At 61.9% G+C, this 53,482-nt stretch carries 60 protein-coding genes and 4 tRNA genes (1 of these 64 cut by a window edge); 38 read left to right on the forward strand and 26 right to left on the reverse strand.

The features are described 5' to 3' along the window. Positions 1 to 218: 218 nt before the first annotated feature. Complete coding sequence (locus tag ACIOJF_RS12955; RefSeq protein ID WP_402741711.1) at positions 219 to 740, reverse strand: hypothetical protein; 522 nt, start codon at positions 738 to 740, stop codon at positions 219 to 221. 239 nt (positions 741 to 979) lie between these two features. Between ACIOJF_RS12955 and ACIOJF_RS12960 the strand changes: the two genes are divergently transcribed. The 7 genes from ACIOJF_RS12960 (at position 980) to ACIOJF_RS12990 (ending at position 5,395) form a co-directional block, all read left to right on the forward strand. Beyond that, the gene (locus ACIOJF_RS12960) at positions 980 to 1,537 is read left to right on the forward strand and encodes a dihydrofolate reductase family protein (RefSeq protein WP_105662675.1); all 558 of its coding nucleotides are present in this window, start codon (positions 980 to 982) and stop codon (positions 1,535 to 1,537) included. A 210-nt stretch (positions 1,538 to 1,747) separates the two neighbouring features. Next, positions 1,748 to 2,617, forward strand: coding sequence for a glycerophosphodiester phosphodiesterase (locus ACIOJF_RS12965; RefSeq protein WP_402741712.1), 870 nt, complete (start codon positions 1,748 to 1,750; stop codon positions 2,615 to 2,617). A gap of 5 nt (positions 2,618 to 2,622) precedes the next feature. Next, positions 2,623 to 3,309: a hypothetical protein gene (locus tag ACIOJF_RS12970; RefSeq protein ID WP_105662673.1), complete on the forward strand. Its 687-nt coding sequence runs from the start codon at positions 2,623 to 2,625 to the stop codon at positions 3,307 to 3,309. Then, positions 3,290 to 4,021, forward strand: coding sequence for an AzlC family ABC transporter permease (locus tag ACIOJF_RS12975; protein ID WP_286134236.1), 732 nt, complete (start codon positions 3,290 to 3,292; stop codon positions 4,019 to 4,021). Before ACIOJF_RS12970 ends, ACIOJF_RS12975 begins: the two co-directional genes overlap by 20 nt. Then, entirely contained in the window at positions 4,018 to 4,335 is a 318-nt protein-coding gene (locus tag ACIOJF_RS12980) for an AzlD domain-containing protein (RefSeq protein WP_105657874.1), read from the forward strand. The genes ACIOJF_RS12975 and ACIOJF_RS12980 overlap by 4 nt, the downstream gene beginning before the upstream one ends. 53 nt (positions 4,336 to 4,388) lie before the next feature. After that, positions 4,389 to 4,709 carry a thiamine-binding protein gene (locus ACIOJF_RS12985; protein WP_105657875.1) on the forward strand — a complete coding sequence of 107 codons (321 nt, stop codon included), beginning with the start codon at positions 4,389 to 4,391 and terminating at the stop codon, positions 4,707 to 4,709. Beyond that, on the forward strand, positions 4,706 to 5,395 hold the full coding sequence (locus ACIOJF_RS12990; RefSeq protein ID WP_133834982.1) for an O-methyltransferase: 690 nt from the start codon (positions 4,706 to 4,708) through the stop codon (positions 5,393 to 5,395). Before ACIOJF_RS12985 ends, ACIOJF_RS12990 begins: the two co-directional genes overlap by 4 nt. On the opposite strand, the gene ACIOJF_RS12995 is transcribed toward ACIOJF_RS12990, so the two are convergent. Continuing rightward, on the reverse strand, positions 5,392 to 5,772 hold the full coding sequence (locus ACIOJF_RS12995; protein ID WP_400291007.1) for a hypothetical protein: 381 nt from the start codon (positions 5,770 to 5,772) through the stop codon (positions 5,392 to 5,394). The two genes, ACIOJF_RS12990 and ACIOJF_RS12995, sit on opposite strands and share 4 nt — an antisense overlap. Before the next feature lie 152 nt (positions 5,773 to 5,924). On the opposite strand from ACIOJF_RS12995, the gene ACIOJF_RS13000 reads away from it, so the two are divergent. After that, positions 5,925 to 6,431, forward strand: coding sequence for a GNAT family N-acetyltransferase (locus ACIOJF_RS13000; protein WP_402741713.1), 507 nt, complete (start codon positions 5,925 to 5,927; stop codon positions 6,429 to 6,431). Then, the gene (locus ACIOJF_RS13005) at positions 6,424 to 7,251 is read left to right on the forward strand and encodes a spermidine synthase (protein WP_402741714.1); all 828 of its coding nucleotides are present in this window, start codon (positions 6,424 to 6,426) and stop codon (positions 7,249 to 7,251) included. Before ACIOJF_RS13000 ends, ACIOJF_RS13005 begins: the two co-directional genes overlap by 8 nt. On the opposite strand, the gene ACIOJF_RS13010 is transcribed toward ACIOJF_RS13005, so the two are convergent. Together ACIOJF_RS13010 and ACIOJF_RS13015 are read right to left on the reverse strand one after the other, a co-directional pair. Then, a complete protein-coding gene (locus ACIOJF_RS13010; RefSeq protein ID WP_402741715.1) occupies positions 7,248 to 7,757 on the reverse strand; it encodes a DUF2087 domain-containing protein in 510 nt (169 codons plus the stop codon). The two genes, ACIOJF_RS13005 and ACIOJF_RS13010, sit on opposite strands and share 4 nt — an antisense overlap. Positions 7,758 to 7,849: 92 nt before the next feature. Continuing rightward, positions 7,850 to 9,301 carry an NCS2 family permease gene (locus ACIOJF_RS13015; RefSeq protein WP_181148871.1) on the reverse strand — a complete coding sequence of 484 codons (1,452 nt, stop codon included), beginning with the start codon at positions 9,299 to 9,301 and terminating at the stop codon, positions 7,850 to 7,852. A gap of 169 nt (positions 9,302 to 9,470) precedes the next feature. Here ACIOJF_RS13015 and ACIOJF_RS13020 point away from each other — a divergent pair, with 169 nt between their 5' ends. Next, complete coding sequence (locus tag ACIOJF_RS13020; protein ID WP_105657882.1) at positions 9,471 to 10,448, forward strand: universal stress protein; 978 nt, start codon at positions 9,471 to 9,473, stop codon at positions 10,446 to 10,448. A gap of 77 nt (positions 10,449 to 10,525) precedes the next feature. On the opposite strand, the gene ACIOJF_RS13025 is transcribed toward ACIOJF_RS13020, so the two are convergent. After that, a complete protein-coding gene (locus tag ACIOJF_RS13025; protein ID WP_402697454.1) occupies positions 10,526 to 12,256 on the reverse strand; it encodes an NlpC/P60 family protein in 1,731 nt (576 codons plus the stop codon). A gap of 778 nt (positions 12,257 to 13,034) precedes the next feature. Continuing rightward, the gene (locus ACIOJF_RS13030; protein ID WP_133834977.1) at positions 13,035 to 13,406 is read right to left on the reverse strand and encodes a metallopeptidase family protein; all 372 of its coding nucleotides are present in this window, start codon (positions 13,404 to 13,406) and stop codon (positions 13,035 to 13,037) included. A gap of 138 nt (positions 13,407 to 13,544) precedes the next feature. Between ACIOJF_RS13030 and ACIOJF_RS13035 the strand changes: the two genes are divergently transcribed. From ACIOJF_RS13035 to ACIOJF_RS13050, 4 genes are all read left to right on the forward strand, one after another. Continuing rightward, positions 13,545 to 13,617, forward strand: a tRNA-Glu gene (locus ACIOJF_RS13035). Positions 13,618 to 13,672: 55 nt separating this feature from the next. Next, a tRNA-Asp gene (locus tag ACIOJF_RS13040) sits at positions 13,673 to 13,746 on the forward strand. Between the two features lie 49 nt (positions 13,747 to 13,795). Further along, a tRNA-Phe gene (locus ACIOJF_RS13045) sits at positions 13,796 to 13,868 on the forward strand. 61 nt (positions 13,869 to 13,929) lie between these two features. Beyond that, positions 13,930 to 14,003 (forward strand) — tRNA-Asp (locus ACIOJF_RS13050). Positions 14,004 to 14,055: 52 nt separating this feature from the next. Here ACIOJF_RS13050 and ACIOJF_RS13055 read toward each other — a convergent pair. Beyond that, the gene (locus tag ACIOJF_RS13055; RefSeq protein WP_105662680.1) at positions 14,056 to 14,898 is read right to left on the reverse strand and encodes a hypothetical protein; all 843 of its coding nucleotides are present in this window, start codon (positions 14,896 to 14,898) and stop codon (positions 14,056 to 14,058) included. A 14-nt stretch (positions 14,899 to 14,912) separates the two neighbouring features. After that, positions 14,913 to 15,713: an exodeoxyribonuclease III gene (locus tag ACIOJF_RS13060; protein WP_105657885.1), complete on the reverse strand. Its 801-nt coding sequence runs from the start codon at positions 15,711 to 15,713 to the stop codon at positions 14,913 to 14,915. 105 nt (positions 15,714 to 15,818) lie between these two features. On the opposite strand from ACIOJF_RS13060, the gene ACIOJF_RS13065 reads away from it, so the two are divergent. Further along, entirely contained in the window at positions 15,819 to 16,871 is a 1,053-nt protein-coding gene (locus tag ACIOJF_RS13065; protein WP_105657886.1) for a 3-hydroxyisobutyryl-CoA hydrolase, read from the forward strand. Further along, positions 16,868 to 17,764: a 3-hydroxyisobutyrate dehydrogenase gene (mmsB, locus tag ACIOJF_RS13070; protein WP_105662664.1), complete on the forward strand. Its 897-nt coding sequence runs from the start codon at positions 16,868 to 16,870 to the stop codon at positions 17,762 to 17,764. The genes ACIOJF_RS13065 and mmsB overlap by 4 nt, the downstream gene beginning before the upstream one ends. On the opposite strand, the gene ACIOJF_RS13075 is transcribed toward mmsB, so the two are convergent. After that, positions 17,759 to 18,262, reverse strand: a complete 504-nt coding sequence (locus ACIOJF_RS13075; protein WP_105658003.1) for a MarR family winged helix-turn-helix transcriptional regulator — start codon at positions 18,260 to 18,262, stop codon at positions 17,759 to 17,761. The two genes, mmsB and ACIOJF_RS13075, sit on opposite strands and share 6 nt — an antisense overlap. A 72-nt stretch (positions 18,263 to 18,334) precedes the next feature. On the opposite strand from ACIOJF_RS13075, the gene ACIOJF_RS13080 reads away from it, so the two are divergent. The 4 genes from ACIOJF_RS13080 (at position 18,335) to ACIOJF_RS13095 (ending at position 20,530) form a co-directional block, all read left to right on the forward strand. Beyond that, positions 18,335 to 19,477 (forward strand): acyl-CoA dehydrogenase family protein, encoded by a 1,143-nt coding sequence (locus ACIOJF_RS13080; protein ID WP_133834976.1) that lies wholly within the window; start codon positions 18,335 to 18,337, stop codon positions 19,475 to 19,477. Between the two features lie 116 nt (positions 19,478 to 19,593). After that, positions 19,594 to 19,797, forward strand: coding sequence for a hypothetical protein (locus tag ACIOJF_RS13085; RefSeq protein WP_105657889.1), 204 nt, complete (start codon positions 19,594 to 19,596; stop codon positions 19,795 to 19,797). After that, a complete protein-coding gene (locus tag ACIOJF_RS13090; protein WP_105662662.1) occupies positions 19,794 to 20,234 on the forward strand; it encodes a hypothetical protein in 441 nt (146 codons plus the stop codon). Before ACIOJF_RS13085 ends, ACIOJF_RS13090 begins: the two co-directional genes overlap by 4 nt. Continuing rightward, positions 20,231 to 20,530, forward strand: coding sequence for a transcriptional regulator (locus ACIOJF_RS13095; RefSeq protein WP_105657891.1), 300 nt, complete (start codon positions 20,231 to 20,233; stop codon positions 20,528 to 20,530). Before ACIOJF_RS13090 ends, ACIOJF_RS13095 begins: the two co-directional genes overlap by 4 nt. 3 nt (positions 20,531 to 20,533) lie before the next feature. On the opposite strand, the gene nadE is transcribed toward ACIOJF_RS13095, so the two are convergent. After that, positions 20,534 to 21,358 carry an ammonia-dependent NAD(+) synthetase gene (nadE, locus tag ACIOJF_RS13100; protein ID WP_133834975.1) on the reverse strand — a complete coding sequence of 275 codons (825 nt, stop codon included), beginning with the start codon at positions 21,356 to 21,358 and terminating at the stop codon, positions 20,534 to 20,536. Between the two features lie 92 nt (positions 21,359 to 21,450). Next, complete coding sequence (locus ACIOJF_RS13105) at positions 21,451 to 21,888, reverse strand: MarR family winged helix-turn-helix transcriptional regulator (RefSeq protein WP_105657893.1); 438 nt, start codon at positions 21,886 to 21,888, stop codon at positions 21,451 to 21,453. A gap of 39 nt (positions 21,889 to 21,927) precedes the next feature. Here ACIOJF_RS13105 and pyrE point away from each other — a divergent pair, with 39 nt between their 5' ends. Next, on the forward strand, positions 21,928 to 22,485 hold the full coding sequence (gene pyrE / locus ACIOJF_RS13110; RefSeq protein ID WP_181148872.1) for an orotate phosphoribosyltransferase: 558 nt from the start codon (positions 21,928 to 21,930) through the stop codon (positions 22,483 to 22,485). Between the two features lie 81 nt (positions 22,486 to 22,566). Here the strand turns inward: pyrE and ACIOJF_RS13115 are convergent, their stop codons facing one another. Then, positions 22,567 to 23,637, reverse strand: coding sequence for a LacI family DNA-binding transcriptional regulator (locus ACIOJF_RS13115; protein ID WP_402741804.1), 1,071 nt, complete (start codon positions 23,635 to 23,637; stop codon positions 22,567 to 22,569). A 216-nt stretch (positions 23,638 to 23,853) separates the two neighbouring features. Here ACIOJF_RS13115 and ACIOJF_RS13120 point away from each other — a divergent pair, with 216 nt between their 5' ends. Genes ACIOJF_RS13120 through ACIOJF_RS13135 form a run of 4 tightly spaced genes read left to right on the forward strand, consistent with a single transcriptional unit; the run spans position 23,854 to position 29,458 of the window. Next, on the forward strand, positions 23,854 to 25,152 hold the full coding sequence (locus tag ACIOJF_RS13120; protein WP_105657896.1) for an ABC transporter substrate-binding protein: 1,299 nt from the start codon (positions 23,854 to 23,856) through the stop codon (positions 25,150 to 25,152). Positions 25,153 to 25,160: 8 nt separating this feature from the next. Continuing rightward, positions 25,161 to 26,198, forward strand: coding sequence for a carbohydrate ABC transporter permease (locus ACIOJF_RS13125; protein ID WP_402697458.1), 1,038 nt, complete (start codon positions 25,161 to 25,163; stop codon positions 26,196 to 26,198). Continuing rightward, positions 26,195 to 27,082, forward strand: a complete 888-nt coding sequence (locus tag ACIOJF_RS13130; RefSeq protein WP_105657897.1) for a carbohydrate ABC transporter permease — start codon at positions 26,195 to 26,197, stop codon at positions 27,080 to 27,082. Before ACIOJF_RS13125 ends, ACIOJF_RS13130 begins: the two co-directional genes overlap by 4 nt. Before the next feature lie 45 nt (positions 27,083 to 27,127). Next, a complete protein-coding gene (locus ACIOJF_RS13135) occupies positions 27,128 to 29,458 on the forward strand; it encodes a glycoside hydrolase family 3 N-terminal domain-containing protein (protein ID WP_133834972.1) in 2,331 nt (776 codons plus the stop codon). A 3-nt stretch (positions 29,459 to 29,461) separates the two neighbouring features. Here the strand turns inward: ACIOJF_RS13135 and ACIOJF_RS13140 are convergent, their stop codons facing one another. The 4 genes from ACIOJF_RS13140 to ACIOJF_RS13155 form a co-directional block, all read right to left on the reverse strand. Further along, positions 29,462 to 30,187 carry an ABC transporter permease gene (locus tag ACIOJF_RS13140; RefSeq protein ID WP_133834971.1) on the reverse strand — a complete coding sequence of 242 codons (726 nt, stop codon included), beginning with the start codon at positions 30,185 to 30,187 and terminating at the stop codon, positions 29,462 to 29,464. Next, the gene (locus tag ACIOJF_RS13145) at positions 30,184 to 30,909 is read right to left on the reverse strand and encodes an ABC transporter ATP-binding protein (RefSeq protein WP_133834970.1); all 726 of its coding nucleotides are present in this window, start codon (positions 30,907 to 30,909) and stop codon (positions 30,184 to 30,186) included. The genes ACIOJF_RS13140 and ACIOJF_RS13145 overlap by 4 nt, the downstream gene beginning before the upstream one ends. Before the next feature lie 35 nt (positions 30,910 to 30,944). Then, positions 30,945 to 31,583: a TetR family transcriptional regulator gene (locus ACIOJF_RS13150; protein ID WP_166650870.1), complete on the reverse strand. Its 639-nt coding sequence runs from the start codon at positions 31,581 to 31,583 to the stop codon at positions 30,945 to 30,947. 79 nt (positions 31,584 to 31,662) lie between these two features. Next, on the reverse strand, positions 31,663 to 32,505 hold the full coding sequence (locus tag ACIOJF_RS13155) for an HAD-IIA family hydrolase (protein ID WP_105657902.1): 843 nt from the start codon (positions 32,503 to 32,505) through the stop codon (positions 31,663 to 31,665). Positions 32,506 to 32,644: 139 nt separating this feature from the next. Between ACIOJF_RS13155 and ACIOJF_RS13160 the strand changes: the two genes are divergently transcribed. The 6 genes from ACIOJF_RS13160 to ACIOJF_RS13185 all read left to right on the forward strand — a co-directional run bounded on the left by ACIOJF_RS13160 (position 32,645) and on the right by ACIOJF_RS13185 (position 38,203). Then, a complete protein-coding gene (locus ACIOJF_RS13160; protein WP_105657903.1) occupies positions 32,645 to 33,301 on the forward strand; it encodes an RNA methyltransferase in 657 nt (218 codons plus the stop codon). 222 nt (positions 33,302 to 33,523) lie between these two features. Continuing rightward, on the forward strand, positions 33,524 to 34,792 hold the full coding sequence (locus tag ACIOJF_RS13165; RefSeq protein WP_402741716.1) for a M23 family metallopeptidase: 1,269 nt from the start codon (positions 33,524 to 33,526) through the stop codon (positions 34,790 to 34,792). A gap of 196 nt (positions 34,793 to 34,988) precedes the next feature. Beyond that, on the forward strand, positions 34,989 to 36,011 hold the full coding sequence (fbaA, locus tag ACIOJF_RS13170; protein WP_402741717.1) for a class II fructose-bisphosphate aldolase: 1,023 nt from the start codon (positions 34,989 to 34,991) through the stop codon (positions 36,009 to 36,011). Between the two features lie 2 nt (positions 36,012 to 36,013). Next, positions 36,014 to 36,430: a DUF3151 domain-containing protein gene (locus ACIOJF_RS13175; protein WP_133834966.1), complete on the forward strand. Its 417-nt coding sequence runs from the start codon at positions 36,014 to 36,016 to the stop codon at positions 36,428 to 36,430. A 286-nt stretch (positions 36,431 to 36,716) separates the two neighbouring features. Beyond that, on the forward strand, positions 36,717 to 37,385 hold the full coding sequence (locus tag ACIOJF_RS13180; RefSeq protein ID WP_133834965.1) for a DUF4956 domain-containing protein: 669 nt from the start codon (positions 36,717 to 36,719) through the stop codon (positions 37,383 to 37,385). Then, complete coding sequence (locus ACIOJF_RS13185) at positions 37,385 to 38,203, forward strand: polyphosphate polymerase domain-containing protein (protein WP_402697462.1); 819 nt, start codon at positions 37,385 to 37,387, stop codon at positions 38,201 to 38,203. Before ACIOJF_RS13180 ends, ACIOJF_RS13185 begins: the two co-directional genes overlap by 1 nt. Before the next feature lie 18 nt (positions 38,204 to 38,221). On the opposite strand, the gene ACIOJF_RS13190 is transcribed toward ACIOJF_RS13185, so the two are convergent. The 4 genes from ACIOJF_RS13190 to ACIOJF_RS13205 all read right to left on the reverse strand — a co-directional run bounded on the left by ACIOJF_RS13190 (position 38,222) and on the right by ACIOJF_RS13205 (position 41,281). Continuing rightward, the gene (locus tag ACIOJF_RS13190) at positions 38,222 to 38,890 is read right to left on the reverse strand and encodes a response regulator transcription factor (RefSeq protein ID WP_133834963.1); all 669 of its coding nucleotides are present in this window, start codon (positions 38,888 to 38,890) and stop codon (positions 38,222 to 38,224) included. Continuing rightward, on the reverse strand, positions 38,887 to 40,338 hold the full coding sequence (locus ACIOJF_RS13195) for a cell wall metabolism sensor histidine kinase WalK (RefSeq protein ID WP_286172332.1): 1,452 nt from the start codon (positions 40,336 to 40,338) through the stop codon (positions 38,887 to 38,889). The genes ACIOJF_RS13190 and ACIOJF_RS13195 overlap by 4 nt, the downstream gene beginning before the upstream one ends. Further along, a complete protein-coding gene (locus tag ACIOJF_RS13200; RefSeq protein WP_402741718.1) occupies positions 40,328 to 40,759 on the reverse strand; it encodes a hypothetical protein in 432 nt (143 codons plus the stop codon). Before ACIOJF_RS13200 ends, ACIOJF_RS13195 begins: the two co-directional genes overlap by 11 nt. A 72-nt stretch (positions 40,760 to 40,831) precedes the next feature. Next, positions 40,832 to 41,281 (reverse strand): Lrp/AsnC family transcriptional regulator, encoded by a 450-nt coding sequence (locus tag ACIOJF_RS13205; protein ID WP_133834961.1) that lies wholly within the window; start codon positions 41,279 to 41,281, stop codon positions 40,832 to 40,834. 163 nt (positions 41,282 to 41,444) lie between these two features. Here ACIOJF_RS13205 and kynU point away from each other — a divergent pair, with 163 nt between their 5' ends. The 3 genes from kynU (at position 41,445) to ACIOJF_RS13220 (ending at position 44,961) form a co-directional block, all read left to right on the forward strand. Continuing rightward, positions 41,445 to 42,725, forward strand: a complete 1,281-nt coding sequence (gene kynU / locus ACIOJF_RS13210) for a kynureninase (RefSeq protein ID WP_332731524.1) — start codon at positions 41,445 to 41,447, stop codon at positions 42,723 to 42,725. 123 nt (positions 42,726 to 42,848) lie between these two features. Then, positions 42,849 to 44,231: an amino acid permease gene (locus ACIOJF_RS13215; protein ID WP_402697466.1), complete on the forward strand. Its 1,383-nt coding sequence runs from the start codon at positions 42,849 to 42,851 to the stop codon at positions 44,229 to 44,231. Between the two features lie 106 nt (positions 44,232 to 44,337). Then, positions 44,338 to 44,961, forward strand: coding sequence for a thymidine kinase (locus tag ACIOJF_RS13220; RefSeq protein WP_133834958.1), 624 nt, complete (start codon positions 44,338 to 44,340; stop codon positions 44,959 to 44,961). Positions 44,962 to 45,082: 121 nt separating this feature from the next. Here ACIOJF_RS13220 and ACIOJF_RS13225 read toward each other — a convergent pair whose 3' ends face one another. After that, positions 45,083 to 45,487, reverse strand: a complete 405-nt coding sequence (locus ACIOJF_RS13225; protein WP_133834957.1) for a RidA family protein — start codon at positions 45,485 to 45,487, stop codon at positions 45,083 to 45,085. An 87-nt stretch (positions 45,488 to 45,574) separates the two neighbouring features. On the opposite strand from ACIOJF_RS13225, the gene ACIOJF_RS13230 reads away from it, so the two are divergent. Then, positions 45,575 to 45,982: a helix-turn-helix domain-containing protein gene (locus tag ACIOJF_RS13230; RefSeq protein WP_128470770.1), complete on the forward strand. Its 408-nt coding sequence runs from the start codon at positions 45,575 to 45,577 to the stop codon at positions 45,980 to 45,982. Positions 45,983 to 46,167: 185 nt separating this feature from the next. Beyond that, on the forward strand, positions 46,168 to 46,407 hold the full coding sequence (locus tag ACIOJF_RS13235) for a hypothetical protein (RefSeq protein WP_402741719.1): 240 nt from the start codon (positions 46,168 to 46,170) through the stop codon (positions 46,405 to 46,407). A 118-nt stretch (positions 46,408 to 46,525) separates the two neighbouring features. Here ACIOJF_RS13235 and ACIOJF_RS13240 read toward each other — a convergent pair whose 3' ends face one another. From ACIOJF_RS13240 to xylA, 4 genes are read right to left on the reverse strand one after another with little or no spacing between them, the layout of a single operon-like run. Beyond that, positions 46,526 to 47,059: a TetR/AcrR family transcriptional regulator gene (locus ACIOJF_RS13240; RefSeq protein ID WP_133834955.1), complete on the reverse strand. Its 534-nt coding sequence runs from the start codon at positions 47,057 to 47,059 to the stop codon at positions 46,526 to 46,528. A 33-nt stretch (positions 47,060 to 47,092) separates the two neighbouring features. Beyond that, a complete protein-coding gene (locus tag ACIOJF_RS13245; protein ID WP_133834954.1) occupies positions 47,093 to 48,361 on the reverse strand; it encodes an FAD-binding protein in 1,269 nt (422 codons plus the stop codon). Between the two features lie 9 nt (positions 48,362 to 48,370). Further along, on the reverse strand, positions 48,371 to 49,798 hold the full coding sequence (gene xylB / locus ACIOJF_RS13250) for a xylulokinase (protein ID WP_133834953.1): 1,428 nt from the start codon (positions 49,796 to 49,798) through the stop codon (positions 48,371 to 48,373). A gap of 41 nt (positions 49,799 to 49,839) precedes the next feature. Then, positions 49,840 to 51,027 carry a xylose isomerase gene (xylA, locus tag ACIOJF_RS13255; RefSeq protein ID WP_402741720.1) on the reverse strand — a complete coding sequence of 396 codons (1,188 nt, stop codon included), beginning with the start codon at positions 51,025 to 51,027 and terminating at the stop codon, positions 49,840 to 49,842. A gap of 130 nt (positions 51,028 to 51,157) precedes the next feature. Here xylA and ACIOJF_RS13260 point away from each other — a divergent pair, with 130 nt between their 5' ends. Next, on the forward strand, positions 51,158 to 52,393 hold the full coding sequence (locus ACIOJF_RS13260; RefSeq protein WP_332488375.1) for an ROK family transcriptional regulator: 1,236 nt from the start codon (positions 51,158 to 51,160) through the stop codon (positions 52,391 to 52,393). Here ACIOJF_RS13260 and ACIOJF_RS13265 read toward each other — a convergent pair. Further along, the gene (locus ACIOJF_RS13265) at positions 52,378 to 53,187 is read right to left on the reverse strand and encodes a MerR family transcriptional regulator (protein ID WP_133834951.1); all 810 of its coding nucleotides are present in this window, start codon (positions 53,185 to 53,187) and stop codon (positions 52,378 to 52,380) included. The two genes, ACIOJF_RS13260 and ACIOJF_RS13265, sit on opposite strands and share 16 nt — an antisense overlap. A gap of 176 nt (positions 53,188 to 53,363) precedes the next feature. On the opposite strand from ACIOJF_RS13265, the gene ACIOJF_RS13270 reads away from it, so the two are divergent. After that, positions 53,364 to 53,482, forward strand: the start of a protein-coding gene (locus ACIOJF_RS13270) for a Pr6Pr family membrane protein (protein WP_402741721.1). It continues 436 nt past the right edge of the window; the window shows 119 of its 555 coding nt (coding positions 1-119); the start codon lies at positions 53,364 to 53,366; its stop codon lies beyond the right edge, outside the window.

The raw sequence follows: 53,482 nt of genomic DNA on the forward strand, positions 1-53,482 counted from the left end.
GAGAGTAGGTCACCGCCGGACTTAACTTGAGTAGATGGTTTGAGGCCCTGGTACCGTTTGGTGCCGGGGCCTCACCTGTTTAACCCGTGCAGGGGCCAGGCATGAAAGCCTGGCCCCTGCACTTGTTTAAGCACTGTTCCTGTTGGCTTGCGGCCTGCCTATTATCGAAGCATCGCAATCGCTTTGAACCGCTTCAAGCAGTCCAAGGAGTGAGAAGACTAGTGGGCTGCTTCTTCGGCTTCAATTATTGACGCGAGTGCCAGGTCTTCGATGGTGAGCATCACGGTGCTATCCGACCGGTCAAATAGCTGCAGGGTGATGCTCCGGCCATTACAGCGCCACATGCCCACCGACTGATCTTCGTCGTCCCAAGGGCGCTCAGGAGTGCCATACAGTTGGGAAAGCTGCGCCTGCAGGGCTTCGTAGCCATACTGGGCCACCGGGTCCTGGGCGTTCAGCGATCCGTAGAGGTGGGTGCAGACGCTGAGGAATTGCCGACGGTAAGTATCCCAAAAACTCACCATTTTTCCTGGCAGGCCGAGGTCTAGGCTCATCAATTGATGTGGTGAATCGTGGTCTTCGGCATCAACGTTGTTTCCGGAAACGAATCCAAGGGCACCGAACAGGACTTCACGCTCGACTTCGGTCTTTGGCCAGGAGCCTTGGACCAGGCCCTGGACAATGGGCATGAGGTCGCGGGGACCAGGGGACAAACTTGGGGATGAGTCTGGTGGCGGCATACTGCGAGCCTACCTTTGACGCTTAGTCTCCCGGAAGATGAGTGTGAAATTGTGTTTCGCTTACAGGTTCTGCATCCAACGCAGATGCTGGGCGGACATCGCCGATGCGAACGGGCCTGTCTCTGCTTTCGCACCGGTTGCCTGATGATGCATCGTCGCTGCTTGACGTGGCTGGCCGGCAACCCTACAGTCAAGGCACCGGGGACCTGGTGGTGAGGCTATAGCTACAGGAGCTTGCGATGGGACAATTGACATTCAGCATCAACGTCACGCTGGATGGCTGTGTAGATCATCGCGAAGGCATCGCCGACGACGAATTGCACGACTACTTCACACGACTGATGAATGCGCACGGAGCGATGCTCTGGGGGCGTGCCACCTACGAGCTGATGGAAGATTACTGGCCGGCCGTCGCTCATGGAGATATCGCAGCGCCACCAGCGCTGCTTCGCTGGGCGCAGCAGCTGGAGGAGAAGCCCAAGTACGTTGTCTCAAGCACCCGCACCGCGTACTCGTGGAAGAATTCGCACTTGCTAAGCGGCGACCTACGCGCCTCGGTGCAGAAGCTGAAGGACCAGTACCCCAATGGAGTGCTGCTCGGTAGCGGCAAATTGGCAACGGTTCTGGACCGGATGGAACTTATCGACGAATACCACTTCCTAGTCCATCCAGTCATCGCCGGGCATGGACCAACCCTGCATGAGGCAGGATTGCAGGATTCCCGTCACCTCCAGTTGATATCAGCGCAGCCGCTGGCCAGCGGGGCAATCGCAGCCAGCTATCGGCGTGCAGGCTGATTCCCATGACGATGGCGATTTTGCCTTGGAATTCCGGGGCAGAATCAGGAAAGCGGACACCTTTTCTTGCCGGGTAACTTCGTGTTTTGCACGATGGCAGCAAGTGCTTGCATCCGCAGGCCGAAGCCACGAAAGCAGTCGAAGAAATAAGCGTCTTGGCAGAGGGCAATCTGCGTTGCCAAGGAGCGATGATCGCGTAGCGTAGGAATTATGGATACGCTTTTTTTCGCCCATCGCGGCAGCTCCCATAAATATTCGGAGAACACTCGTGCTGCCTATCTGCAGGCCATCGACGAAGGCGCCGATGGAATCGAATGCGACGTCCATCTGAGCAAAGACGGAATCGTCGTCTGCCACCACGATCCAACAGTCGACCGCACCTCTGATTCAGCCGGTCTGGTTGCCGGATTTACCTTGGCCCAGATGAAAGCCATGGACTTCACTGGAGTCGTTCCGAGCCTGGTCCCGGCCGAGTACGGGGCGGAGAATGAACAGCTCCTGAGCCTCGGCGAACTTTTCGAGCTCATTGAAGCACGCGGCAAGCCAATTGGCCTGGCTATCGAAATCAAGCATCCAAGCCCCTATGGCCACCTGCTCGAAAAGGGTGTGCTGCAGGTCCTGGCAGCCCATGGCTTCGACCTGCAGACGGGCACGGCCGGCTCGCAAGGGCAGATCGCGGTGACCCTGATGAGCTTTGAGCCGAATTCCCTGCGCTATCTGGCACGCACCGTCAGCACTTCACTATTGTGCCAGCTGATGACCGAGGTCAACCCGGACTATGTCCGGCAGCTCATTGATTCCGGCGACCTGGGGCGAGCAGGTGTCTACGATGTTCTTTACCGCTCCGTGCCTGAAGGAATCGAACTGATCAACGCAGGGGGAGCTGGCATCATTGGATCCGGGGTCGCCTGGACCCGAGCCAATGAGCATCTTGTGCGCCGATGGCTGGAACAAGGGCTGAAGGCGCGCATCTGGACGGTTGACCGTCCCGCGGATGCGCAATTCCTGGTGGACCTGGGTGTCGGGGAATTGACGAGCAACCGCCCGGCAGAACTGCGCAAAGAATTGGAGCTGAGCTAGGCCACATGAACACCGGAGAAATCGCACAGGTCAACCTGTACCTGCAGGACACGTACATTTTTGCTGCGGAGGCCCGAGTCATTGCAACGGGAAGCGGCGAAGACGGGCAGTGGATTGCCCTGAGCCCCAATATCTTCCATCCCCGTGGTGGAGGCCAGCCCGAAGACTCAGGCACCGTGGACGGGCTGCCTGTCTCAGTCCAGCGCGACGCGAATGCACTGGTGGTCTTGTACGGCGCCGGCGCCCGGCAGGTGGGTGATCAGGTCCTAGCTGAGATCGATGGCGAGCTGCGCCTTTCCCATGCCGCATTGCACACCGCAGGGCACGTCCTGGGATTCGCTGGCGAAGACCGCGGCTGGCAGCACCAGGGCCACTCGCACTTCCCTGGGCAGTCGCGCCTCGACTTCGATCCGGCCAGCCTCGACCTGCCATTGGGCGATGAGAACGAACGGGCCGCCGCCAAGGCCTGGCTCCAAGGACGCGTCGATGAACTCATCGCTGGCGGCGGAGAAATCACAACGGCCACCGATGCTCAGGGCATCCGTACCGTGAGCATCGCCGGGGTGAATGCCGAACCTTGCGGTGGCACCCACGTGAAGCACCTGAACCAGCTGCAGCACGTCGAGATCGGCGACGCAAAGGTCAAGCGCGGTGTCTACAAGGTCAGGTACGATGCACGCCACGTCCGCTAGCTGGTTCACTCCGGCGACCAGGATGGGCCTTTCCATCGCGATCGCCACCGGGCTCTACGGCATTTCCTTCGGGGCCCTGTCCATTGCTGCAGGACTGGATCTGTGGCAAACCGTTGCCTTGAGCGCCTTGATGTTCACCGGCGGATCGCAGTTCGCCTTTATCGGCGTGATCTCAGGCGGAGGTGCTGCCTCGGCAGCGTTCTCCGCCGCTTCGCTGCTGGGAATCCGCAATGCCGTGTACGGGATGCAGATCAAGCAGGCATTGCGGCCTTTGGGACGGCATGTGCCCTGGATGGCCCAGGTGACCATCGATGAATCCACCGCAGTCAGCTTGGGGCAATCGGACCTGGCCGAGAAGCGCCGTGGTTTCTTCACCGCCGGGGTGGGCGTCTACGTCCTGTGGAATCTGTTCACCCTCGTCGGAGCCTTGCTCGGAGAACGCATGGGGGACCCCGCGGCTTGGGGGCTCGATGGCGCCGCGGTCGCCGCCTTCATCGGTTTGCTCTGGCCGCGCTTGAAGTCAGTTGAACCGGTCATGATCGCGATTGCGGCCGCAATCCTCACCGCGCTGGCTGTGCCGGTCACCGCGCCGGGCTTGCCGATTCTGGTAACCGCGGCCTGCGCTGCGATCTACGCGGTGGCCACCGGCCGCCGGACCCCGGCTGCGACCGAGCACGGCGATCTGGAAAGCATTGAGGAGGACCAGCCTTGAGCGAATTGAGCTGGTGGATTCTGGGAGCCTGCCTGACGGCCTACGCAATCAAGCTCTGCGGCTACTTTGTGCCACGCAAGGTTCTGGACTCGCCGACCATGTCCCATGTCGCGGCCACGCTGACCATTGCGTTGCTCGCCTCGTTGGTGACGGTCAACGCCTTCACCTCCGGGCAGGAACTGGTGATTGACGCCCGTATCGGTGCGCTCGCGGCGGCGATTATCGCACTGGCTTTCAAGGCACCCTATCTTGTCGTCGTTGTCGTCGGTGCTCTGGCGGCCATCGTCTTGAGGGCGAGCGGACTAGCTGCCTAGATATTGCCTGCAAGGCGGATGACAAGCACAAGGCGTAGTGGGACAGTGGAAGCATGATTGTAGCTTTCTCCGTAGCCCCAAGTAACGACAACCCCAACGGTTCGGTCCACGATGCAGTGGCCGAAGCGGTGAAAATCGTCCGCGATTCTGGCCTCCCCAATCGCACCAGCTCCATGTTCACCGAGATCGAAGGTGAATGGGACGAAGTCATGGAGGTAGTCAAGCAAGCCACCATGGCCGTTGGCCGATTCGGTTCGCGCGTATCGCTGGTGTTGAAAGCCGATATCCGCCCCGGTTACGAAGGTGAGCTCGATGGCAAAATCCAACGCCTGGAGAAGGCTATTGAGGATAGTGAGGAGAACATGCCGTCATGATCCACCATTCTGCAGAGCACCATGCCGCAGCCGTCGATGAATATTTGGAACAGGCGCTGGGGCTGCGCGTTGATGCCTTGGAGGCAGGCCGGGAGCATTCCCATAGTGCCGGGCTTCCACGGATTGAAGTCAGTCCTGCCCAGGGAAAGTTCCTCCAGCTGCTCACCGAGATCACAGGTGCCCGCAGGGTCCTCGAGATCGGAACCCTCGGGGGCTACTCCACCAGCTGGCTCGCCCGGGGCGTCGGTGCAGCCGGTACCGTCATCAGCTGCGAATTTGAACCCCTGCATGCCTCGATTGCGCGTGAGAACTTGCAGCGGGCAGGGCTTTCAGAACGTGTTGAAATCAGGTTGGGTGCGGCGCAGGGTTCCATGGATTCGCTGATTTCCAAACGCGTTGCACCATTTGACCTGATCTTCATAGATGCCGATAAGCGCAACAACGTGCCCTACCTGGAACGCGCACTGGAGCTGGCGCATTCAGGCACCGTGCTGGTGCTCGACAACGTGGTGCGCAGCGGCGCGGTCTTGGATGACCCATCCCGGCATGGGACGCAAGAAGCCGATGTTCGCGGAATCCAGGACTCTTTGCGGTGGTTGCGCGATGACCCGCGCGTATCAGCCACGGCGCTGCAGACTATAGGCGTCAAGGGGTGGGACGGGTTCGCGCTAGCGCGAGTCCTCTAGCGCGTTGGATAGCGCTCGGGGCGCTCGAATTCGAGTTCCCCGGCTTCATCGTGCTTGAACGGCGGCGACTTCAGGATCAAGAAGTACACGCCCAATCCGCAGAGAAGACCCATCGGCGGGCCGACCCACAGGGCATAACCGGTATTGCGCACCAGCCCCGCAACTACCGGGCCAACCAGCATGGGAACGATGTAGTAGTAGTGGTCCGGTTCGGCCGGGCCCCAGAAGCGTTCGAACCTGGCCAGAATGCTGAAGCCGGCGGCTAGGAGAACGCAACCGAGCAAAATCACCCAGAAGGTCGAGGAAAGGCTGATGGTCAGGGTCAGGGAACCGACAAGGCCACCAGTCAAGGCAGCGTATTTTGTATTCCGGTTCAAGTCCGACCCCCCTTTGAGCCAAAAAGTTTACGACTACGTGAATATTTTTTCAAGCATTTGGACAGTCCGCAATACTACTTTAGTAGGAGGGGGCCTTGGTGCGTTGGAAGAAAATAGCGAAGTCACTGCCGTAGGCTAGAGAAGTGCCGCAAATGAACGACTACCGAATCCGACTGGCTACTGAACAAGACGTCCGCGCAGCGCTGCAAATGAAATTGCAAGCCTGGCGAGAAGCGTACGCCACACTTCGCGATGAGTCCTTTTTCGCCCACCATGAAGGCCAACTTGATGGCCAGACAGCCTGGTGGGAACGCGGGCTGGCATCCGGAGCGCAATTCTTCATCGCGGAAGACCGCGATGGCCGCATCATCGGGCTAGCCGGTGGAACTCCGGTCATCGAAGAAGACCAGGATGCCGGAGTGGACGTCGAATTGGGCATGCTCTATGTCCTGGAAGAGTACTACGGTACCGGACTGGGCCAGCACCTCTTCGATGTTGTCCTTGGACAGCACGACGCCCTGGTCTGGGTCCTGCAAGGCAACGAGAGGGCCCTGGCCTTCTTCGCGAAGCAGGGATTCACGCCTGATGGAACCAGTGAAGCCCTGACTGGCAGCTGGGATGGCTTAATCGAACAACGAATGGTGCGCGCGCGTGGCTAGGGATGCCAAGGAATCAATGCTCGGAGAGTATCCGATCGACACCGGAACGGCGATCATTGAAGCTGATCCCTACGGCGCCAGCCGCTATATCCTGAAGGTCAACGGCGTGCCCTCCTCCCATGTGGACCTGGAGGACCCGGCCTACCTCGATTTCGAGTACATGCGCTGGATGGAACCGGTCTTCGCCATCGGTTTCCCGGCCGGGCAATACGACGGGCGCGCCCGCAAGCTGCGCGTGCTCCACCTTGGCGGAGGTGGCTGCTCCATGGCCCGCTGGGTCGCGGCCAGCTATGAAAACGCCCGGCAGGTCGTGGTGGAGCTGGATGCCAAGCTGGCCGAGCTGGTGCGCGTCCACTTCGAGGTTCCGCGCGCTCCGCTGGTACGCCTGCGCGTGGGAGACGCAGCCCAGGTGCTGCCCACCTTGAGTGATGCGAGCCGCGATGTGATCATCCGCGATGTCTTCGCCGGGAGCACCACCCCGCGCGTGCTGACCACGGCGGACTACGCCCGCGAAGCCCAGCGCGTGCTGGATGCCGGGGGCGTCTACATCATGAATTGCGGCGATACCGCGGACCTGTCCGGCGCCAAGGCGGAAGCCGCGACGCTGCTGGAGGTCTTCGAGCATGTGGCCATGATCGCCGACCCGCCGATGCTCAAGGGCCGGCGCTACGGGAACATCGTGTTCCTGGCCAGCGACGAACCGCTCAAGCTCGGCCCTGCATTCGAACGCAGCCTGCGCACTGCGCCGTTGCCGGCGCACCTGGTTTCAGGGGCGGCAGTGCAGCGCTTCGCCACCGGGGCCGTGCCGATTACCGGCTAGCTCCCGGGGCCCATCCGGTATCCGCTCCCGTCTGCTGCGCGCTGCAGCAGGCGGTGGTCAACCATGTAGCGGCGCAGCAGCGCGACGTCCGGGTGGAATACCCGCAGCCGTTCATTGAGCTGCTCTTCGCGCAGTTCGTCCCCGGCTCCTATCACGGCATTGCGCAGGTAGACCAGCACTTCATGGCGGTCCGCTGGTTTCGCCGGGAGGCTATGCAGCCGGTGTCCGTCGAAGAAGCGGCGGATCCCGACGCGGTCGGCCTTCGCGGCCGAGGCCGAAGCCAAGGTCTTCTCCAGCAGTTCGTCGTTCAGCGCCCAGCCGGACCCCTCTTGGCGCAGAAGCCCGATGCTGGCCCAGCGCTCCAAGTCCTTGCGTTCGGACTTATTGGCCTGCTCGGGTACCCCGTGCCCGCTCAATACCGCCCCGAGAAGCCGGCGCATCGAGGGGTTCTTCAAGCCTGCGGCCACCTGGATCCACTGCCCAGCGGTGTTCTGCTGATCGCTCATAGTGCCCATCCTAGCCAGTTCCCGCCGGGCCGGAGGCAAAAAACGCCCCGCCATCGCCGGAGCAATGACGGGGCGCCTGGAGGGCTTCGGGGCTATTTGACCCCGGCCCACATCTCAATCAGTCCGATGCCGAAGAACAGCACGAAAGCCGCGGAAACAACCCACATCAGCGGGTGGATTTCCTTGGCGCGGCCCTGCGTGGCGCGGATGAAGACGTAGGAGATGAAGCCGGCACCGATGCCATTGGCGATCGAGTAGGTGAACGGCATCAGGGTGAAGGTCAGGAAGGCCGGCAGCGCGATGCCCCAGTCGTTCCAATCGATCTTGGAGACCTGGGTGATCATCATGAAACCGACCACGACCAGTGCCGGCGCCACGGCTTCGAAAGGCACCAGGTAGATCAGCGGGCTCAGGAACATCGCGACGATCATCAGCAGGCCGGTGACTACCGAGGCCAGGCCGGTACGGGCGCCCTCGCCGATGCCGGCGCCGGACTCCACGAAGATCTGCGCCGAGGAGCTGGAGGTGCCGCCGCCGACGATCGCGCCGGCCGCATCCACCAGCAGGACCTTGTCCACGTTGGGGATCTGCCCGTTCTCGTCCATGGAACCAGCTTCCGAAGCCAAGCCCACCATGGTGCCCATGGCATCGAAGAAGATCGAGAGCAGGATGACGAAGGCCAGCAGCGAAGCGGCGGTGGCGCCGATCTTGCTGAAGGCGCCGAATACGCTGACCTGGCCGATCAGCGACAGGTCCGGAAGGGTCCACTCGGGCAGCGACGGAACCACCAGCGACCAGGTGTTGGTCTCCATCGCGCCGATGTGGAAGACGGCTTCGAGGATGTTGGCAAGGATCGCCGAAACGACGATGCCGATCAGGATCGCGCCCTTGACCTTGCGCACCACCAGGGCCATGGTCAGCAGCAGGCCGACCACGAAGACCAGGATCGGCCAGCCCATCAGCTCTCCGTCGAAGCCCAGGCCCACCGGAACGGTGGTGTTCGCGGCATCCGGGAGGCGCTGGACGAAGCCGGCGTTGACCAGGCCGATCAGTGCGATGAACATGCCGATGCCCACCACGATGGCGGTTTTCAATCCGGCTGGAACCGCATTGAACACCGCGGTCCGGAACCCTGTGAGCACCAGGCCGAACATGACCACACCCGCAATGAGCACCAGGCCCATGACATCAGCCCAGGTCAGTTCCGGGTTGGTTGCCACGGTGATAGCGACGAAGGCGTTGACGCCCAAGCCGGTAGCCATGGCGAATGGGTGGCGGGCCCAGATGCCCATCAGGATGGTCAGGATGCCGGCGACAAATGCGGTCACCGCGGCAACGCGCTGGATGCCCAACTCGCCGCCCGAGGAATCGGCACCGGAAAGAACCAGCGGGTTGAGGACGACGATGTAGCTCATCGCGAAGAAGGTGGCGATGCCGCCGCGAACTTCGGTGGAGAACGTTGAACGCCGTTCCGAAATCTTGAAGTATCGGTCGATGCGCGCGGCCATAGCATTCCCGGACGCGGTTTGTGTGGAGGAGGACATGGAAAAATTCTATGACGTTTCGGGCGCTGATTCATATCGATCCGAGTGTCCAGTAGGCTGTACGCGAAAACTTTAGACCCAACTCACACCTAGAACTGCGGAAGCAAGTACATTGGTGGTAAGGGAAATCACATCCCGTTATATCTGAGGTAGTTGAGGAGCGAGTCTGATGAGTGACGAAGCACCAGTCGCAGCAGAGAAGATTGAAGGAATTGTCGTTGGCGTGGACGGATCCCAGCAGAGCAGATGCGCTTTGCGCTGGGCCGAACGCGAAGCGGTACGCCGCGGCAGCGTGTTGAATATCGTGTCCGCCTACACCATCCCGGTGTTCGCCGCGTCCTCCATGGACGCAGGCTACTCGACCCTGGATGACGACCTGATCCGCGGGGGAGCCGAGGACATTGTGCGCCAGGCCCGCGCAGAGCTTGAAGGCAGCACGGCGGCCATCCGCACCTATATCGAATCCGGCGACCCGTCCGGCGTGCTGCTGGACCTGAGCCAGGACGCCGAATTGGTAGTGGTCGGAACCCGTGGCCGCGGTGGCTTCGTTGGCCGCCTGCTCGGCTCGGTGTCCTCGGCACTGCCCGCGCACTCCAAGTGCCCGACCGTCGTGGTTCCGCTGGCCATGGCCAAGGAGCAGGAAGAGGCCGGTGCCGCCGCGGCGTCGAACCGCAACTGCATCGTGGTCGGCGTTGACGGTTCAGACCGCGCGCGTTCAGCGGTGCTGGCGGCCGCGGACGCGGCCATCGCCAGCGACCTGACGCTGCGCCTGATCTGCGCGGTGCCGCCGGTGGGGGCGGCGCTGGCATGGATGCCGGCGACCGTTGACCAGGAAGCCGTGCTGGAAGATGTGCGCTACCAGATGAGTGTGGGCTCCAAATGGCTGAAGTCGCACTATCCGTCGCTGAAGATGGAAACCGATGTGGTCTCCGGGCCTCCCGTCGAGGTGCTGATCCGCGAATCCGAGCATGCGGTACTGACCGTCACCGGCTCGCGGGGCCGCGGCGGCTTTACCGGGATGCTGCTTGGCTCAACCTCGCAGGGCGTCTTGCACCACTCCAAGGGCCCGGTGATGGTCGTGCCGGATTCGGATGACCCTCGCCTGGAGAACCGCAAGGACTTCGATACGCGGGCGCAGGAGCAGTGACCGCACGCCTGTAGCCAGAATGCAGGAAGGCCGCACACCCAAAAGGGTGTGCGGCCTTCGTGCTCGAGGGGTGGCGCTTAGTAGCGGGCTGCCTTCGGGTAGAGGTTGTTGACGTAGCTCAGTGGAGTCACCGAGATGCCGGCGTTCGGGTTGCGAGCGTGGACGACCTGGCCGTTGCCGATGTAGATAGCTACGTGGTAGAACGAGGAACCGCCGTTGGAAGACGAGAACACCAGGTCACCTGGGCGCAGGTTGCTCAGCGACACGTACTGCGGGGCGCTAGCGAACTGCTGGGACGAAGTACGTGGCAGGCTGATGCCGGATTTGCCGAAAGCTCGCTGCGAGAAGCTCGAGCAGTCGAAAGCATCGGGACCGTTGGCACCGTAAACGTAGTACTTGCTGGGATCATCCGCGGTCTTCAAGGCCCAGGAAAACGCTGCTGAGTAGTTGCTGCCGGACTGCGGCGCGACTTCAGGCTTCGGCTCCGGCTTAGGTTCCGGCTTTGGCTCAGGCTTAGGCGCTGGCTTCGGGGTGACCTTCGGCTTGGGCTCCGGCTTTGGCTCAGGCTTGGGTGCCGGCTTCGGGGTAGCCTTCGGCTTCGGCTCGGCCTTTTTGGTGGGTTCCGGCTTCGGTTCGGCCTTCTTGGTTGGCTTTGGCTCCGGCTTTGGCTCGGCCTTCTTGGTTGGCTCTGGCTTCGGCTCGGCCTTTTTGGTTGGCTCTGGCTTCGGCTCGGCCTTTTTGGTCGGTTCCGGCTTCGGCTCGGCCTTTTTAGTTGGTTCCGGCTTTGGCTCGGCCTTTTTAGTTGGCTCCGGCTTCGGCGCTACGGGAGGCTCGACAGCTTCCGGTTCCTCTTCAACCTTCTCAGGCTCCGACTCGACCGTTTCCTCTTCAGGTTCGGCCTGCTCCAGCTCACGTGGCTTTTCAACCGAGAGCGGCTGAACGGAGTCTTGCTTCGTTTCGGGAACCTTGGCGGTTTCCTCTTCGGCGATGGCGTCCGCGAGAGCTTTTTCCTGCTCCTGCGTTTCGCGCTCTTCAACCGCCTGGCGAACCTCGGCCTCTTCCTTCTGCTTCAAGGTAGCGAGGTGGCCGATCAAGTCATCGCGCAGCTGCTTCTCAGGTGCGATAGCTGCTTCGTAGGTGGACAGGGTGCTGTTCGCGGTCGCTGCGGCTGCGTCATAGTTGGCTGCAGCTTCTTCGGCGGCGTTCTGTGCCGCATCAGCATATTCCTGCCAAGCCGAAACGAGGCCTTCGGCCTCGGTGGCGGTGTTGACGGACTGGACCTTCTGTTCGCTCAACGCGTCGATGGTAGCGGCCTTGTAGAACAGGTCGCCTTCCTGGTTGTCATCAAGGAGCAGGCTCAGGGTCGAGGTGCCTGCACCATTGCGGTAGATATCCGAAGCGATAGCACCCAGATCGTTGCGGCTCTGCTCCAGGTAAGTCTTTGCGTACTCGAGCTGTTCTACAGCCTTCTCGGCCGCAGCGGTGCGCAGATCGCGCTCTTCGCCGGCGGTGAGCAGGGATTCCTGAGCCTGAGCGGCCTCAGTTTCAACGCGCTTCAGTTCGGCGCGGCTGGAAGCCAGGGAAGCTTCGATGCGCGCGATCATCGCGTTCGTCGAAGCCTTATCCTTCTTTGCGTCCTGGACCTCTGCGTCCGAAGGTAGCGCGGAAGCGCTAGGTGCGGCAGCGATGGCCACAGACTGAGGAAGCAGAGCTGAAGTAGATGCGGAAGCGGGCAAAGCGCCTGCAATGCAGGACACCGCTAGGGCTAGGGTGCTTGCAGCAACACCGAGCGTGTGGCGAGTAGCCATATCGTTCCTCACTAAGTACTTGGATGACGCGGAGTGCGTGAGTCGTGACCTTCACCGATGAGTAGGTCACGATTCGGATAAGACTTCAAATAGCACATTAGGCCAATTAAGACACGCTTGGCAACACTGTTCACATCAGTCACATGAATCCCATTCGTGTAATTCGCCTGGGTATTCGGCGGTGATCTGCGAAGATAGTGGCATTTGGGATCTGTGTGGCTGATCAAGAGTGGCTGGGAAATTACTCAGACATATATCTCGCCTCGTTACCAAGGTATCGATTGTCGTGAAGCTTGGGTAACGTGCCGGAGGGGAATGTGCGGCTGCAAAAAAGGTTTGCCTTTAAAAGTGAAGGTACTCCGGGAGGGCGCAAAGCTCTGCTTCGCTGGGTCTGCCTCGGAGGCGCCGGCTCCAATGGCGAAATCCTCTTGAAGGGGTGCGGTGCCGTGCTCCCAATCGGGATCACCTCGCTGCCCTTGGTGGCGGAGGGGCCCAGAGCTGCTGGGTGGACAAGGGCAAGGGACATGCCAGGTTCCTCCGGCTGGCTGCACCTGATCACGCCCGGATAAAGCAGCCGCTAGCGGGGCAACGGGAAACCGACCGGCGCGCCAGTCGTTGCGAAACGGCTTTTGGGCGGCTTGCCCGCCGGTCGACTGGACCCGGATGGCGATTCCAAGCGCCACGCCTGTGCTTTGGGTCTCTTTCGACCTCGACGCGACCACTGTATTCGAGTATTTTTGTGAGGCAGATCTCAAAAGAAGATTCTGCGGATTTGGGGCTATGACCACCCTAAATCGTGCAATTTTGCGTCGTCGATTCCGAAGTGATGGGCCACTTCGTGCATCACTGTAATCCCAATTTCCCGCACTACATCTTCACGTGTTTCGCAGGCTCGAAGCGTCGGATTCTTGAAGATCGTTATGCGGTCGGGAAGTGCGCCCGTGCCCCAGTCCAGGTCCCGTTCCGTGAGTGCAATACCCTCGTATAACCCCAGAATTTCAGGGTTTTTGGGTTCTCCTGGAAGCGGCTCATACTCGTCTTCGATGAAGAAGATGACGTTGTCCATCATGGCGAATGCAGCCTCCGGAATGGCGTCGATGGCCTGCTCGACCAGGGTCTGGAATTCGTCGTCATCCATCTCAAAAAGCATGCTTCCAGACTAGGCCCGCGCACCCGATTTGGCATGGGTGAAACTCGTCCAGGTGCCGATTTTGCAAAAGCAAAAAACACTGCGTATAGTTATTGGAGTCCGCTACGGAGAAGCAAGAAACCGAAGCGAACAACTTAGGCCCCCATCGTCTAGCGGCCTAGGACACTGCCCTTTCACGGCAGCGGCACGGGTTCGAATCCCGTTGGGGGTACAAACAACCATTATGTGGTTGTCAGATGGAGAAATCCATTGGCTTGCGAAAGCAAGGCCCTGTAGCGCAGTTGGTTAGCGCGCCGCCCTGTCACGGCGGAGGTCGCGGGTTCAAGTCCCGTCAGGGTCGCTCAATTTACTATTTCAATAGTAGATTTGGTGTCCACTTAGTGGTACCAGGCTCTGTAGCTCAGTTGGTAGAGCGTTCGACTGAAAATCGAAAGGTCACCGGATCGACGCCGGTCGGAGCCACGCAGGCCCTCGGTTTATCCCGGGGGTTTTACTGTGTGACTTGAATTTATTCAAAGCACTAGGCCCTGTAGCGCAGTTGGTTAGCGCGCCGCCCTGTCACGGCGGAGGTCGCGGGTTCAAGTCCCGTCAGGGTCGCACACTAAACAGAAGCTCCGGATTCCGGGGCTTTTGCTGTATCCAGGGGCAGTTAGTTCGCGCGGCCAAGATGCCGCGGTCCAATCCAGCGATTGCTCAGCCGGCGATATGCGGCGGCGGCGCTAGTCATGTCCTCGTCTTCCAACGCCTGAATGCCGTGCATCAAGTCGTTCGCGGAATCATCGGGCCACACAATTTCTGCCAACAGGCCATAATCCAGTTCAATGACCGATCTGTTGTCGAAGGATTCCAGCCATCCGCCAAGGCTGCCCAGCTCCTCGAAGAGCTGCGACTGCGGCGCATGGGATGCCAGCGCTTGGACTGCCCAAGCCAGGCGGTCAATGGCTTGTTCGAAGGTGGCGTACATGCGAACCGTCTTCAGCTGCTCACCGCTGTGAACCAGCTCGTGCTCGTCGTCCTCGCGGAAGAGGGCAAACCAGCCCAGCGGGATGCCCCATGAAGAGGTCCTCGTGTGAAGATGGGTCAGGTCATTGGCCAGGCGGTCGGCATCAACGCGTTGTGCGTTAGCCTGCCGCGCTGCCGGCGGTACCAGCAGGTCGAAAACCTCGGCCCGCATGGCTTCTTCGGCTTGTTCGGCAGCGAGCAGGCTGCGTGCCTGCAATTGCCCCGGGCAATAGCGCGTGTGCTCGGCCCCTTGGTAGTCCAAGGACTTCACGCTGCGGAAGAATTCCGGCTCATTGTGCGGGAACGGGTCGGAGACATGGCGCAGGGTGCGGCTCCACAGCCGCTCGTTCTCGAAGTCATCCCACTGCTCCGCGGTGCGCCGCGGGGTACGCAGGATGATGGACTGGGCCCAATCCTCGAAAGCATCCAGCGGCTCGTAGACGCGCAGGTGCGCTGTAGCTGCGGTCAGCTCTGCGGCGGGCCCAATCATCTTTGCCGCCATGACTAGTCGGCCAGCTCCACGATGACCGGGGCGTGGTCGCTGGCGCCCTTGCCCTTGCGTTCTTCGCGGTCAATGCTTGCGCCGGTTACGCGTGCGGTGAGCGCAGGCGAGGTGAGCGAGAAATCGATGCGCATGCCTTCGCCCTTCGGGAAACGCAACTGCGTGTAATCCCAGTAGGTGTATTCGCCTTCGGTGTGCGGGCGCACGACATCGGTGAAGCCCAGCTCCTCGAAGGCAGCGAAGGAGGCGCGCTCTGGCGCCGAGACGTGGGTCAACTTGTTCTCGAGGAAGAAGTCGATATCCCACACGTCTTCGTCCTTTGGCGCGATGTTCCAATCGCCCATCAAGGCAATCTGCGCCTCGGGGTTTTCCGCCAGCCATCGGGCGGATTCCTGCTTGAGCACATCCAGCCAGTTCAGCTTGTAGCCCATGTGCTCATCATCCAACGCGCGTCCGTTGGGTACATACAGGCTCCAGACACGCACTCCGCCACAGGTTGCCGCGATGGCGCGAGGCTCCTGGATCGGATTCTTGCCGGCCTTGCCGAATTCCGGCTGCCCGGGGAAGGTGCGCTCAACATCCTCGAGGCCAACGCGAGAAGCGATGGCAACGCCATTCCACTGGTTGACTCCGAAGTGCGCTACCTCGTAATCGTTGTTCTCGAACAGTTCCCAGGGGAAATTGTCGTCTTTGCACTTAGTTTCCTGGATAGCCAGGACATCTACATCGGTACGTCGCAGCCAGTCCTCAACACGGTCGGCGCGGGCTCGCAGCGAGTTCACATTCCAGGTTGCAATCTTCACTAGTTCAACCTATCAAGTTTGCTGTCTTGTGCCACTTCAATTTAGTTGGAAGTCCGAGTATATTCGACACTAGTAGGTGACCTCAATCACTCAAAGGAGAGTCTGTTGCCTGAGATTCTGACCGAACGCCGGGGGCACCTGGGGCTCATTACGCTGAACCGGCCGAAGGCCCTGAACGCCCTCAACGCGGACATGTGCCGCGACTTCCTCGACGTGCTGCTGGAATGGCGCGATGACCCGGATATCGCTCAGGTAGCGGTTATGGGCGCAGGGGAGCGCGGCCTGTGCGCCGGCGGGGATATCGTGGCGATCTACCGGGATATCTTGGACCGCAGCGGTGCTTCGGCTGACTTCTGGCGCATTGAATACCAGCTCAACGTCCTGATCGACGAGTACCCCAAGCCGTACATTGCGCTCATGGACGGAATCGTCCTTGGCGGCGGCATCGGCATCTCGGCGCATGGCAGCCATCGCATAGTTACCGAAACCAGCCGTTGCGGCATGCCGGAAGTCGGTATCGGATTCTTCCCGGACGTAGGCGGAACGCATTTGCTGGCGCGTGCCCCGCATGCGGCCGGACGATTGGCGGCATTGACTGGAATGAAATTCGGCGCGGCCGACACCATCGCTTTGGGCCTGGCCGACTCGTATGTGCCCGAGGCCCGGATCCCCGACGTGCTCGCAGACCTCGAGGTCCAGCCGGCCGCGTCGGTGCTGGCCAGCTATGCCGAGACTCCGGAGCCTGGCTTCCTGCACGAAGAATGGGTGCAGGCCTTTGGCGAGGCAAGCACCCCAGCGGTCATGCGTGCACTGGAGCTGCACGAGTACCCGCAAGCCCAAGAGGCGTTGAAGGCATTGGGCGCCGCCTGCCCGAGCTCGGTGCGCTTGGCCGAAGAACTGATCCACCTGGCTGGAGCGGATTTGAGAAAAGACCTGCAGCGAGAGTATCGGGCTGCCGTTCACCGGCTTGATGACCCCGATTTCGCCGAGGGGATTCGCGCCGCAGTCATCGACAAGGACCGCACCCCGCAATGGACGGAAGCAGTCCCGGGGCTAAGCCCGGGCCAGCGCACGCAACGGCATTTGGAGCCCCTGTTCGGGGCAGAACTAACTTTCGCACTGCTCGGTGAAGATCTAGCGGAAAAGAGCCACTCATGAACGCAAAACCAGTTATCGGATTCCTGGGCATGGGCCATATGGGATTGCCCATGGCCATCAACCTGCACAAGGCAGGCTACCGGATCAAGGGCTTCGACGTGGTTCCTGATGCGGTGCAGGCCGCCCGAGAAGCAGGCATCGGCACCGTGGCTACCGGAGCCGAGGCGGCCGCCGGCGTGGACATCGTCATCACGATGTTCCCTTCGGGCAAGCACGTGCTCGATGCCTACCGCGAATACCTGCTCGATAGCGCCAAGCCCAATACGCTGTTCCTGGAGTGCTCCACCATCGACGTAGCGCAGGCCCGTGAAGCGGCGCAGCTTGCGGTCTCCGCGGGGCATCGAAGCGCCGACGCTCCGGTGTCCGGGGGCGTGGTCGGGGCAGAAGCGGGGACTTTGACGTTCATGCTCGGTGCGCAGGCCGAAGATCTCGGAGAGATCACCCCGCTGCTGGAGCACATGGGCAAGCGGATCGTGCACTGCGGCGGGTACGGCGCAGGCCAGGCCGCCAAGGTCTGCAACAACATGCTGCTGGGCATCTCGATGATTGGCGCTGCCGAGGCCTTCGTGCTCGGAGAACGGCTGGGCTTGGAGCACCAGGCGCTCTTCGATGTCATTTCCTCCGCGTCGGGGCAATGCTGGTCGGTCACCACCAATTGCCCGGTGCCCGGACCTGTGCCTGCTTCCCCTGCCAATCGCGATTACCAGCCAGGATTTGCCGCAGCGCTGATGGCCAAGGACCTCGGCCTGGCAGCTAGCGCGCTGGAGCATACGAGTACCGATGCCCAGCTCGGCTCCCTGGCCGCAGCGCTGTACCGCAAGTTCAGCGATGAGGGCGATGCGGGAACCGATTTTTCCGGGATCATCAACGCGATCCGCGACGGATCGCTATAGGAAGTCCCCGGAGGCCTTGCGGAATCGGGCCAGGATCTCGAAAATCTCGGTGGCGTCGGTGCCGGAGAGATCGCTCTGGGCAAAGAGCTTTTCGTTCAGATCGCCGCGGGCCGCTGGCAGCACTTGCTGGCCTGCGGCCGTGAGTTCCAAAAGGCGGGTGCGGCCGTCGGTCGGGTGCGGGATGCGCCGCACCAAACCGGTAGCTTCCAGGCGGTCTACCGAATTGGTCAGGCTGGTGGCGTGGACCTGCAGGAGCTGGCTGGCTTGGCTCATGGGCAGGGAGCCGCGCTTGGAGAAACCGAGCAAGGCGAGTACTTCGAATCGCGCAAAGGTCAGCCCGTGCGGCTTGAGGATGGCATCGGCTCGCTGCAGGTAAATCGATGCCGTGCGCATCACCGCGGTAATTGCGGCCATGGAGTCGGCCTCGGCTGACCATCCATGGGAAATCCATTGTTCCCTGGCTTGCGCGATTGGATCGCGTGAGAGCGGAGAAGTCATGTGCATACCCCCAAAAGAAGACTTAGTCCAACAATATACTTGGACATCCTATGGTTTGGAAGGAATCCCCGGATGGACCTCTTGAATGTGGCCGGAGAACTAAGTGGAACCGAACGGCAGCGACTGCTTGGAATCAGGCAGGTAGCGCAGCATCAGGTGCGCAAGCAGTCCGTTGGCTATTGGGACCGCGAAGAATTTCCGACCGAGCTGATTGGAAAACTGGCCGAACTCGGACTGGGCGGATTGCAGCTGGGGGACAGCTCGCATTTGCTGCGGGGGCTGATCCATGCAGAACTCGCCCGCGCCGATATTTCAATCTCATCCGTGGTCGGCATCCACAACGAACTGGTGCTCGGGATGATCCGCGATTTGGGGTCGGAGGAGCAGCGCGAGCAGTGGCTGGGCAAGCTCGCCGGCTTTGAAGCCTACGGCGCATTTGCGCTGACCGAACCGGAACATGGATCGGATATCGCCGGCGGCATACGGAGCACCGCGCAGCGCGACGGGGACCAGTACGTTCTGAACGGGGCCAAGCGGTGGATCGGCATGGGCACCTTCAGCGATTTCGCGCTGGTCTGGGCCAAGGACGAGGAAACTTCGCAGGTCGGGGCCTACCTCGTTGAAGCGGACCGCCCTGGATATAGCGCTTCCAAGATCGAACACAAGATCGGGCTGCGCAGCATGCAGAATGCGGATATTCGGCTGGAGAATGTGCGGATTCCCGTCGCGAATAAGCTTCCAGGGGTGACCAGCTTCGCTGCGGCAAACCAGCTATTGATGCAATCTCGCGCGTGGGTGGGGTGGCAGGCTGTCGGCGCGATGATGGCAACGCTCGACATCTGCAGCGAGTACGTCGCGCAGCGCCAGCAGTTCGGGCAGCCGCTGGCCGCTTTCCAGTTGATTCAGCAGCCCCTGGCCGAAATTGCAGGCAACCTGAGCGCCTGCCTTTCCATGATGGGCGATATTGCCCGCAAGCAAGAGCGCGCGGAATTGCACATGGTGGATGCGGCAATGGCGAAGTCCACTGCCACCCGCCTGGCGCGGGATTCGGCCGCCTTGGGCCGAGCGATGCTTGGCGGCAATGGCATTGTGAGCGATTTCGAAATGGCCAAGGTCTTCTGCGATGTCGAGATTCTCCATACCTATGAAGGCACCTATGAAATCAATTCGCTGATTGTGGGACGTGCCCTGACCGGAGTCAGTGCCTTCGTGTAGCCGGGGCATCCGTCCGTTGGAATCTTTCCAGCTAATTCATAACAAGTACTTTCCAAAGCGGAAAGTACTTGTTATGGTTGGGGAACTCGGAAGATCAAAGCCAAAGGAGCAGGACAATGAAGATTCCATTCAGCACCTGGTACACCATCATCACCGTTGCGGCAGGTCTGGCCTTCGCGGCAATGGCCATGACCGCCTATGCCACGGGCAACAACTCCCTGATCTTCATTGGCATGGGCTTCTTCATGGCAATTTGCATGACCATGACGTCCGTCTACGCACAGCGCCAGCAGAAGGCTCGCAAGGCGGCCAGCAAATGAGTTCCGGCAAGAAAATGAGCCCTGAAGAGCAACTGGCCGCCCTGGGGTTGGCGCAGCAGGGAATGCAGCGTGCCGCCGGGTACGGAGCCAAATTGCTGGGCACCTATTGCATCATCTTGGGAGTGCTCATGGGCGGCCTGGCTGCTCTGCTGCAGGTCTTTCGTCCCGATGCGGATTTTATCGGCTTCATCGTCATCATGGCGTTGTTCTGCGTATCCGTTGCAGCGATGTCCTTGGCTTACGGGAAGCTCTACCGCTCGCTGCCGCGCGGGCATTCCAAGATGTATCTTCGGGGGTTCATTGCGAGCATGGTGCTTTACGCGGTGGCAGTGGCCTTGCTCGGGGCGGGACCCATGGGCTGGGGCGCCATCGCGTTGATCTGGATTATCGTTGCCGCGCCGTTGTTCCTGACCGGAATTGCGATGGTGCGCAAGTGAATGCCCATGCTCGCGAACGGCTCAACGACGACTTCTCCAACCCGGTACGGCTTTCACTGATGGGCTCCTTGCAAGCCGTGGACGAAGCCGATTTCAAATCCTTGAAAGAAGCCATCGGCATTTCGGATTCGGTGCTTTCCCGGCATCTGAGCGCACTGGAAGCCGGCGGTTACGTGCAGATCAAGAAAGGGTATGTGGGCAAAAGGCCTCGTACCTGGGCGAAGCTGACTTCAGCTGGGCAGGAGGCCTTTGCGCAACATGTCCAGGCGCTGAAGGAAATCACCGGCTTGGGGTAATCCTCAAGCGCGCCACCATTTGTCCCAGTAGGTGGCCGGTACGGTGCGCTTGTGCCGGGATCCCACGAAGCGCCTTTCGATGACCTCGGCCGCCGCAGGGTCAATCTCGCGGCCTTCGAGGTAGTCATCAATCTGCGGATAGGTCAGGCCAAGTTCCTCTTCATCTGCGCGCAGCGGCTGGCCGTCCAGCAGGTCCGCGGTAGGCTCCTTGGCCCACAGCAGCTCAGGAGCCTGCAGCTCGCGCAGCAGTGCCTGGTTCTGGCGCTTATTCAGCCCGGCCAGGGGCAGGAGGTCCGCTCCGCCATCGCCGAACTTGGTGAAGAAGCCGGTAATCGATTCGGCCGCGTGATCGGTGCCCAGGACCAGCATCCCGCGGTCCCCGGCCATGGCGTACTGCATGATCATCCGGGTGCGGGCCTTGAGGTTTCCGCGGTTGAAATCGCTCAGCGCCAGGTGGCCCGCATCGGCCAGGGCTTCATCGAAAGCGGCGACAGGCTTTTGGATGTTCACCTCGAACTGTTCGTCGGCAGCCACGAAATCCATGGCCGCTTCCGCATCGGCCGCATCCTTCTGCACGCCATGCGGCAGGCGCACCGACACGAAGTGCGCCTCGCCGCCGGATTCGCGCACCTCTTCGACGGCCAACTGGGCTAAGCGCCCAGCCAGCGTTGAATCGATGCCGCCGGAGATGCCCAGCACGAAACCCCGGGCGCCGGTAGCGGCCAGATAGTCCTTGAGGAAGTCGATACGACGGCGAATTTCGTCGGCCGCGTCGATTTCCGGGCGCACGCCCAGCTCTTCAATGATCTTTGCTTGCAGTTCACGCATGCTTCTAATCCTAGGCATGAGCCCTCGCCGTGCGGTACCGCTGCACAGGCTGGGAACGAAAGTTAATCTGTTCTCAACAAATCCCGGAGGGGCTATTCGGAATCCTGGTCCGGGTTCCAGCCGAGATTGCGCGCAATCTTTTCCAAGGCTTCGACCACCGCGTCATATTCGGAACCGTCCAGATCCTGGCCGAACTGGGTGCGGATCTTTTCCACGAGCTCACTGAGCTTGAGCAACGAGGTGTGGCCCCGATCGGTGATGGAATACTCGCCGTTGATTGCCGTAACCCAGCCGGATTCGATCAACTCGGCAAGGTGCTCTCTCAATGATTGCGGTTCATCCGGCGAGGCGAAGAACGGGGAAAGCCCGGCGTCCAGTTGCGCCTCGGTGGCAGGTTGCTGCTCCAGCAGGTTGAGCACCTGCCATTGCCTGCGTGTCACACCGTGCTCTTCCAAAGTCGCTGCAAACTGCTCGTCAATCAGCGAATCCACCAATTTCAGCCAGTAACCCAAGGGGCGTTTTGCGTTCATGGAATCAGCCTAGCCATGATGCCGACTAGAATCGAGGGTATGAGCGAAACCAGCGCCCGTGAGCGACTAAAAGAACTGATCCAAGAACTAGCCATTGTGCGCGGCAAGGTCACCTTGTCCTCGGGCAAGGAAGCTGATTACTACATCGATCTGCGCCGTGTAACCCTGCACCAGGAAGCATCGGGCTTGGTTGGCGAAGTCATGCTTGGCTTGCTGGACGAGGCCAAGCTGGAATTCAGCAATGTGGGCGGCTTGACCATGGGCGCTGACCCGGTAGGCACCGCCATCATGCACACCGCCCGGGCCAAGGACCGCGCCATCGACGCTTTCGTGGTCCGCAAGGCGCAGAAGTCCTACGGCATGGGCCGCCAGGTCGAGGGCCCGAGCGTCGAAGGCCGCGATGTCATCGTGCTCGAGGATACTTCCACCACCGGCGGTTCGGCGCTGACCGCTGTCGAGGGCGTGCGCAAGGCCGGCGGCAACGTGATTGCCGTGGCCGTGATCGTTGACCGCGACACCGGAGCCAAGGAACGCATCGAAGAAGAAGCCGGCGTTCCGTACCTGTTCGCCTACGGCAAGAACGAGCTGGGCCTGTAGCCGGCAAGCGATTCCCTGCACAGCACCTCGTTGCCCACCGGAGAATTCCCGGTGCGCGGCGGGGTGCTCTGCTTTTCCCGGCTAGCTGCTGCGCGCGGGGCCCGTGGTCTCGCGCGGGACGAGCACGGCAGGCAGGTGGCCGGGGGAGCGGACGTCCTCGCCCGCAAGCAGGCCCAGCAGCATGCTCACCGCCTGGGCGCCCATCTCATGCAGCGGCTGGCGCACGGTGCTCAGCGGGGGAGAGGACTGTGCCGCGGCCGGGATGTCATCGAAGCCGATGATCGAAAGATCGCCGGGAACCTGCAGCCCGCGCTCGCCGGCCACCTGCAAGGCGGCCAGGGCCGAGAGGTCATTGGCCGCGAAGATCGCCGTGGGCGGCTGGGGCAGGTCCAGCAGGTCATGGGCGGCCTGCACCGCGGCATCATGCTGGTAATCGCCATCGTGCGACAGCTGCCCATCGAATTCCACGCCGGCCTCTTCCAGCGCTTGGCGGTAGCCCTGCTCGCGCAGGTGCGCGGAAGCCAGGTCCCCGCGCCCTCGGATGTGCCCGATGCGGCGATGGCCCAGATCCAGCAGGTGCCGGGTGGCCGTATAGGCCCCGGAACGGTTGTCCACGTCGATGGCGATCGGCATTTCCGGACCGGCATGCGGGTCAATGGCGACGACCGGCACCGAGCTGTGCGGGACTTCCACGGTGGGGGTGACGATGATGGCGCCGTCGATCAGCGTTCCGCCCAAGCGGGACAGGGAGCGGCGTTCCCAGCCGGCATGCCCTTCGGGGGAAAGGTTGCCCGCGTAGGCCATCAAATCGTATTGGGTTCCGCGCAGGGTCGCGGAGATGCCGTTGAGCAGGCCCAGCGAGAAGGGCTCGAACTCCGCCACCAGGATGCCGATGATGTTGGTGCGGGTGCTGCGCAGCGAGGAGGCGACCAGCGAGGTCTCGTAGCCCAGTTCGCTGATGACCTGGTGGACCTTGGCGATGGTGGCCGGGGCGACCCCGTAGCGGCCGTTGACGACCTTCGAGACGGTGGAGACGGAGACCTGCGCGGCGCGCGCGACGTCGTTGATGGTCACGCGTGCGCTGGAAGGCTCGTCGGGGATCTGCGGCTGCTGGGCATTGGCGATCCCGGGGATTCCGGTCTGAGGGGTCATCACGTCACTAACAGTAGCGCAAAATACTCCGGAATTCCGTGACTTCACGGGGGCATGACGACCGATTGCGGATCTTTCGACAACGTTTTCGCAATGGATTTCGAAAACGTTATCGAAAACGATTGACATGACCTGCGTCACGGTGCAATTCTTGGTGGAGCCAATCGCCTGCCGTCCGATGCCGGCAGGTCTTCATCACAGCTGAGGAGCACGAGCATGTTATCCAAGATCCGAGGTGCGCAGATTCTGGCGCTGGCCGCCACGACTGCCCTGCTGGCCACCGGCTGCGCCGCCGATGCAGGCCAGGAAGGGACGTCGGCAGACGGAACCACCACCATCACCTGGTGGCACAACTCCAATAACGGCGACGGCAAGGCCTACTACGAACAGGTTGCAGCCGACTTCGAAGCCGCCCATGAAGGGGTGGAGGTCGAAGTCAGCGCAATGCAGCACGAGGACATGCTCACCAAGCTCGATGCGGCCTTCCAGAGCGGCGACGCCCCGGATGTCTACATGGAACGTGGTGGCGGGGAGCTTGCAGCCCACGTGGCCGCCGGGCTGACCAAGGACCTGACCGAGGCGGCCTCCGAGGAAATCGCCTTCCTCGGCGAGAACGCCGGCGGCTGGCAGCTCGATGGCAAGACCTACGCCTTGCCGTTCTCGCTGGGCGGCGCGGGGTTCTGGTACAACAAGGCGCTGTTCAAGGAAGCGGGCATCGACTCGGCCCCGCAGACCTTCGATGAACTGATTGCGGCCACCGGGAAGCTGAAGCAGGCAGGCATCGACCCGATTTCCATCGGCGCCGGCGACAAATGGCCGGCAGCCCACTACTGGTACTACGCGGCAGTGCGCGAATGCTCCCAGCAGACCCTGGCCGATTCGGTCGCCAATCTCGATTTCAGCGACCAGTGCTTCACCAAGGCCGGGGAAGACGTGGACCAGCTGATCAAGTCCGAGCCATTCAACCCGGGCTTCCTCTCTACCCCGGCGCAGTCCGGCCCCACCTCCGCTTCGGGCCTGCTGGCCACCGGAAAGGTAGCCATGGAATTGGCTGGCCACTGGGAGCCAGGGGTCATGCAGGGCCTGACCGAAGACGGCACTGGCATGGGGGAAGACACCGGATGGTTCCCCTTCCCTGCCATTGAGGGCGGCCAGGGCGACCCGGCCGCGCAGCTTGGCGGAGGCGACGCCTGGGCAGTTTCCGAAGGCGCCCCCGACGCGGCGGTGGACTTCGTGAAGCACATGCTCTCCGACGAGGTCCAGCGCGGTTTCGCCGAGCTGGACATGGGCCTGCCGACCAACCCGGCGGCCAAGGACGCGATCTCGGATCCGGCATTGGCTTCGCTGATGGACGTGCGCGACAAGGCGCCATATTTCCAGCTGTACTTCGACACCTCGTTCGGCGCCTCCATTGGCGGGGCCATGAACGACGAGATCGCCCTGCTCTTCGCCGGCAAATCCGACGCGCAGAAGATCGTCGACGCCAGCCAAGATGCCGCTGACCTGGAGAAGTGATCCACGCCGTGGCCCCAGAAGTAACCTACGCAGCCAGTCCGCCAGCCAGCGGTGGCCCAGGGCTTTCCGAAAGGCGGCGTTCTGCGCCAAGCGGACTGCCGCCTGCCGGTGCCAAGCGCACGCGCAAGCCCGCGCAGCGGCGCAAGAACCTGGAGATCCTGTTCTTCGTCAGCCCGGCATTGCTGCTGATCGCGGTCTTCATGCTGGTCCCCATCATCCAGGCCGTGCGCTTCTCGATGTACAACTGGAAGGGCTTCGGCCCGCTGGTGGACTTCGTGGGCTTCAAGAATTACGTCCGGGTGCTGGGCAACGAGGTGTTCACCGATGCCCTGGTCCATAACCTGGTCATCATCGGCGGCTCCATCGCCCTGCAGCTGCCGATCGGCCTGGGCATCGCCCTGCTGCTGAACCGGAAGATGAAGATCCAGTCCCTGCTGCGCACCATCATCTTCGTGCCCTACGTGCTGTCCGAAGTCATCGCCGGGGTGGTCTGGTTCCAGCTGCTGCAGCCGCAGTACGGGGTGTTCGACACCATCTTGTCCAAGCTGGGAATCCAGGGGCCGGCCCAGGGCTGGCTGGGCACGCCGGAACTCGCTTTGTGGACCGTGCTGGCAGTGCTGACCTGGAAGTACCTTGGCCTGGCGGTGATCCTGTTCCTTGCCGGGCTGCAGGGGGTGCCGTCCGAGCTCTACGAAGCGGCGGAAATCGACGGCGCCTCCTGGTGGCAGATCCAGCGCAAGATCACCATCCCGCTGCTGGGCCCCACCCTGCGCACCTGGGGCTTCTTGTCCATGATCGGCTCGCTGCAGCTCTTCGACATGGTCTGGATCCTCACCGGCGGCGGACCGGCCAACGCCACCACCACGATGGCCAGCTTCCTGGTTTCGGAAGGAACCAAGCGCCAGAACTTCGGGATCGCCGCGGCCGCCTCGGTCATCTTGTTCATCGTCGCCCTGGTTCTGGCCATCTCCTACCAGCAGTTCATCCTCAAGCGGGATTCGCAGCCCGATGATGAGCGCACGAAGCGGAAGAAGGCCAAAGCATGAGCGCCACCCTGGCTACCAGGCCCCAGCACACCCCCGCCCAGGCAAAACGCGCCAAGAAGCGCAACGGCCGGCAAGGCGGAAACGTCCTGGTCTACGCCATCGCCTTGGCGGTTGTCGCGATCACCCTGGGCCCGGTCCTCTACGGGGTGCTCGGCGGGTTCCGCACCAACGCGCAGCTGGCCGAGAACCCGGCAGGCCTTCCCGAGCCGTGGGTGCTGGAGAACTACGCCGGCGTGCTGAAGAACCCGGATTTCTGGCAGTACGCGCTGAACTCCACGATGATCGCGGTGATCACCACCATCGTCGTGGTGGTCTTCGGCATCATGGCTGCCTACCCGCTGGCCCGCTACACGTTCCGCCTGCGCGAGCCGATCTTCATGGTCTTCGTGCTTGGCTTGCTGTTCCCGGCCACCGTGGCGATTGTTCCGCTGTTCATCCTGATTACCCGGGACCTGGACATGGGCAACACCTGGTGGGGCGTCGCCCTGCCGCAGGCGGCCTTCGCGCTGCCCATGACCGTGGTCATCCTGCGCCCCTTCCTGATGGCGCTGCCCCAGGAGCTGGAAGAAGCCGCCCAGCTCGATGGCGCCAGCCGCATCGGCTTCTTCTGGAGGATCCTGCTGCCATTGTCCGGGCCGGGCATGGTCACCGTCGGCGTACTGGCCTTCGTCGGCTCGTGGAACGCCTACCTGCTGCCGTTGCTGCTGCTGCAAGGGGATATGCGCACCTTGCCGCTGGGCGTCGCCGACTACTCCAGCGAGCACTCGGCCGACACCGCCGGCGTCTTCGCGTTCACCGCGCTGGCGATGATCCCGGCACTGATCTTCTTCCTGGCCATGCAGAAGCGCATCGTCAATGGACTGCAGGGCGCAGTCAAGGGCTGATCCGCCCCCGCAAGCAATCGAAATCTTTGAAGACAAGGAACTGCCATGAAAACCGTCGAGCAAACCTGGCACGACATCTCACTTCCTGCCGAACAGCGCGTCGCCGCGCTCATGGATGAAATGACCCTGGAAGAGAAAGCCGGGCAGCTGGGCTCGTTCTGGATCCGCCCGGAGGAAGAAAACCAGGACGGGGAAGGCAACGTCGCGCCGATGGCCGATACCTTCACCGCAGGCCCCAGCTTCGAAACCGCCATCAAGGACGGCTTGGGGCATATCACCCGCGCCTTCGGCACCATCCCGCTGGCCCCCGCCGAAGGCCGCGAACGCCTGGTCGAGCTGCAAGAACAGGTCATTGCCGCGAACCGCTTGGGCATCCCGGCCATCGCCCACGAGGAATGCCTGACTGGCTTCACCACCCTTGGCGCGACCTGCTACCCGGCGTCCATTGCCTGGGGCGCCACCTTCAACCCGGAACTCATTGGCGGCATGGCCCGGCGCATCGGCGCCGACATGCTGAAGATGGGAGTGCACCAGGGCCTGTCCCCGGTCTTGGACGTCACCCGCGACTACCGCTGGGGCCGGGTGGAAGAGACCATGGGCGAAGACCCCCACCTGGTTGGGGAGCTGGGCGTAGCCTACGTGCGCGGCCTGCAGGACTCGGGGGTGCACGCCACCTTGAAGCACTTCGCCGGCTACGCGGCCTCGCAAGCCGGGCGCAACCACGCGCCGGTCTCCATGGGCCCCCGGGCGCTGGAAGACACGGTGTTCCCGCCGTTCGAACGCGCGGTTCGCGAGGGTGGAGTGAAGTCCGTGATGAACTCCTATGCGGACGTGGATGGCGAAGCGCCCGCTGGCAGCCACCGGCTGCTCACCGAAGTGCTGCGGGGCCGCTGGGGCTTCGCGGGAACCGTCGTGGCGGACTACTGGTCCGTCAGCTTCCTGCACAGCATGCACGAAGTCGCAGAAGACGAGGACGCCGCGGGCCGGCTGTCCCTGGAAGCCGGCATGGACGTTGAGCTCCCGGAGACCACCGCCTTCGCCAACCTGGCCCAGGCGGTCCGCGCCGGAGCGCTGGAGCAGGAAGTCCTGGACACCGCGGTGCGCCGCGTGCTGGCCCAGAAACTGCAGATGGGCCTGCTGGATCCGGGCTGGAACCCGCGCCAGGCCTGGCTGGGCGATGACGTGGAACTGGATTCGGCCGATAACCGTGCCCATGCCCGGAAAATGGCCGAGGAATCGATCATCCTGCTGCGCAACGAGCAGATCCTGCCCTTGGCCAGCCCGGCACGCTTGGCGGTCATCGGGCCCAGCGCCTCCCAGCCTCGCACCCACCTGGGCTGCTACTCCTTCACCAACCATGTCTACTCGCGCTTCGCCGAGCAGCAGGACTACGGCGTGCCGATGGCCTCGATCCTCGAAGCCTTGCAGCTGGCTCCCGCGCTCGCCGGATCGCAGATCGAGTATGCCCGTGGCGTGGACTTCACCGATCTGGATGATTCGGGCATCGCCCAGGCGGTCCAGGCCGCCCGCAACGCCGAAGTCGCGGTGGTTGCCGTTGGCGACCTCGCCGGGCTCTTCGGCCGTGGCACCTCGGGGGAGGGCTGCGACGTCGTCGACCTGCGCCTGCCCGGGCGGCAGGGGGATCTGGTGGAAGCCGTGCTGGCCACGGGGACCCCGACGGTGCTGGTGCTGGTCACTGGGCGCCCGTATTCGCTGGGGCAATTCGCTGATCGCACCGCGGCCATCATCCAGTGCTTCATGCCCGGGGTGGAAGGCGGGCCGGCACTGGCTGGCGTGCTGACCGGCGAGGTCAACCCCTCGGGCAAGCTGCCGGTGCAGATCCCCGACCATATCGGCGGGCAGCCGGGCACCTACCTGGCTTCCAAGCTGGCGTGGCATTCAGAAGGCGTAACCAACCTCGATCCGCGTCCGCTCTACCCCTTCGGCTACGGCAGCTCCTACACCAGCTTCGAGATCTCCGGGCTGGAACTGCCGGAAACTGAAATCGCTGCCGACGGCACCATTCGGGTCAGTGCCACCGTGGCCAATACCGGAGCGCGCTCCGGTGCCGAAGTGGTGCAGCTGTACCTGGCTGACGCGGTGTCGCAGGTGGTGCGCCCGCGCCGCTGGCTGGCCGGCTTCGCCAAGGTGCAGCTTGAGGCAGGGGAGTCGAAGCGCGTGGCTTTCACCGTGCATGCTGACCGAACCTCGTTCACCGGGCTGTCCGGGAAGCGCATTGTGGAACCGGGCAAGTTCACCGCGCTGGTGGGAACCAGCAGCGAGGACCTGCCACTGCAGGCCGAGTTCCGGATCACCGGGAAGGTGCGCGAAGTGGCCGAGGGCCGCGTGCTGGACACCCCGGTGGACATCGCGTAGCCGCTAGGCGGTGCGCCGCCGCAGGGTCAGGGAACCGACGATCAGCGCGGCGGCGATCCAGGCGGCGATGACCAGCATGCTTCTTGCCGTCGCCGAATCCACTGTTCCCGCCGCGGCATCCGAGAGGGCGTCGATGGCGTGGGACAGCGGAAGCCAGGCGCCGATGGCCTCCAGCGCGCCGGGCAGCTGCTCGCGGGGCAGGATGATTCCGGACAGCAGGAACTGCGGGATGACCAGCGCCGGCATGAACTGAACCACCTGGAATTCGGTGCGTGCGAAGGCGCTGGCCATCAGGCCGAGGCTGATGCCCAGCAGCGCGTCGAGGGCGGCCACCGCAAACAGCAGCCAGAAACTGCCTTCGATCTCCAAGCCGCAAACCCAGATGGCGAAACTGACCGCGATCATGGTCTGGAGGATCGCAACCAGGGTGAACGCCAGCGCGTAGCCGAAGATGAATTCGCCCTTGGCCAGCGGCATGCTCAGCAGGCGCTCAAGGGTTCCGCTGCGCCGCTCGCGCAGTGTTGCGATGCTGGTGACCAGGAACATGACCACGAATGGGAACAAGGCGATCATTGCCGGGCCAATGCGGCTGAAGGCCGGGGTGTCGGTGAAGATCCATGCGATCAGGCCGATCAGCAGGCTGGGCACGATGAGCATCAAGGCAATGGTCCGCGGGTCATGGCGCACCTGGGCCAGGACCCGACCGGTGGTGGCGAGCGTCCGTTTCATGGCTGGTTCCCTTTTGCCGCGATCAGGGCAACGAAGGCATTTTCGGGATTGTCTGCACCGGTTGACTCCATCAATGCAGCCGGGCTCATCTGGCCGAGCAGCTTCCCCTCGCGCAGCAGCAGGATTTCATCGCAACGCATGGCTTCGTCCATGACATGGCTGGAGACGACAAGGCACAGGCCGGTGGCCGCCAACTGCGAGAACATCGCCCACAGATCCGCACGCAGCACCGGGTCCAAACCCACCGTGGGTTCATCCAGGATGACGATTTCTGGCGAGCCGAGCAGCGCGATGGCCAAGGACACCCGATTGCGCTGTCCGCCGGACAGGCCCATGGCCAGCCGGCCAGCCTGGTCCGCCAGGTCCGTGGCTTCGAGGACTCGATCCACTTCTGCTGGGGGCTGGCCGAGGATCTTGGCGAAGTAGGCGATGTTCTGCCGGACGCTCAAATCGTCATAGACGCTGGCTGCCTGGGTCATGTAGCCGACCCGGTTGCGCAGGGACTTGTGCCCGGCGGGCTTTCCGAGAACGGAGACTGTTCCGCTGCTGATGACCTGGTTGCCCACGATGCTTCGCAGCAAGGTGCTCTTGCCGCTGCCGCTGGGGCCGAGCAAGCCGATGATCCGTCCCGGCGCGAGCTGGAATTCCACGTGGTCCAGGACCAATGCCCTTCCGCGTCTGACGTCGAGCCGCTGCACATCGACACAAGCCGTTTTATTCATCACATAATGAATTAGGGACCTCTGCCAGCGGCATGTCAATGGTTCAACGCAGGCAATTGGCCGGTGAGGTAGCGCTGGATGGTGGGGGCCACCAGCTCGATAACCTGCTCATCATCCATGGAGGCCAAAGGCTCCAAGCCAATGATGTAGCGCGCGACAATCAGGCCGACAACCTGGCTGGCCACCAGGGCTACCCTCGGCTCGGCGCTTTCTTCCGGCAAACGCGCACCCAAGCGCGAGAAGATCTGCTCTTGCAGGAATGGACGGAGGACTTTCGCCGCGCTGCTGCTGGAGACCAAGCCCCGGATCATTGCCGTTGCTGCCGTGCAGAAAGCCGGCTTGCGCCAGGTAGCGAGCAATGCGCGAGTCAGCGCCTCGCCCATCTCCTCCAACGGCGCTGTTGCCGCCTCGGCGATGATTTCCCCTGGGTTGACGGGGATGCGCATGGTCTGGACAAACAAGTCGCTCTTGTCCTTGAAATAGTGGTGAACCAGTGCTGGATCCACCCCGGCTCGGCGCGCTACCGACCGGAGGCTGGCTGCCTCGTATCCGGCACGGGAGAACTCCTTGGACGCGGCTTTGAGGATCGCCGCTCTAGTTGTCCCCGTGGTGCTGCCTTTGGGCCGTCCACGCTTCCGCGCGCTCGGGACCTCGTTCGGTACTTGCTCGGTCACGGTTTCAGCATACTTCCGGAATCTTGCGTCAACGCAGCAAGGCCGGGCAAAAGCCCGGCCTTGCTGAATCCGCTAGCTGCTACTTCTTGGCTGCAGGCGCTTCCGCTGCAGCGGCACCCTTGGCGAGTTCCGCGTGCAGATTCGCCACGGATGGGAACTGCAGGTCCGGGCGGAACGGGAAGGTGTCCATGTCTTCGCGGGCGGTGATGCCGGTGTAGACCAATGCGGTCAGCAGTCCGGCTTCCATGCCCGCAACGATATCGGTGTCCATGCGGTCGCCGATCATTGCGGTGGTTTCCGAGTGCGCATCGATTCGGTTCAGGGCAGAACGGAACATCATTGGGTTCGGCTTGCCCACCACGTATGGCTCGCGGTTGGTTGCACGCGAGATCAAGGCCGCGATCGCACCGGTGGCTGGCATAATGCCTTCGGTGGACGGTCCGGTAGCGTCCGGGTTGGTGGCGATGAACTTCGCCCCGCCTTCGATCAGGCGGATGGCCTTGGTGATGGCTTCGAAAGAGTAGGTGCGGGTTTCGCCCAGCACGACGTAGTCAGGGTTCTGGTCGGTCATGATGAACCCCGCATCATGCAGGGCAGTGGTCAAACCGGCTTCGCCAATGACGAAGGTGCGGCCGCCGGGGCGCTGGCGAGCCAGGAACTCTGCAGTGGCCATCGCGGAGGTCCAGATGTTTTCCTCCGGGACGTCCAGGCCCGAGGCCAATAGGCGAGCACGCAGATCGCGCGGGGTGTAGATGGAGTTATTGGTCAGGACCAGGAAGCGCAGGTTGTTGTCGCGCCAGTAGCTCAGCATCTCGGCGGCGCCCTTGATGGCCTGGTTCTCGTGAACCAATACGCCGTCCATGTCCGTGAGCCAGCATTTGATGTCGTGGACAGTTCGCGTACCGCGGATTGAAGTTGTCACGAGGCGTGGATCCTCCCTAGGGAAATATGTGGTGGGAGCTATCGGCACTGAAAGTATCCCGTTCTATTAAGAGATTACACAGGCGCACGCAAATGCACCGTGAACAAGGGCACGAACATAACGAACTAGGCTTAATACTGTGAACGAAGAAACGCATGAACCAGTTAATGACCCGAGCGCGCAGCATGTGATCGGAGTAGGCCCCTGGGAGGGGGAACTGCCAACCGACGGAAAGTACGATCCCCAGCTGCTTGCCGAGGGCGACCGGCGCAACGTCGCGGACAAGTACCGCTACTGGACGATGGACGCCATCATTGCTGATCTTGACGAACGCCGCCACGATTTCCATATCGCCATTGAAAACTGGCAGCACGATATGAACATCGGCACCGTGGTACGCAGCGCAAACGCCTTCCTGGCCAAAGAAGTCCATATCATCGGCCGTCGCCGCTGGAATCGACGAGGCGCCATGGTTACTGATCGTTACCAGCACGTACGCCACCATGCAACAGTGGAGGAGTTCGTTGCCTGGGCTGAAGGCGAGGGGTTGACGATTCTGGGAATCGATATCTTCCCGGACTCCGTTCCACTGGAAACCTACGACCTGCCGAAGGACTGCGTGCTGGTCTTCGGGCAGGAAGGTCCGGGACTCAGCCCGGAAGTCCACGCTGCGGCCAAGGACACCTTGTCCATCGAGCAGTTCGGCTCGACTCGTTCAATCAACGCGGCATCCGCAGCCGGGATTGCCATGCATGCGTGGGTACGCAGGCACGTGTTTGGGCAAAAAGTAGGTTAACAAGAAATTTAATACTGACGAGTTTAGTCGAGCATCTGGATTAGTTATCATTTTCCGCCTACTCTGGGTTTTAGTTATGAAAACGTGATCTGGGAGAGGGCGGTCGTGAAACGACGTCATCAAGTGAACCGTGACTTGCTGTTGCCCGGGCTGCCTCGGCGCAGAAGGCCATTGGTTATATGGTCGACTTCTATCGTCGCCGCGCTAGGACTGACGGGAGCCTTGGCGATCCCGATCATGGCGCAGGCCGGTGACTCCAGGCAGGGCGATATCCCTGTAGGTATCGATGCTGTGGCAGATCCATCAATGTTCAATGGACCGGTCTATGTCAGTGCAGATGCGCCACTGAACTCATTTGGCGGTTCCGGCAAGGAGCTGGCTATTGACGGCCGTCCCGTTGGAATGCTTGATGGCGCTGACGCCCGCTCAGAAGCGTCCGGCAATGACAACGAATCCTCAGCTCTGCTCGCGGGCATGGTCGGCGAGCTCGGTAAATTGCCTGGCGACCTGCAACTGATGCACCCGGTCAAGACCCGCAGTATTTCCAGCCCTTACGGCTGGCGTGCCAACCCTACCGGTCCTGGCAACCAGATCCACATTGGCCAGGACTACCCTATTTCCTGCGGCTCGCCGGTCTACGCTTCTGAAGCTGGAACGGTGACCGTATCGGCATGGGCCGGGCACTCCGGCATGCGCGTGACTATTGATCACGGCAGCAATGTCCAGACTGGCTACAGCCACAATTCGAAGTTGATTGCCAAAGTGGGGCAACGCGTTGAGCAGGGTGAGCTGATCGCCTTGGCTGGCACTACCGGCAACTCGACCGGTTGCCATGTGCACTTCGAGGTCATCATCGACGGACGTTGGCACGATCCGCGTAACTACCTGCCAATCATTCCGGGGCAGCGCCAGGCAATGATTAATTCGCAGCGGCTGACGGTCAATGCGGGCAGTGCTCCGAAGGGCAACGGCTCGCGGGTTCCTGATCGGGCTCCAAGCGGTCCGGATCCAGACGTCATTGTCCCTGAGGATGACACTCCAATCATTCCACGGCCGAAGCCGACGCCATCGGAGTCGCAGCGCCCGTCGCCGAGCGAGAGTGAGACTCCAAGCGGTTCGCATTCTCCGGATGGTTCACAGAGCCCGGACGGTTCGAAGAGCCCTGATAGCTCGAAGAGCCCGGATAGTTCGAAGAGCCCAGACGATTCGAAGAGTCCAGGCGAGAGCGAATCCACGGCACCTGAACCCACGGAAGAACCTGAGGAGGAGGTACCTTCAGTTCCGGAAACGCCAACGGAGCCTGAAAAAGAAGTCGTTCCGGATCCTCCAACCGGCTCAGCTTCTGCGCCAAAGACGGATTCGTCGAAGTCGACCTCGACCGGAACTGAAACTCCGAAGGCTTCCACGAGCTCTGCATCAGTGCCCAGCACCACGACCAAGACACAGCTAGCTCCGTCGGGAAGCACCTCTGTAAGCGCAACAACCAAATAGAGAAGGTAAAAAGCCAGCGGCCAACCGTAATGAGACGAGCTCTCATCTGGGTTGGCCGTTTGCTTTGCGGTCAACCGCGGAATTCCCCGTGTCACGATACGAGATTTAGGGCTTAGTTAGTGACATAGCCGATAGGATGGATGGCGAACCGCCGTCAATGGAGACGCGTAACCTCGCTAATCACCAGGAGTGAAGCATGCCTATCGCAACCCCCGATAAGTACAATGCAATGATCGATGCTGCCAAGGCAGGCGGCTACGCCTTCCCAGCAGCGAACGTGACCAGCTCGCAGACTCTGAACGCCGCAATTCGCGGCTTCGCAGAGGCTGAATCCGACGGCATCATCCAGGTCTCCACCGGCGGCGCCGCATACTGGTCTGGTGCATCCATCAAGGATATGGTTACCGGCTCGCTGGGCTTCGCGGCCTTCGCCCGCCAGGTTGCCAAGAACTACGGCGTGAACATCGCCTTGCACACCGACCACTGCCCAGCGGACAAGCTGGACGGTTTCGTGTTGCCACTGCTTGCCGCTTCGGAAGCTGAAGTCGCTGCAGGCCGCGATCCATTCTTCAACTCCCACATGTGGGATGGTTCTGCTGAAACCCTTGAAGAGAACCTGCGTATCGCCGCAGAATTGCTGCCGCGCACCGCAGCCGCCAAGCAGATCCTCGAAGTTGAAATCGGTGCCGTTGGCGGCGAGGAAGACGGCGTGGAAAACGCAATCAACGACAAGCTGTACAGCACCGTCGAAGATGCCCTGGCTACCATCGAGGCTTTGGGCGCTGGCGAAAAGGGCCGCTACATCACCGCGCTGACCTTCGGCAACGTCCACGGCGTTTACAAGCCAGGCAACGTAAAGCTGCGCCCAGAGATCCTGAAGGATATCCAGGCCCAGGTTGGCGCCAAGATTGGCAAGGCGAACCCATTCGACCTGGTATTCCACGGCGGATCGGGCTCTTCTGAGCAGGAAATTGCTGACGCAGTTGCCTATGGCGTGATCAAGATGAACATCGACACCGACACCCAGTACGCCTTCACCCGCCCGGTAGCTGGCCACATGCTTGCCAACTATGACGGTGTGCTGAAGGTTGACGGCGAAGTTGGCAACAAGAAGACCTACGACCCACGCGTGTGGGGCGCCAAGGCCGAAGAGTCCATGGCTGCCCGCATCGTTGAAGCTGCCCAGCAGCTCGGCTCGGCCGGAAAGTCGCTGAAGTAACCATGGTCGGAGAAAACCTGCTGGGCATCCCGGAAACCCTGCTTCCGGAAGAAACCGAAGTGCTCGCACGCTATGAAGCCGGTGATGAAGCCACGGACTTGGCGGCAAGATTCCCTGCCTCGTCACTGGTTTGGGCGCTGCTTGCCAACGAAGCGCACAGTGAGGGCCGCATCGTGGAGTCCTACGCGTTCGCACGCGTTGGCTACCACCGCGGCTTGGACTCGCTGCGCAAAGCCGGCTGGCGCGGACAGGGTCCAGTGCCTTGGCGCCACGAACCGAACCGCGGTTTCCTGCGTTCGCTTTACGCGCTGGGCCGTGCAGCTGCTGCCATCGGCGAGACTGAAGAAGTCGACCGCATTGGCAAGTTCCTGAACGACTCGGATGCTACGGCCAAGGCTGAAATCGAAGCTGGCAAGTAAGCAATTCTTAAACAGCTATCGGCGGCTCCTCTCGCAAAGAGAGGAGCCGCCGATAGCTGTTTAACGCATCGAGGATGCGCTCATGAACTAGGAAAAATCGGGTGCGCAGAAGCTGAGAAAAACCTGCCAGACGGCGACCTCTCCGTCATGAGAAGGTAAACATGCAGGTCATGACTCATTCAGTAATATGAGGGCGTTCTCATGTTGTTCTACTTTTGGACTCATTTAGTTCACCTAAAGTTCATTTAGAAGGGATCATCACTTCACACCTTTGAAAGGTAGAGCAATGTTGTCATTCTGGATGGGACTAGCGTCCAACGTCATCGGTATTACGGTTCTCGTGTACTTCGTATACTTCCGCCGCCACTTCCGCCGCGACCTCGTATTGGCCTATATTGCTTTGAGCATGGGCATCTTCGCTGTCACCTTATTGCTCTCGGGTAGCGGCGCGGGCATGGGGCTTGGCCTCGGCCTATTCGGTATTCTCTCGATTATTCGCCTTCGTTCGGACACCCTGACCCAGGAAGAAGTGGCCTACTACTTCATTTCACTGGCCATCGGATTGGTCAATGGCTTGCACCCGGATCCGGCATGGTTGGCTCCAGCAGCCACCGCGGCATTGGTCCTGGTGATGTTCTTGGCCGACCACCCGAGCTTCGCCCCACGCACCGATCGCCAGACCGTGACCCTGGAACGTGCCTACCCGAAGAAGGCGGACCTGCAGGCTGCATTGGAAGAACTGCTGGATGCCAAGGTACTGCGAACCGTAGTTGTCGAGCTGGACATGGTTCGCGACCTGACCATCGTTGATGTCCGCTTCCGTACCAACGCTGCCGGCAGCAAGTCCAATGCCAAGTCCAGCGCATCCGAGAGCTTCTCCGGCACTTATGAATTGGCGAACAGCCAGTCCGCACCGGCAGCGCAGAACGGAGCCAAGCAGGAGACGTGGTCCTGATGACGGCGCTTGCTACCAAGCGCGCGGACCTCGCTGCCTCCCAGGCGCGAGCGGCTTTGGAAGAAGCCGTCATCGGCCGGGAACCGATCAGTCTCGAAGAGGTCATCTCCGAAGCCGCGCTGCAGACCCGCGTCGACAAGAAGTTCTTGCTGACCCCAGAGGAATTCACGGAATTATCCGAGCGCTTGGGCGATAAATTCAAGATCATGCAGATCGACGGCTTGCGCACCTTCCGCTACGAATCGGTGTATTTCGATACCGAGGACTACGACCAGTACCGCGCCCACCGCCAGGGACGGCGCCGGAGATACAAGGTGCGTTCGCGCACTTATGCGGACACAGGGCTGTCGATGTTCGAGATCAAGACCAAGGGGCTTCGAGGGTCGACGGTGAAGCACCGCGTAGAGCAGGATCTGGACAGCGCGGGCGAGCTGACCGAAGAGAACCTGGGGTTCCTGGAATCGGTTCTGCGCCGCGAGTACGGGCAGGACGTCCCCCAGCTGCAGCCAGTGCTGGACAGCGCCTACCGGCGTGCGACTTTCGTGAATCCCATCGACGGCGAACGGCTGACCTGTGACGTCGAACTGGAATACGCCAACGGCGAATCGAGGGTTGACGGACCAGACTTGATTGTCGTGGAGACCAAGTCCGCTGATGGCCGGGGCGCTTCGGACCAGGCCTTGGCCGAGCTGGGCATCCGAGAGGTATCGATGTCCAAGTATTGCATCGGCATTGCACTGCTGAATCCGCAGCTGCCAGCCAATCGCTGGAGCCGTTTGCTCCAGCAGAGCTTCGTTCCGGATCCGACGTTGCGCTAGACCCCGTGCAGGATTCGGCTACCGCTCCGAGGCGAGTCGGTAGCCGAATCCGCGTACCGTCTCAAAGCGTTCCGAGCCGAGCTTGTTGCGCAGGTAGCGGACATACACATCCACCACGTTGGATCCGGGGTCGAAATCATAACCCCAGACCCTGGAAAGCAATTGCTCGCGGCTCAGCACTTGGCCGGGGTTGCGCAAGAAGGCTTCGGCCAGCGCGAATTCACGCGCGGAAAGATCGACTTCGCGCTCATTGACCGTCACCCGGCGGCGCAGCAGGTCCATGTTCAGGTCTTCGTGGGTCAGCGAGGAAACTTCAGGTGCATTGTCCTCGGCGCGCAGGCGCAAGCGCACCCGTGCCAGCAACTCATCGAAGTGGAATGGCTTGGCCATGTAGTCATCGGCGCCGTTCTGCAGGCCGGCTACCGTGTCTTCCACGCTGCCGCGTGCGGTCAGGATGATCACCGGAGTATCGATCTGCGCGGCGCGCAGACGCCGCAATACCGAGAAGCCGTCTTCATCCGGCAGGCCGAGGTCGAGGATGATCAGCTCATGATCACCCTCGATGGCCTGGGTGAAGCCATCATGCCCGGTTTCTGCGATGGATGAGGTCAGTCCCGCAGCACGCAGCCCCTTGGCTACGAACGAACTGATTCGCGGTTCATCTTCAATGATCAGTATCTGGCTCATGCTTCCTTGCTTCCAGTCGTCAACGGCATATCAATGTAGAACGTGGAACCCTTGCCATGTTCCGAATTCACCCACACGCGTCCGCCGTGGGTCTCCGCTATGGCCTGCACGATGTTCAGCCCCAGACCGGACCCCGAAGAACGAACCGAGTTCTGGCCACGTCCGAAGCGCTCGAATATACGTTCAAGATCTTCAGCCTGTATGCCCACGCCGGCATCGGATACCCACCAGCGCAAGGTGGTGTTGCCTTGGCCATCGCGGACGATCTCGTTGCCCAAGCCGATGCGGGTATCCTCAGCAGAGAACTTCACCGCGTTGGCGCAGAGCTGCAGCATGGCTTGGGTAGTCCGGATCGGGTCGAGAGTCACGGTGGCCTCGGTGCGGTAGTCAACGCGCCACTGACGCGGCCCCAGACCGCGGGCCTTGTCGAGGATGTCGTCAAGCAGCTTGCCGACTTCTGCAGGCTCCACCTGGAGGAAATCGGTGCGGTTGGACTTTGCCAGGGTGACCAGGTCATTGATCAGCAAGGACATGCGCCCGAGCTCATCCATCGCGATATCCCGGCTCTGGATAACATCATCGGGATCGTTGGGATCCATCAGTTCCAGATGCCCGTTGATGATAGTCACCGGAGTGCGCAATTCGTGCCCGACATCATCGAGCAGCTGGCGTTGGGAACCGAGTGCTCCTTCGAGGCGATCCAGCATTTCGTTGACCGTGACCGTCAGTTCGGCGAACTCGTCATTTCCCGAAACTTCAATGCGCTGGGATACATCGGTCTCGGAAATCTGTTGCGCGGTAGTTTGCAGGCGGCGGATCGGGTCGAGCATCCGTCCTACCACAAGCCAGGCGGCCAGTGCGGCGACGAGCATGACCGAGGCGCCGACGGCGCCGAAGATCATGAAATTGCGGTCATTAGCGATGGCCTCTGCCGAGTAGTCATAGGCCAGCACGAAGGCGCCGTGCTCGTGGTCTGCAGGAAGGCTGACCGGAACAACAACGGCGCGGTAGGTCGTGATTTCCGTATCGACAGTTCCCAAGCGGATATGGTTGGCGTCCTGGACGCTTCTGGCCCATTCCAGGAATTCCGGATCATCTTCCAGGCGGGTGTTGACGATATCCGGTGCGGTCCAACGCACCTCGTCACTTACCAGGGAGAGCATGCCCTGCTTCGGAGAAGGCAGGGTGCGTTGCATTGCAATGTACAGCAGGTCTTCGGCGTGCTTGAAGCGTTCCATGGTGCGCGGATCAACACCGGTTTCGGTGAGGACTTCGAATTCCTTGACGGTGCGAGTCAATGACTCATCCAAGCGCTCATTGAGTTCGTGGCGTTGTACGCCGAAGCTTGCCGTACCCGCTGCCAGCAAGGCCAAGCCAACCAGGAGCATCATCCCGGTCAGAACTCGGGCCCGGATGGACCACCGGCGTTCCGGCGCTCTAGTCGTCATCGTCGTCGTCATAGTCTTCGTAGTCGTCATCGTCATCGTCGTCATCGTCGTCATACTGGGTGCCCGAAGGAGGCAGCGGGACAACGGTCTTCTTTGGCGGTGCTGGTGCTGGAGGTTTCGGCTTGGGCTTCGGTGTCGGGGTAGCGCTGGGCTTGGGCTTTTCCGAGGTTGTCGGCTTGGCAGAGGTGCTCGGGCTGGAGGACGGCTTTTGGGATTCAGCCGCCGAGGAAGAAGGTGAAGAGGAAGGAGTGCCAGGTGTGCCGATTGTCGGGGAAGGAGTCACTTCTTCGAAGATGAACCCTTCACCGAGGTCCCGGTCCGCCGGGCCTTCCAAGGCTTGGCTGATTCCGAACGCGCCAAGAAAAACGACTGCGATGACAGCGATCGTCGCAAAGACGCGGCGCAAAGCTTCCTTTCCCATGTTTTTCATTGTGGCTGAAATAAATGAGATATAGATGAGAGACGCCGTTAGATGACAAAAAGCCTGTCTCGGCTAAGCCAGGTGCTCGAAGATAATTACCGTCTGGGTGGATGAGAACGCGCGGTTGGAGCCCAAGTGCGCGGCCACGAATGCCCGTAGGTCTTCGATGCTTTGGGTAGCCACCCGAACCAGCAAATCCGGCGAGCCGCCAAGAACGAAGACTTCCCTGACCTCGGCAAGCTCTTTGAGCTGATGCGCCGAGGAGAGCAAGCGGTCTCGGGCTGTGGACGAGACCACAATAGAGATCATGGCGTTGACGGCAACACCAAGAAGACGCTCATTGATCGCGGCATGGTAACCGGTGATCACCCCCGCCTTGGAGAGTGCTTTCACCCGGCCCAAGCAGGTCGATGGCGCCAAGCCGACTGTGGCAGCCAAGACGTTGTTGGCAATTCGAGCATCCTTGCTCAGCTCGGTGAGAATGGACAGATCCGTTTCGTCGACGCGAACAGGATTCGGCATGGCATCGCCTTGAACCGTCCATAATGAACCTGCCACGGCTAATCAACTCAATTCTTTGGAAAAGTTTGGATCTGGTCGCACTATATCGAACTAGATTCTACGATGGATGCACCAGGGAGAACGGAAGTCCTCCCGCTTTGATCTTGGCCGAACAGGAGATCCAATGACCACGGAACTGACCCGAGAGTCCCTTGCCCAATTGGACGCGGCAGACCCGCTGGTGGCCTTTGGCAACCGCTTCAACCTCCCGGAAGGCGTCATCTACCTCGATGGCAACTCATTGGGCGCGTTGCCGAAGGGTGCAGCCGAACGCGCCGCCCAGGTGGTGACCGAAGAATGGGGCCAGGGCCTGATCCGTTCCTGGAACACCGCCGGCTGGTTCGAGATGCCGCTGAAGCTCGGCGACAAGCTGGGGCGGTTGCTGGGCGCGAACCCCAGCGAGACTGCGATCACCGATACCACCACGCTGAATCTGTTCAAGGCCTTGGCCTCGGCACTGCGCACGCAGAAGGCCGATGCCCCGCAGCGCCGGGTGATTCTCACCGAACGAGACAATTTCCCCACGGACATCTATATCGCCGAGGGGTTGGCCGACCTGGTCAACTCGCTCTCGCAGGAAACCGGTGTGGCCTATGAGGTGAAGCTCATCGATGGAGAGTCCTCGCTGCGCGCTGGACTGGACGAAACTGTCGCCGTGGTGGCTCTGTCGCATGTGAACTACCGCACCGGTTCCATGTGGGACATGGGCGAGACCACTGCAGCCATCCACGGCTCCGGAGCCCTGGTGGTCTGGGATCTGGCCCATGCCGCAGGTGCAGTACCGATTGACCTGAATGCCGCAGATGCCGACTACGCTGTGGGCTGCACCTACAAGTACCTCAACGGCGGCCCGGGCTCTCCGGCTTTCATCTGGGTCAATGCCCGCCACCATGAACGTTTCTGGCAGCCGCTGTCCGGCTGGTGGTCGCACAAGTCGCCCTTCGAGATGGCTGACAGCTACACGCCAGCAAATGACATTCGCCGCTTCATGTGCGGTACCCAGCCGGTTACTTCACTGGCCATGATCGAGGTCGGCCTGGATATCGCGCTGGAAGCGGACATGGACAAGGTGCGCGCCAACTCGCTGGAGCTAGTGGACCTGTTCATCGAGCTGGTTGAAACCCGCTGCGCCGGCTACGGCCTGGAACTGGTGACTCCACGCGAACATGCTGCTCGCGGCAGCCACGTCAGCTTCCGCCATGAGCATGGGTACGAAATCATCGCTGCGCTCATTGACCAGGGCGTCATCGGGGACTACCGCGAACCGGAAGTCCTGCGCTTTGGCATCACCCCGCTGTACCTGACGCGTACCGATATCTGGGATGCCGTGGAGAAACTGCGTGAAATTCTGCACACCAATGCCTGGCAGCGCGAAGAGTACGCCGTGCGTAATGCCGTGACATAACGCAAATTCCGCCGCTTTCGGGTCTTGGTGCGCCGAAGCCGGCGAATCTGCGCGAGAGTAGCCTTAACAGCAGCACGGCATTTTCGATGCCGTGCTGTTCGCATAGGTCTAAAGGGAGCATCGTTGGGCAAGCAGCCGGTACGCGCCATTGAAGTCGGTTCGGGTTTGAAGAAGTCGCTGACTCCTGGGCAGATGTCCATGATCGCGCTGGGCAGTGCCATCGGCACCGGTCTTTTCGCGGGCAGCAAGCTCGCCATCGCCATGGCCGGTCCCTCGGTGATCATCAGCTACCTCATTGGCGGGGTCGTCGCCTTGCTGGTCATGGGCGCATTGGCGGAAATGACCGTCAAGCAGCCGGTAGCCGGTTCCTTCGGGGTCTACGCCGAACGCTATCTTGGACGTTTCGCCGGGTACCTGACCAAGTACCTGTACTGGTCGGCGCTGATCTTCGCCGTGGGCACCGAAGTCAGCGCGGTAGGCGAGTACATGCAGTACTGGTTCCCCGAGATTCCAGGGCTGGTTTGGGTCCTTGTCTTCTCGGCCGCGCTTTTGGGCGTGAACTTCTCCAGCGTGAAGATCTTCGGAACCACCGAATACTGGTTCTCCGCGATCAAGGTCTTCGCGGTGGTCGCGTTCATCATCATTGCCCTCTGGCTGGTGTTCCACGACCCCAGCGACCAATACGGGTTCCATAACTACTCGGCCGAAGGCGGCTTCTTCTCCAATGGCCTGTTCGGCATGTGGACCGCTGTCATCGTGGCGATCTTCTCCTACATGGGCATCGAGGCGATCTCCATTGCCGCCGCAGAAGCAAAGAACCCCAAGATTGCCGTACGCAAGGCCTTCAAGGTCTCCTTCCTGCGCTTGCTGCTCTTCTACGTGTTCACCATGGCCCTGATCCTCGCGGTGGCGCCCACCAGCGAACTGCTGGCCGGCGGATCGCCATTTGTCACTGTGATGTCCCAGATGGGTATCCCGTTCGCCGATTCGGTACTGAACTTCGTGCTCATCATTGCCGCGCTCTCGGCCATGAATGCCCAGCTCTATGCGGCAACCCGCATGCTGCATTCGCTGGCTGATTCCGGGCACGCGCCGCGCCTGGCACACCGGACCAACAGCGCGGGCGCTCCTATCCACGCGGTGTGGATGTCTGCCGGAGGCATCGCCGTGGCAGCACTGGTCTACGCGCTGGTTCCGGAGGGAGGCTTCGGCATCATGATGTCGCTGGCTACCTTCGGTGCCCTGGCGACGTGGTTCATGATCCTGGTGACCCACGTGTCCTTCCGCCGCCAGGTGCGCCTGGACCGGGCCGTCCTGGAGTACAAGCTGCCAGGCTACCCGGCCGCGTCGATTCTCGGCTCGGTACTGCTCGGCGGCCTGCTGGTGACCTCGTTCTTCGTGCCGGAATTCAAGTACACCCTGATCTTCGGTGTTCCCTTCGTCATCGTAATGTCGGTGCTCTACAGGCTGGTTTTCGCCGGCAAGAAACAGCCTGCGGCGAAGTAGCAGGGCAGTCGTCCGCGGTGCTGGTTCGCTTGAGATCTGCGGAGCGGGCACTAAGATCTTAAGGGGCCTGCCGGTTGGCAGGCGCCGCAACTTTCGAGGAGCAATGGTGGCCAAGCTGTATTTCCGCTACGGAGCGATGAACTCGGGCAAATCCACGAGCTTGCTGCAGGCTGCCTTCAACTACGAAGAACGCGGCCAGCGTATCCTGCTGGCCAAGCCGGGGGTTGACACCAAGGGCGAGAAATCAATCGTTTCCCGCCTGGGAATCGAACGCGAAGTCGACTTCAGCGTGGGGCCGGAAGAGAACCTCCGCGAGAAGTTCGCGGCCCATTGCCTCGGCGATGACCCTGATGCCTTGCTGCCGCATGTGGATGCGCCGCCGGTAGCCTGCCTGCTGGTCGACGAAGTTCAATTCCTCTCCCGCACCCAGGTCGATGATCTTCTGCGCATTGCCGTGCTCGATGATGTCCCAGTGCTTGCCTACGGTATCCGTACCGACTTCCGCACCCGTGCCTTCCCGGGCTCGGCACGCTTGATGGAACTGGCGCACTCGCTTGAAGAGCTGAAGACCATCTGCCGCTGCGGGCGCAAGGCCATGTTCAATACCCGCCGATCGGGTGACCACATTGTTTTTGATGGAGACCAGGTCGCTATCGACGGTGAAGAGGTCTGGTACGAGTCGCTGTGCGCTGCCTGCTATCTGGAAGCCTCCGGCGGCAAGCTGGGCTAGCTCGGTAGCCTTTCGGACCGGAAGCCTCGCGCCGGCCGATAGCCGCCGGCGGCCGGTCCACCCAGTGGCGGCCAGCCGGGTAAGGCGCTGGCCGCGGCCCATTCGGCGTTTTCGTTGCGGGTCAGAGTATCGCTGTAGCTTCGATCTCCACGAGAACTGCTGGCTCGTACAGTTGGGCCACGGCGATCAGCGATGCAGGCGGCATTGGAAGCTGCAACCCGATTTCCTCCGCGACGGATTCGACTCCTTGCATGAACTCCGATATTTTGCTGGTTTCCCAGTCGGTTACGTATACGGTCAGCCTGACGACGTCTTGGAACCCCGCCCCTGCCGAGTTCAAGCCTGCGGAAACGTTGCGTAGCGCCTGCGCCACCTGGCCAGCCAAATCGTCGGGGATCCTGGAGCCGTCGGGCATGTGGGCTACCTGTCCGGCGATGTGGATATGCCGCGTGCCGGATCCCACCGCTACGTGGTGGTAGGGAGTTCCGGGGAGCATCCCGGCGGGGCTTGAATAATTCACTGGCATGGAATTCTCCTTCAGTAGTTCGCTGCTGGATGCAGGTATAAAACTTATACTTGGTCTACAAAAGCAACTGCAACGAAACTAGGTGCAATGGAAGAAACCTCCGAATCGCCGCTGGGCATATCGGCTTCCCACCGCGAACTGCTCGACCAGGTCTTGGACAAGTGGTCTTTGCATGTCTTGAGCCAGCTTTGCGAATCACCCAAGCGATTCAACGAGCTGCGGCGAGCCGTTCCGGGAGTGAGCCAGAAGTCCTTGACCAATACGCTGCGCCGGCTGGAGCGAAATGGCGTCATCGACCGCAGGGTATTGCGCTCCCGTCCGGTAGCAGTCGAGTACCGTGTTGCGCCGATAGGCAAGACCATGCGCGCACCGATCGATGCGCTCCTCGACTGGACAGTGAGCCATATGCCCGATATCGAACAAGCGCGGGAACGATACGACCAGCTCGAAGAACAGAACGGCGATGGCTCATTCCAGGAAGAACCTCCAGAATGAAGGTTCATCCCGCTGGCCCTGCTTCCGGCGCATCGGGATCTCTCGAAGGTGCGGTACCGAAGGCCACGGAATCGAATATTCATCGGCACCGATTCATGCCGGACAGCTAGAGGGCCCAAACCCATTGCGGAAGCAACCGCCCGCTTGCGGCCGCAGGCAAATACCAGGGATTCCTGGAGGGAGTCGTGAACAAGGAATTGATGCATGATGCGATCGAGCAAGGGCGTACTGCCGAGGCTGTTGCCATGGCAGTGCTCCACGACCCTGGCATGCTGGTCGAAGAGCTCGACCACCACCGGATCACGCAGGACGCCCAACCGTACTGGGACTTCGCGCAGGAATGGATCGCTGCCGCTCGGGTGCTCGACAAGTCCAGCTGCTTGTCGACTCGGTGCGGGAAGCGAAGAACTACCTGGCAAGTTTGATTGAGGACGTCTCGGTCCTGAGCGATAACCCGGAAGCTGCCTTGGCCAAAAAGGAAGTTCGAGAAATGACCGCTAGCGCGCGGGAGCTGGCAGAGCTGGGAATTCCCGGCGCGAGGCGTTAGCCGATGAGGCCGGCAACGGCCCGCCGCAGCCCCCAGTCGAAGCCATCAGCCAGGGGCGCGTCGACATCGAGCTGCACGAGGTTCTGGCGGTAGGCGACCGAGCCGAGCACGTGGTTCAGCAAAAGCTGCTGTCCATGGCGGGCATTTTCGGCAGGCAGCCCTGCTGCTTCCAGCAGGGTGCGAAGCTGCAGCACCGGCTGGAGCTCGGTGGCCTGCATTGCGGTGGCGACTTCGATGACCTCGGGGCTGTCCTGGATCGGCAGCAACGCGAGGTAGAGCTTGCGCGCCAGCTGCAGGATTGCCTCGGATGGGGAATTGTAGTCCTCGGCATCCACCGACAGCGCAGGGGTATTCAGCAGCTGGGCGGCAACCTGCGCCAGCAGCTCCTGCTTGTTCTTCACATGCCAGTAGAGCGCACCGACCTGGACATCGAGTTCCTTGGCCAATCGGCGCATCGACAAATCAGCCAACCCGAACTGTTGCAGGATGCCGACCGCGGTGTCCACGACCGTTAACTGAGTCAATGCCATGGTGACAAGTCTAGTCGCAACGCCTGTGCGCGCTCAGGCTCCAAACACCGTGCGGTCCAGGAAGTCGTTGCGGAACTTGCCGGACGGATCCAGGCGCTGCGCCAATGCAATGAAGTCGTTGAACTTCGGATACAGCCCGGCCAGCTGCGTAGAGGTGGCTGCGAAGAGCTTGCCCCAGTGCGGGCGTGCCGCAAAAGGAGCCAGTGCTTCCTCGATCCGCGGTAGGAGCGCCTCGACAGCCTCCTGCTGGGGTTTCCAGGTGAAGTGCAGGGCGATGCCGTCACGGCCGTAGTTTCCACTTAGCCACAGTTCATCGGCGGCAATGGTGCGCACTTCCGAGACCAGCAGCAGGGGAGTGATGGCGGGGGAAAGCCCGCGGACGGCCTGGATCGCTTCTGCCGCGTGCTCGCGCGGGACCAGGTATTCGGTCTGCAGTTCATCGCCGGCGCTGGGGGTGAAGTCCATGCGGAAATGCGCCAAGCGATCCGACCATGGACCGGTTGCTCCGAGCTGTTGGCTGCAGATGGACCCATCGGCACCGGGCAGCGGGTGCATCGCAGCAGTTGCCGGGAACCCGCCGAACCGGCCCTGGTCAAAATGCTCTACCAGCGCATCGCCGACGCGGCGCTTGAGCCAGGTCTGGCCTACCTGCTCGCCGCTCCAGTCAGTGAACAGGCTGACGCTGTAGGCCGAAGCCTGGATGGTGTCGAAGCCGTCGAGCACCTTGTCCCAGGACAGATCCTGGTAGACGGTCTGCTGCATCTCGAAGCTCGGCAGGATATCCAAGGTGAGGTGGGTCAGCACGCCCAGCGCGCCCAGGCCGACCACGATGCCATTGAAATCCTCGTCGCCGCGCTGCACGCTCAGTTGCGAGCCGTCGGCCAGCACCAGTTCCACTGCGCGCACGGCGGTGGCGAGGTTGCCATGGGTTTCGCCCGAACCGTGGGTTCCGGTGGATACTGCGCCGGCTACCGAGATATGCGGCAGGGAGGCGAGATTGTGCAGGGCATAGCCGGCGCGTTGAAGTGCATCAGCCAGGGCGCCGTAGGTGGTGCCGGCGCTGACGCGCACGGCCATGGCCAGCGCATCAATCTCGATGGCTTCCGGCATCTTGGCCAGCGTGATCATGGTTTCGCGGGTATCGGCGATGTCATTGAAGGAATGGCGGGAGCCCAGGACCTTCACGGCCTTGGCTGCGCGAACAATATCCTGCAGCTGCTCGAGGCTGGCGGGAAACAGCAGTTGCGCGGCCCGGTATTCAAGATTTCCGGCCCAGTTCAGTTCCTTGTTGCGCAGTTCCACGGCTAATCCTTACTTGTCGAGCCACTGGCTGGAAACCAGTGCGCGATAGCGTTCCAGTATCTGCGGGGCCAGTTCCATCGCTGGGACTTGGGCAGTGCCCTGGGCCCAATTGGGGAATTCCCCGGCCAGTACGCCGGCCGCCTGGCGGGCTGCGCCATCGGCGACGTATTCGCCCGGGGCCGGGATCAAAATTGGCAATCCCAGGATCTGGGCGGCGATCTGCTGGACCGCGCGGGACTGCGCTCCACCGCCGACAAGGATGATGCGCTGCGCTTCAACCCCTTGGGCTTCCAGTGCGCGCAGGCCGTCGGCTAGCGAGCAAACCACCGCTTCCACGGCGCTGCGGGCCAGATTCGCGGCGGTGTAGTTGGCTCGGGTGATGCCATGCAGCGAGCCGGTGGCCTCTGGCAGGTTCGGGGTGCGCTCGCCGTCGAAGTAGGGCAGCAAGGCCAGCCCGTCGCTACCCGGGACGGCGGATAGTGCCAGGTCATTGAATTCTTCGAGGCTGACCTGCAGCAGGGTGGCGGTGGCATCGAAGATGCGGGTGGCATTCAGGGTGCATACCAATGGCAGGTAGTTGCCGGTGGCGTCGGCGAAGCCTGCCACCAGGCCGGAGGCATCTGCCGATGGGGAATCGGCAACCGCGAAGACGGTGCCGGAGGTGCCCAGGGACATGACGACGTCGCCCACCGTGGCGCCTACGCCCAAGCCGGCCGCGGCGTTATCGCCCGCGCCGGCACCGATCAGTGCTCCGGAAGTGGTGCGGCCAATGGATTCCAGCGGGCCAGCGACCGTAGGCAGAATCGGGGCGTGGCCCAGATGCTGCTCCAGCGCCTCGTAGTCATAGGCGTTTTCGGCGGCACGGTAGTAGCCGGTGCCCGAGGCATCCGAACGATCGGTGCGCAGGGCGGCCAGCCCTGCTGCCCCGGAGCCCGGGCCGTAGCCGGCCAGGCGCCAGGACAGCCAGTCGTGCGGCAGGCAGACGGCAGCGACCTTGGCCGCGTTCTGGGGCTCATTGTCCCTCAGCCAGCGCAGCTTGGTCAGCGTGATCGAGGAGACCGGGACGGTGCCGGTGCGCTGTGCCCAGTACTGGGCGCCCGCCGCGGCATCGCCCTGGCCTGCCTCGGTGATGATCTGGCTGGCCGCCTGCGCGCTGCGGGTGTCGTTCCACAGCAGTGCCGGGCGGATCACCGCACCGCTGGCGTCGAGCACCACCATGCCATGCTGCTGCCCGCCCACCGAGATGGCGTCCACGTCGTCCAGGCCCCCGGCCTGGGCGATCGCTTCCTGCAATGCGCTGAACCAGGATTCCGGATCCACTTCGGTGCCATCGGGGTGCGAGGCACGGCCGGAGCGGACCAGGGCGCCTGTTGCGGCGTCGCGGATGACCACCTTGCATGACTGGGTGGATGAATCTATGCCGGCAACGAGCGTCATTGTTCTTCGGCTGCTTTCTGCGGTGGGCGGGGGTGAGCGGTCTAGCGGGCGTTGAGCAGGTGCTCGATGGCCAGCTGGTTCAGGCGGATGAACGCGAAGTTGCGCTGCGCTGCGGCGTTGGCGTCGAAGTCGGCGAAGCTTGCCGCATCGTCCATCAGCTGCTGCGCGGTTTCGCCGGCGTCCAGGGTGCTCTCGCCCAGCTCGAACACGCCCGAGAGCTTCATCGCCTCCTGGACCTCGGGGTCTGCGCGGAATGCCTGTGCGCGTTCCTTGAGCATCAGGTACATGGACATGTTTGCCTTGGCCGAGTCCCACACGCCGTCGTAGCCGTCGGTGCGCGATGGCTTGTAGTCGAAGTGGCGGGGGCCATCGTACTTGGGTCCGCCGGTCGGGAAGCCGTTCTCCAGCAGGTCGACGGTGAAGAAGGCGCTGGTCAGATCGCCGTGGCCGAAGACCAGGTCCTGGTCGTACTTGATGCCGCGCTGGCCGTTGAGGTCGATGTGGAACAGCTTGCCTGCCCACAGCGCCTGGGCGATGCCGTGGGTGAAGTTCAGGCCAGCCATCTGCTCGTGGCCGGTCTCCGGGTTCAATCCGACAATGTCCCCGTGTTCCAGCTTCTCGATGAAGGCCAGGCCGTGGCCTACGGTTGGCAGGAAGATGTCGCCGCGTGGCTCATTCGGCTTCGGCTCCAGCGCGATGCGCAGGTTGTAGCCTTTTTCCTTGATGTAGCCGGCTGCGGTGTCCACGCCTTCGCCCATGCGGTCAAGTGCCGCGGCCAGGTCCTTCGAGCCGTCGTACTCGGCGCCTTCGCGGCCGCCCCACATGACGAAGGTTTCGGCGCCCATTTCGGCTGCCAAGTCGATGTTGTGCAGGACCTTGGCCAGCGCGAAGCGGCGGATCGAGCGGTCGTTGGAGGTGAAGCCGCCATCCTTGAATACCGGGTGGCTGAACAGGTTGGTGGTCACCATCGGGACCTTCAGGCCGGTTTCCTTGAGTGCTGCACGGAAGTCCGAAAGGATCTGCTCGCGCTGGGAAGCGGTGGCGTCAAAAGGAATCAGGTCGTTGTCGTGGAAGGTGATGCCGTAGGCGCCGAGCTCGGCCAGCTTGCGGACAGCTTCCACCGGATCCAGGTTCTTGCGGGTGGCGACACCGAAGGGATCGGCACCGGTCCATCCCACGGTCCACAGTCCAAAAGTGAAGCGGTCGGCGGCGGTTGGCTGAAGAGTCATGGGATGCATCCTTGGATCGGGGGTTGGCTGATGCCATTTAGTTTATGTCCTGAACTATATGGGTGGTGATGCGCTAGAGTCAATAGCGAGCAGTGAACGATTCGTCCCAAAAAATTCTCAAGGAGAAGGCATGCGCCAACCAGCGTCTAGCGCCCGTGCCGCAAGCTCTTCGGCCCCGGGTAACGTCGGAGACGTGCGCAAAGCCAACCTGGCCAGGGTCCTATCGGTGATCGCAGGCGCAGGGGAAGACCAGCGGTTATCACGCGCCGATATCGCCCAACTCAGCCAGCTCACCAAGGCCTCGGTCTCCAGCCTGGTCGCCGATTTGCTGGCGGCCGGACTAGTTATCGAAATTGGCGTGCACCGCGACGGGGAACGCGGGCGGCCCTCGGTGGGGCTCATCCTGAACCCCGCACGCTGTGTCATGGGCATGGAAATCAACGTTGACTACATAGCCGCCGGGCTGGTGGACCTCAGCGGCAAACTGCTGGCACACGAAATCCTGCCCAGTGCCAACCACAGCTCAACAGCCAGCGAAGTGCTCGCTGCGCTGGGAGAGCTGAGTCAAAGGCTCCAAGCTGCCGCCCGGGCCCAAGGGCTAATGATTCTCGGCGGCGGGTTGGCTGTTCCTGGTTTGGTCAACGAGGAGCGGTACACCGTCCTGCAGGCCCCTAACCTCGGCTGGGAGCGGCAAGACCTGGATGTCGCAGCATTGCTGCCCGACGCCAAAACCCGCTTCAGGCTCTTTAACGAAGCCAACGCCTCAGCGCTGGCCCAGCAGCAGTTGATGGACGTCCAAGAACGCGACTTCCTGTTTGTCTCCGGGGAAGTGGGCATCGGTGGCGGATTGATAATCGACGCTGAACTTTTTGCCGGTCCCCAGGGACACGCCGGTGAACTCGGGCATGTGGTGATTGCCCCCGAGGGCAGGGCCTGCAGCTGCGGCGGTCGTGGATGCTTGGAAACCATTGCCGGGCAGGAAGCGATCCTGGCTGCCGCTGATCTAGGGGCGATGGTCGATAGCGCCTCGCGCCAACGGCGGATCCACCAGCTATTCCAAGCGCTGGAAACCGGAACCGAACCCGCGCTGAGCGCGGTAGCCGAGGCCGGAAAATCCTTGGGAATTGCGGTGGCCTCGGCCATGCGCCTGTATGACGTTTCCACGGTAGTCTTTGGCGGGCACTTTGCCGCCCTGGAACAGTGGCTACGTCCTGCCATGGAAGCCAGCCTCCAGATGCACGCGCCGAGCATCGCCGGCCAGGCTCGACTGCTGTGCTCGCCGCTGGGCCAAACAGGTGCGCTGGTCGGTGCCGCGCGCAGCGTGGCGGGGGACCTGTTGGAGGCCCCGCATCAGCTGGTGGGTTGAGAAACGCCTACCGGCTGCTGCAGTTCGGTCACCCAATCACCTTGGTCTTCGGAGATGGCACGCACGTAGACTTCGCGGCACGGACCGGTCGGAACCAAACCGCGGGCTAGGACTTCTTCGTGCACGGCCTGCCAGCTTTCATGGATGGTGTCCATGGAGCCGAGGTGCACTCCGCAGATGGCTTCGGGCACCGCGGGGAGCTCGATGATTTCGACATCGGCGAGGTTGGGAGCGTTAGTGGCGTATCCGGCAATGACCTCTACTCCATCCTCAGTTCCGTTGTATTGCGCAATGGGCGTGGCAAGGCTTTGGCCCTGAATGGACTGCGCGATTCTGTCGAAGAGCGGGCCGATGCGACCAGCGATTTCAGGTTGCTCGGACACCGTGAAGCGGCCTGCGGCCAAGCGCACTGCGGGCAGTGGCTTGTGGATGATTTCAATGCGTGACATGAGATTCTCCTTTGAGATCAAGCGCAGGCGCCGTTGCACATCCTGCAGCCGCTGCGTGGCCAGCCGGTGTTCGGCCTCGACCTGCGCGGCACGATTCTGCAAGTGCTCAGCAATCTTTTCCGCGGTGGCTCCCTGATCCAGGATCAGGGAAACCTCTTCCAGGCCGAAACCCAGCTCGCGCAAGGCCACGATCTGATGCAAGCGCTGGAGCTGGGAAGGGTCGTAGGTACGGTAGCCGCTGCACGGGTCTACGTGGGCGGGCTTGAGCACCCCGGCGGTATCCCAGTGCCGCAGCATGCGGTGGGTAACCTGGCCGATCTGCGCAAACGCCCCGATGGATAGCATGCTTCAGTTCTCCGCCCTCACACTGTGTCAGGGTCAAGCCCTTGGCTGGTTTTGGAATAATTGTTGCATCGCGAGAGTTCTCCCGGGCGGTTTTGACGGCCGGCAAAGTTCCGGAATCTCCGAGCAGCTACGCATGAATCCTTGGATGAGGCAGCAGCTGGCTATAGTCTTCCAGGGTGAAGACCCGTCAAACCGCCTTGCGCTTCCTCAACCTGGCTCGGATACTGTGGGCGCTGGCCACCCTGGGCGCTATCGTGGCGACCTACGCCGACACTGCCTCACGGGGCCCGGTGCA

Origin of the sequence: Glutamicibacter sp. NPDC087831 (genome assembly GCF_044742845.1) — a bacterium.
In the GTDB taxonomy this organism is placed as follows: domain Bacteria; phylum Actinomycetota; class Actinomycetes; order Actinomycetales; family Micrococcaceae; genus Glutamicibacter.

Excerpts from the sequence above, each read along its gene's own strand:
- ACIOJF_RS12955 (WP_402741711.1), bottom strand. The coding sequence starts at position 740 with ATGCCGCCACCAGACTCATCCCCAAGTTTGTCCCCTGGTCCCCGCGAC.
- ACIOJF_RS12960 (WP_105662675.1), top strand. The coding sequence starts at position 980 with ATGGGACAATTGACATTCAGCATCAACGTCACGCTGGATGGCTGTGTA.
- ACIOJF_RS12965 (WP_402741712.1), top strand. The coding sequence starts at position 1,748 with ATGGATACGCTTTTTTTCGCCCATCGCGGCAGCTCCCATAAATATTCG.
- ACIOJF_RS12970 (WP_105662673.1), top strand. The coding sequence starts at position 2,623 with ATGAACACCGGAGAAATCGCACAGGTCAACCTGTACCTGCAGGACACG.
- ACIOJF_RS12975 (WP_286134236.1), top strand. The coding sequence starts at position 3,290 with ATGCACGCCACGTCCGCTAGCTGGTTCACTCCGGCGACCAGGATGGGC.
- ACIOJF_RS12985 (WP_105657875.1), top strand. The coding sequence starts at position 4,389 with ATGATTGTAGCTTTCTCCGTAGCCCCAAGTAACGACAACCCCAACGGT.
- ACIOJF_RS12990 (WP_133834982.1), top strand. The coding sequence starts at position 4,706 with ATGATCCACCATTCTGCAGAGCACCATGCCGCAGCCGTCGATGAATAT.
- ACIOJF_RS13000 (WP_402741713.1), top strand. The coding sequence starts at position 5,925 with ATGAACGACTACCGAATCCGACTGGCTACTGAACAAGACGTCCGCGCA.
- ACIOJF_RS13010 (WP_402741715.1), bottom strand. The coding sequence starts at position 7,757 with ATGAGCGATCAGCAGAACACCGCTGGGCAGTGGATCCAGGTGGCCGCA.
- ACIOJF_RS13015 (WP_181148871.1), bottom strand. The coding sequence starts at position 9,301 with ATGTCCTCCTCCACACAAACCGCGTCCGGGAATGCTATGGCCGCGCGC.
- ACIOJF_RS13020 (WP_105657882.1), top strand. The coding sequence starts at position 9,471 with ATGAGTGACGAAGCACCAGTCGCAGCAGAGAAGATTGAAGGAATTGTC.
- ACIOJF_RS13025 (WP_402697454.1), bottom strand. The coding sequence starts at position 12,256 with ATGGCTACTCGCCACACGCTCGGTGTTGCTGCAAGCACCCTAGCCCTA.
- ACIOJF_RS13030 (WP_133834977.1), bottom strand. The coding sequence starts at position 13,406 with ATGCTTTTTGAGATGGATGACGACGAATTCCAGACCCTGGTCGAGCAG.
- ACIOJF_RS13055 (WP_105662680.1), bottom strand. The coding sequence starts at position 14,898 with ATGATTGGGCCCGCCGCAGAGCTGACCGCAGCTACAGCGCACCTGCGC.
- mmsB (WP_105662664.1), top strand. The coding sequence starts at position 16,868 with ATGAACGCAAAACCAGTTATCGGATTCCTGGGCATGGGCCATATGGGA.
- ACIOJF_RS13075 (WP_105658003.1), bottom strand. The coding sequence starts at position 18,262 with ATGACTTCTCCGCTCTCACGCGATCCAATCGCGCAAGCCAGGGAACAA.
- ACIOJF_RS13080 (WP_133834976.1), top strand. The coding sequence starts at position 18,335 with ATGGACCTCTTGAATGTGGCCGGAGAACTAAGTGGAACCGAACGGCAG.
- ACIOJF_RS13085 (WP_105657889.1), top strand. The coding sequence starts at position 19,594 with ATGAAGATTCCATTCAGCACCTGGTACACCATCATCACCGTTGCGGCA.
- ACIOJF_RS13090 (WP_105662662.1), top strand. The coding sequence starts at position 19,794 with ATGAGTTCCGGCAAGAAAATGAGCCCTGAAGAGCAACTGGCCGCCCTG.
- nadE (WP_133834975.1), bottom strand. The coding sequence starts at position 21,358 with ATGCGTGAACTGCAAGCAAAGATCATTGAAGAGCTGGGCGTGCGCCCG.
- ACIOJF_RS13105 (WP_105657893.1), bottom strand. The coding sequence starts at position 21,888 with ATGAACGCAAAACGCCCCTTGGGTTACTGGCTGAAATTGGTGGATTCG.
- pyrE (WP_181148872.1), top strand. The coding sequence starts at position 21,928 with ATGAGCGAAACCAGCGCCCGTGAGCGACTAAAAGAACTGATCCAAGAA.
- ACIOJF_RS13115 (WP_402741804.1), bottom strand. The coding sequence starts at position 23,637 with ATGACCCCTCAGACCGGAATCCCCGGGATCGCCAATGCCCAGCAGCCG.
- ACIOJF_RS13120 (WP_105657896.1), top strand. The coding sequence starts at position 23,854 with ATGTTATCCAAGATCCGAGGTGCGCAGATTCTGGCGCTGGCCGCCACG.
- ACIOJF_RS13130 (WP_105657897.1), top strand. The coding sequence starts at position 26,195 with ATGAGCGCCACCCTGGCTACCAGGCCCCAGCACACCCCCGCCCAGGCA.
- ACIOJF_RS13135 (WP_133834972.1), top strand. The coding sequence starts at position 27,128 with ATGAAAACCGTCGAGCAAACCTGGCACGACATCTCACTTCCTGCCGAA.
- ACIOJF_RS13140 (WP_133834971.1), bottom strand. The coding sequence starts at position 30,187 with ATGAAACGGACGCTCGCCACCACCGGTCGGGTCCTGGCCCAGGTGCGC.
- ACIOJF_RS13145 (WP_133834970.1), bottom strand. The coding sequence starts at position 30,909 with ATGAATAAAACGGCTTGTGTCGATGTGCAGCGGCTCGACGTCAGACGC.
- fbaA (WP_402741717.1), top strand. The coding sequence starts at position 34,989 with ATGCCTATCGCAACCCCCGATAAGTACAATGCAATGATCGATGCTGCC.
- ACIOJF_RS13175 (WP_133834966.1), top strand. The coding sequence starts at position 36,014 with ATGGTCGGAGAAAACCTGCTGGGCATCCCGGAAACCCTGCTTCCGGAA.
- ACIOJF_RS13180 (WP_133834965.1), top strand. The coding sequence starts at position 36,717 with ATGTTGTCATTCTGGATGGGACTAGCGTCCAACGTCATCGGTATTACG.
- ACIOJF_RS13185 (WP_402697462.1), top strand. The coding sequence starts at position 37,385 with ATGACGGCGCTTGCTACCAAGCGCGCGGACCTCGCTGCCTCCCAGGCG.
- ACIOJF_RS13190 (WP_133834963.1), bottom strand. The coding sequence starts at position 38,890 with ATGAGCCAGATACTGATCATTGAAGATGAACCGCGAATCAGTTCGTTC.
- ACIOJF_RS13195 (WP_286172332.1), bottom strand. The coding sequence starts at position 40,338 with ATGACGACTAGAGCGCCGGAACGCCGGTGGTCCATCCGGGCCCGAGTT.
- ACIOJF_RS13200 (WP_402741718.1), bottom strand. The coding sequence starts at position 40,759 with ATGGGAAAGGAAGCTTTGCGCCGCGTCTTTGCGACGATCGCTGTCATC.
- ACIOJF_RS13205 (WP_133834961.1), bottom strand. The coding sequence starts at position 41,281 with ATGCCGAATCCTGTTCGCGTCGACGAAACGGATCTGTCCATTCTCACC.
- kynU (WP_332731524.1), top strand. The coding sequence starts at position 41,445 with ATGACCACGGAACTGACCCGAGAGTCCCTTGCCCAATTGGACGCGGCA.
- ACIOJF_RS13225 (WP_133834957.1), bottom strand. The coding sequence starts at position 45,487 with ATGCCAGTGAATTATTCAAGCCCCGCCGGGATGCTCCCCGGAACTCCC.
- ACIOJF_RS13230 (WP_128470770.1), top strand. The coding sequence starts at position 45,575 with ATGGAAGAAACCTCCGAATCGCCGCTGGGCATATCGGCTTCCCACCGC.
- ACIOJF_RS13240 (WP_133834955.1), bottom strand. The coding sequence starts at position 47,059 with ATGGCATTGACTCAGTTAACGGTCGTGGACACCGCGGTCGGCATCCTG.
- xylB (WP_133834953.1), bottom strand. The coding sequence starts at position 49,798 with ATGACGCTCGTTGCCGGCATAGATTCATCCACCCAGTCATGCAAGGTG.
- xylA (WP_402741720.1), bottom strand. The coding sequence starts at position 51,027 with ATGACTCTTCAGCCAACCGCCGCCGACCGCTTCACTTTTGGACTGTGG.
- ACIOJF_RS13260 (WP_332488375.1), top strand. The coding sequence starts at position 51,158 with ATGCGCCAACCAGCGTCTAGCGCCCGTGCCGCAAGCTCTTCGGCCCCG.
- ACIOJF_RS13265 (WP_133834951.1), bottom strand. The coding sequence starts at position 53,187 with ATGCTATCCATCGGGGCGTTTGCGCAGATCGGCCAGGTTACCCACCGC.